General features: G+C 60.9%; 41 protein-coding genes and 2 pseudogenes. 23 read left to right on the top strand and 20 right to left on the bottom strand.

All coding sequences use genetic code 11. The annotated features are described in order from the left end of the window. Positions 1-261 precede the first annotated feature (261 nt). The 6 genes from paaK to paaF all read right to left on the bottom strand — a co-directional run bounded on the left by paaK (position 262) and on the right by paaF (position 6,458). Positions 262-1,587, bottom strand: coding sequence for a phenylacetate--CoA ligase PaaK (gene paaK, locus AC07W4_RS24510; RefSeq protein WP_495034312.1), 1,326 nt, complete (start codon positions 1,585-1,587; stop codon positions 262-264). A 98-nt stretch (positions 1,588-1,685) separates the two neighbouring features. Beyond that, complete coding sequence (pcaF, locus tag AC07W4_RS24505; protein ID WP_495034311.1) at positions 1,686-2,897, bottom strand: 3-oxoadipyl-CoA thiolase; 1,212 nt, start codon at positions 2,895-2,897, stop codon at positions 1,686-1,688. Then, a complete protein-coding gene (gene paaI, locus AC07W4_RS24500) occupies positions 2,890-3,339 on the bottom strand; it encodes a hydroxyphenylacetyl-CoA thioesterase PaaI (protein WP_495034310.1) in 450 nt (149 codons plus the stop codon). Before paaI ends, pcaF begins: the two co-directional genes overlap by 8 nt. Next, entirely contained in the window at positions 3,332-4,849 is a 1,518-nt protein-coding gene (gene paaH / locus AC07W4_RS24495; RefSeq protein WP_495034309.1) for a 3-hydroxyacyl-CoA dehydrogenase PaaH, read from the bottom strand. Before paaH ends, paaI begins: the two co-directional genes overlap by 8 nt. 3 nt (positions 4,850-4,852) lie before the next feature. Further along, positions 4,853-5,644, bottom strand: a complete 792-nt coding sequence (gene paaG / locus AC07W4_RS24490; protein ID WP_495034308.1) for a 2-(1,2-epoxy-1,2-dihydrophenyl)acetyl-CoA isomerase PaaG — start codon at positions 5,642-5,644, stop codon at positions 4,853-4,855. Positions 5,645-5,684: 40 nt separating this feature from the next. Beyond that, a complete protein-coding gene (gene paaF / locus AC07W4_RS24485) occupies positions 5,685-6,458 on the bottom strand; it encodes a 2,3-dehydroadipyl-CoA hydratase PaaF (RefSeq protein ID WP_495034307.1) in 774 nt (257 codons plus the stop codon). 348 nt (positions 6,459-6,806) lie between these two features. Between paaF and paaY the strand changes: the two genes are divergently transcribed. The 5 genes from paaY (at position 6,807) to AC07W4_RS24460 (ending at position 13,009) form a co-directional block, all read left to right on the top strand. Continuing rightward, complete coding sequence (gene paaY, locus AC07W4_RS24480; RefSeq protein ID WP_495034306.1) at positions 6,807-7,403, top strand: phenylacetic acid degradation protein PaaY; 597 nt, start codon at positions 6,807-6,809, stop codon at positions 7,401-7,403. A gap of 165 nt (positions 7,404-7,568) precedes the next feature. Then, complete coding sequence (paaX, locus tag AC07W4_RS24475; protein WP_429392334.1) at positions 7,569-8,492, top strand: phenylacetic acid degradation operon negative regulatory protein PaaX; 924 nt, start codon at positions 7,569-7,571, stop codon at positions 8,490-8,492. Between the two features lie 101 nt (positions 8,493-8,593). Beyond that, a complete protein-coding gene (gene feaR, locus AC07W4_RS24470) occupies positions 8,594-9,508 on the top strand; it encodes a transcriptional regulator FeaR (protein WP_495034305.1) in 915 nt (304 codons plus the stop codon). A gap of 511 nt (positions 9,509-10,019) precedes the next feature. Further along, positions 10,020-11,978 (top strand): phospholipase D-like domain-containing protein, encoded by a 1,959-nt coding sequence (locus AC07W4_RS24465; RefSeq protein WP_495034313.1) that lies wholly within the window; start codon positions 10,020-10,022, stop codon positions 11,976-11,978. 2 nt (positions 11,979-11,980) lie between these two features. Beyond that, on the top strand, positions 11,981-13,009 hold the full coding sequence (locus AC07W4_RS24460) for an SEL1-like repeat protein (RefSeq protein WP_495034304.1): 1,029 nt from the start codon (positions 11,981-11,983) through the stop codon (positions 13,007-13,009). A gap of 153 nt (positions 13,010-13,162) precedes the next feature. On the opposite strand, the gene tynA is transcribed toward AC07W4_RS24460, so the two are convergent. After that, the gene (tynA, locus tag AC07W4_RS24455) at positions 13,163-15,451 is read right to left on the bottom strand and encodes a primary-amine oxidase (RefSeq protein WP_495034303.1); all 2,289 of its coding nucleotides are present in this window, start codon (positions 15,449-15,451) and stop codon (positions 13,163-13,165) included. A 719-nt stretch (positions 15,452-16,170) separates the two neighbouring features. Here tynA and AC07W4_RS24450 point away from each other — a divergent pair. The 4 genes from AC07W4_RS24450 (at position 16,171) to AC07W4_RS24435 (ending at position 21,791) form a co-directional block, all read left to right on the top strand. Then, positions 16,171-17,565, top strand: a complete 1,395-nt coding sequence (locus tag AC07W4_RS24450; protein WP_102702362.1) for an MFS transporter — start codon at positions 16,171-16,173, stop codon at positions 17,563-17,565. A gap of 179 nt (positions 17,566-17,744) precedes the next feature. Further along, complete coding sequence (locus AC07W4_RS24445) at positions 17,745-18,245, top strand: sigma-70 family RNA polymerase sigma factor (RefSeq protein WP_495034302.1); 501 nt, start codon at positions 17,745-17,747, stop codon at positions 18,243-18,245. 40 nt (positions 18,246-18,285) lie between these two features. Beyond that, positions 18,286-19,269 (top strand): FecR family protein, encoded by a 984-nt coding sequence (locus AC07W4_RS24440; RefSeq protein ID WP_495034301.1) that lies wholly within the window; start codon positions 18,286-18,288, stop codon positions 19,267-19,269. Positions 19,270-19,367: 98 nt separating this feature from the next. Beyond that, on the top strand, positions 19,368-21,791 hold the full coding sequence (locus AC07W4_RS24435; protein ID WP_495034300.1) for a TonB-dependent siderophore receptor: 2,424 nt from the start codon (positions 19,368-19,370) through the stop codon (positions 21,789-21,791). Between the two features lie 68 nt (positions 21,792-21,859). Here the strand turns inward: AC07W4_RS24435 and AC07W4_RS24430 are convergent, their stop codons facing one another. Then, entirely contained in the window at positions 21,860-23,383 is a 1,524-nt protein-coding gene (locus tag AC07W4_RS24430) for a trypsin-like serine peptidase (RefSeq protein WP_495034299.1), read from the bottom strand. A gap of 147 nt (positions 23,384-23,530) precedes the next feature. Then, positions 23,531-24,682, bottom strand: coding sequence for an MFS transporter (locus AC07W4_RS24425; protein WP_495034298.1), 1,152 nt, complete (start codon positions 24,680-24,682; stop codon positions 23,531-23,533). 165 nt (positions 24,683-24,847) lie between these two features. Here AC07W4_RS24425 and AC07W4_RS24420 point away from each other — a divergent pair, with 165 nt between their 5' ends. Next, a complete protein-coding gene (locus AC07W4_RS24420) occupies positions 24,848-25,840 on the top strand; it encodes a diaminopimelate epimerase (protein ID WP_495034297.1) in 993 nt (330 codons plus the stop codon). Between the two features lie 113 nt (positions 25,841-25,953). On the opposite strand, the gene codA is transcribed toward AC07W4_RS24420, so the two are convergent. The 4 genes from codA to AC07W4_RS24400 form a co-directional block, all read right to left on the bottom strand. Then, a complete protein-coding gene (gene codA / locus AC07W4_RS24415; protein WP_495034296.1) occupies positions 25,954-27,201 on the bottom strand; it encodes a cytosine deaminase in 1,248 nt (415 codons plus the stop codon). 216 nt (positions 27,202-27,417) lie between these two features. Then, positions 27,418-28,248 carry an alpha/beta fold hydrolase gene (locus AC07W4_RS24410; RefSeq protein ID WP_495034295.1) on the bottom strand — a complete coding sequence of 277 codons (831 nt, stop codon included), beginning with the start codon at positions 28,246-28,248 and terminating at the stop codon, positions 27,418-27,420. 209 nt (positions 28,249-28,457) lie between these two features. Then, the gene (gene queD / locus AC07W4_RS24405; RefSeq protein WP_008049817.1) at positions 28,458-28,814 is read right to left on the bottom strand and encodes a 6-carboxytetrahydropterin synthase QueD; all 357 of its coding nucleotides are present in this window, start codon (positions 28,812-28,814) and stop codon (positions 28,458-28,460) included. A 75-nt stretch (positions 28,815-28,889) separates the two neighbouring features. Further along, positions 28,890-29,969: a patatin-like phospholipase family protein gene (locus tag AC07W4_RS24400; RefSeq protein ID WP_495034294.1), complete on the bottom strand. Its 1,080-nt coding sequence runs from the start codon at positions 29,967-29,969 to the stop codon at positions 28,890-28,892. Between the two features lie 379 nt (positions 29,970-30,348). Here AC07W4_RS24400 and AC07W4_RS24395 point away from each other — a divergent pair, with 379 nt between their 5' ends. The 3 genes from AC07W4_RS24395 to AC07W4_RS24385 are packed head-to-tail and all read left to right on the top strand — an operon-like array spanning position 30,349 to position 32,651. Then, entirely contained in the window at positions 30,349-30,669 is a 321-nt protein-coding gene (locus AC07W4_RS24395) for a PepSY domain-containing protein (RefSeq protein WP_495034293.1), read from the top strand. A 3-nt stretch (positions 30,670-30,672) separates the two neighbouring features. Beyond that, on the top strand, positions 30,673-31,341 hold the full coding sequence (locus AC07W4_RS24390; protein ID WP_056722511.1) for a response regulator transcription factor: 669 nt from the start codon (positions 30,673-30,675) through the stop codon (positions 31,339-31,341). Next, the gene (locus tag AC07W4_RS24385; protein WP_495034292.1) at positions 31,338-32,651 is read left to right on the top strand and encodes a sensor histidine kinase; all 1,314 of its coding nucleotides are present in this window, start codon (positions 31,338-31,340) and stop codon (positions 32,649-32,651) included. The genes AC07W4_RS24390 and AC07W4_RS24385 overlap by 4 nt, the downstream gene beginning before the upstream one ends. A gap of 138 nt (positions 32,652-32,789) precedes the next feature. On the opposite strand, the gene AC07W4_RS24380 is transcribed toward AC07W4_RS24385, so the two are convergent. From AC07W4_RS24380 to AC07W4_RS24370, 3 genes and pseudogenes are all read right to left on the bottom strand, one after another. Continuing rightward, entirely contained in the window at positions 32,790-34,466 is a 1,677-nt protein-coding gene (locus tag AC07W4_RS24380) for an MFS transporter (protein ID WP_495034291.1), read from the bottom strand. A gap of 318 nt (positions 34,467-34,784) precedes the next feature. Continuing rightward, positions 34,785-35,378, bottom strand: a pseudogene (locus tag AC07W4_RS24375) (methyl-accepting chemotaxis protein); the annotation flags it as partial. A gap of 264 nt (positions 35,379-35,642) precedes the next feature. Beyond that, a pseudogene (locus tag AC07W4_RS24370) lies at positions 35,643-36,713 on the bottom strand (methyl-accepting chemotaxis protein); the annotation flags it as partial. Positions 36,714-37,172: 459 nt separating this feature from the next. Here AC07W4_RS24370 and AC07W4_RS24365 point away from each other — a divergent pair. The 3 genes from AC07W4_RS24365 (at position 37,173) to AC07W4_RS24355 (ending at position 40,643) form a co-directional block, all read left to right on the top strand. Continuing rightward, on the top strand, positions 37,173-38,489 hold the full coding sequence (locus AC07W4_RS24365; RefSeq protein WP_008049824.1) for a Na+/H+ antiporter family protein: 1,317 nt from the start codon (positions 37,173-37,175) through the stop codon (positions 38,487-38,489). After that, positions 38,389-40,371: a methyl-accepting chemotaxis protein CtpM gene (gene ctpM, locus AC07W4_RS24360; protein ID WP_495034290.1), complete on the top strand. Its 1,983-nt coding sequence runs from the start codon at positions 38,389-38,391 to the stop codon at positions 40,369-40,371. The genes AC07W4_RS24365 and ctpM overlap by 101 nt, the downstream gene beginning before the upstream one ends. 107 nt (positions 40,372-40,478) lie before the next feature. Beyond that, positions 40,479-40,643, top strand: a complete 165-nt coding sequence (locus AC07W4_RS24355; protein ID WP_008049826.1) for a metallothionein — start codon at positions 40,479-40,481, stop codon at positions 40,641-40,643. A gap of 23 nt (positions 40,644-40,666) precedes the next feature. On the opposite strand, the gene AC07W4_RS24350 is transcribed toward AC07W4_RS24355, so the two are convergent. Both AC07W4_RS24350 and AC07W4_RS24345 read right to left on the bottom strand, forming a co-directional pair. Beyond that, complete coding sequence (locus tag AC07W4_RS24350) at positions 40,667-40,945, bottom strand: hypothetical protein (RefSeq protein WP_495034289.1); 279 nt, start codon at positions 40,943-40,945, stop codon at positions 40,667-40,669. Between the two features lie 33 nt (positions 40,946-40,978). Beyond that, positions 40,979-41,206 (bottom strand): DUF6555 family protein, encoded by a 228-nt coding sequence (locus AC07W4_RS24345; protein ID WP_008049830.1) that lies wholly within the window; start codon positions 41,204-41,206, stop codon positions 40,979-40,981. A 146-nt stretch (positions 41,207-41,352) separates the two neighbouring features. On the opposite strand from AC07W4_RS24345, the gene AC07W4_RS24340 reads away from it, so the two are divergent. The 5 genes from AC07W4_RS24340 to mnmH all read left to right on the top strand — a co-directional run bounded on the left by AC07W4_RS24340 (position 41,353) and on the right by mnmH (position 45,723). Further along, positions 41,353-42,132, top strand: coding sequence for an AraC family transcriptional regulator (locus tag AC07W4_RS24340; RefSeq protein WP_495034288.1), 780 nt, complete (start codon positions 41,353-41,355; stop codon positions 42,130-42,132). Between the two features lie 106 nt (positions 42,133-42,238). Continuing rightward, positions 42,239-42,412, top strand: coding sequence for a DUF1427 family protein (locus tag AC07W4_RS24335; protein WP_008049832.1), 174 nt, complete (start codon positions 42,239-42,241; stop codon positions 42,410-42,412). Positions 42,413-42,439: 27 nt separating this feature from the next. Next, entirely contained in the window at positions 42,440-43,396 is a 957-nt protein-coding gene (locus AC07W4_RS24330) for a quinone oxidoreductase family protein (protein ID WP_008049833.1), read from the top strand. 189 nt (positions 43,397-43,585) lie between these two features. Then, positions 43,586-44,620: a selenide, water dikinase SelD gene (gene selD, locus AC07W4_RS24325; protein ID WP_489385434.1), complete on the top strand. Its 1,035-nt coding sequence runs from the start codon at positions 43,586-43,588 to the stop codon at positions 44,618-44,620. After that, the gene (mnmH, locus tag AC07W4_RS24320) at positions 44,620-45,723 is read left to right on the top strand and encodes a tRNA 2-selenouridine(34) synthase MnmH (protein WP_495034287.1); all 1,104 of its coding nucleotides are present in this window, start codon (positions 44,620-44,622) and stop codon (positions 45,721-45,723) included. The genes selD and mnmH overlap by 1 nt, the downstream gene beginning before the upstream one ends. A gap of 137 nt (positions 45,724-45,860) precedes the next feature. Here mnmH and AC07W4_RS24315 read toward each other — a convergent pair whose 3' ends face one another. Further along, positions 45,861-46,532: a histidine phosphatase family protein gene (locus tag AC07W4_RS24315; RefSeq protein ID WP_495034286.1), complete on the bottom strand. Its 672-nt coding sequence runs from the start codon at positions 46,530-46,532 to the stop codon at positions 45,861-45,863. A gap of 368 nt (positions 46,533-46,900) precedes the next feature. On the opposite strand from AC07W4_RS24315, the gene AC07W4_RS24310 reads away from it, so the two are divergent. Next, positions 46,901-47,611: a glutathione S-transferase family protein gene (locus AC07W4_RS24310; protein WP_493724717.1), complete on the top strand. Its 711-nt coding sequence runs from the start codon at positions 46,901-46,903 to the stop codon at positions 47,609-47,611. A gap of 120 nt (positions 47,612-47,731) precedes the next feature. On the opposite strand, the gene AC07W4_RS24305 is transcribed toward AC07W4_RS24310, so the two are convergent. After that, positions 47,732-49,267, bottom strand: a complete 1,536-nt coding sequence (locus tag AC07W4_RS24305; protein WP_495034285.1) for an FAD-dependent oxidoreductase — start codon at positions 49,265-49,267, stop codon at positions 47,732-47,734. A gap of 136 nt (positions 49,268-49,403) precedes the next feature. Between AC07W4_RS24305 and AC07W4_RS24300 the strand changes: the two genes are divergently transcribed. Further along, positions 49,404-50,495, top strand: a complete 1,092-nt coding sequence (locus AC07W4_RS24300) for a DUF1615 domain-containing protein (RefSeq protein WP_495034284.1) — start codon at positions 49,404-49,406, stop codon at positions 50,493-50,495. Positions 50,496-50,703: the final 208 nt, after the last annotated feature.

Below are 50,703 nucleotides of genomic sequence, written 5' to 3'. Positions count from 1 at the left end.
CGAGGCACCGAATGTCAGGGGCAAGAGCGTTTGGTTACTTTGCGCTTTTCAAAGTGACCCGCCGTAAGGGCGGAACCATAAGCGGCCGTTACCGAAGAAACGGATATGTACGCAATCAACAAAAGACAAGCCGGCTGTCAGGCCGCCTTCGTCGGAACGCCGCCCGGACCAAGCCCGTTCCCACAGGGATTGTGCTCCTGAGTCGGTAAAGCCAGGCCAAAAAAAACCCCGCAATTAGCGGGGCCATAAAGGGTGCAGCAGTCATGCTTTAGGACGTTTATCCAACACGTGGCAAGCCTTGCCCTCCGACCGTTTGATCGAATGAAGCGGCTGCAAAACAATCCGCGAACTGATCCCGATATACGTCTTGATGTGTTTGCTCAATTCCCCACAAACAGCCTTCTGCTGTTCTTCGCTCAGGTGCTGGTGCTCAGCCTTCAACTCGACATGCACATCAACGCTGTCCAGGTTGCCATTGCGATACAGATGGATCTCATAGCACTCGGCGAGTTGTTTGACTTTGAGAACCTGTTCCTCGATCTGCGTCGGAAACACGTTGACCCCGCGGATGATCAGCATGTCATCACTGCGCCCGGTGATCTTGTCGATGCGGCGCATCGGTCGCGCGGTGCCTGGCAGCAGGCGCGTCAGGTCGCGGGTGCGGTAGCGGATCATCGGCAGGGCTTCTTTGCTCAATGAGGTGAACACCAGTTCGCCCATTTGCCCGTCCGGCAGCACTTCGCCGGTGACCGGGTCGATGATTTCCGGGTAGAAGTGGTCTTCCCAGATGGTCGGGCCGTCCTTGGTTTCGGCGCATTCCATGGCGACACCTGGCCCCATGATTTCCGACAGGCCGTAGATGTCCAGGGCAGTGATGCCCAGGCGCGCCTCGATGGCGCTGCGCAGTTCGGCGGTCCACGGCTCGGCGCCGAAGATGCCCAGGCGCAGGGCCAGTTTGTGCGGGTCGATGCCCTGGCGCTCGATTTCATCGGCGATGTTGAGCATGTAGGACGGCGTGACCATGATGATGTCCGGCTGGAAATCCTTGATCAGCTGCACTTGCTTTTCGGTCTGACCACCGGACATCGGGATCACCGTACAGCCCAGGCGTTCGGCGCCGTAGTGGGCGCCGAGGCCGCCGGTGAACAGGCCGTAGCCGTAGGAAATGTGCACCTTGTCGCCACGGCGGCCACCGCCGGCGCGGATCGAGCGCGCCACCACGTTGGCCCAGGTGTCGATGTCGTTCTGGGTGTAGCCGACCACGGTCGGTTTGCCAGTGGTGCCGCTGGAGGCGTGCAGGCGCACGATGTCGTTCATCGGCACGGCAAACATGCCATAGGGGTAGTTGTCCCGCAGGTCGGACTTGGTGGTGAAAGGGAATTTCGCCAGGTCTTCGAGGGACTTGATGTCGTCCGGGTGCATGCCCAGTGCATCGAAACGCTGACGGTACAGCGGCACGTTGTTGTAGGCGTGGTTCAGGCTCCAGCGCAGGCGCTCCAGCTGATGCTGGCGCAGCTCGTCGATGCTGGCGGTTTCCAGCGGGTCCAGCACGGGGTCCAGCACGGCTTTGGCAATTGGCATGTTCATGTGTTCACTCGAATTGTTTTTGTGTTCCAGCCCTTTGCACAAGGGCTTTGAGTGCATGCCCCAAGGATACCTCTCGGCTCCTTGGGAATCGCGATTCTTTAGTGGGATAGACGCTCGATGATCAGCGCGATCCCCTGGCCGACACCTATGCACATGGTGCACAGGGCGTAGCGGCCATTGCGTTCCTCAAGCTCATGCAGGGCGGTGGTCACCAGGCGTGCGCCGCTCATGCCCAGTGGATGGCCCAGGGCGATGGCGCCGCCGTTGGGGTTGACTCGCGGGTCGGTGTCGCTCAGGCCCAGTTCGCGCAGCACCGCCAGGCCCTGTGCGGCGAAGGCTTCGTTGAGCTCGATCACGTCCATGTCGGCCAGGCTCAGGTTGGCCACTTCCAGCACTTTGCGCGTGGCAGGGACAGGGCCGATGCCCATGATCCGTGGTTCGACGCCGGCGGTGGCCATGGCCACGACCCGGCCACGGGCGGTCAGGCCGTGGCGTTTGGCGACTTCCGGGCTGGCCAGCAGCAGTGCGCAGGCCCCGTCGTTGACCCCGGAGGCATTGCCGGCGGTGATGCTGCCGCCTTCGCGGAACGGCGTGCCGAGTTTGGCCAGCTGTTCAAGGGTGGTGTCGCTGCGGGGGTGTTCGTCGTGCTCGACCACTTTGGCCGGGCCTTTGCGCTGGGGGATTTCCACTGCGACGATTTCCCTGGCCAGACGTCCGTTGGCCTGGGCGGCAGCGGCGCGTTGCTGGCTGCGCAGGGCGAACGCATCCTGATCGGCCCGGGAGATGTTGAACTGTTCGGCGACGTTCTCTGCCGTTTCCGGCATGGAGTCGATGCCGTAGGCCTTTTTCATCAGCGGATTGACGAAGCGCCAGCCGATGGTGGTATCGAAGATCTCGGCTGACCGGGAAAACGCTTGCTCGGCCTTGCCCATCACCAGCGGCGCGCGGGACATGGATTCCACGCCGCCGACCAGCATCAGCCCGGTTTCGCCGCTGCGAATCGCACGGGCGGCGGTACCGATAGCATCCAGCCCGGAACCGCACAGACGATTGAGGGTGGTGCCCGGCACGCTGACCGGCAACCCGGCCAGCAACGCCGACATGCGTGCGACGTTGCGGTTGTCTTCGCCGGCCTGGTTGGCGCAGCCGTAGATCACGTCGTCGACCGTGTTCCAGTCCACTTGCGGGTGGCGGCGCAGCAGTTCGCGCAGCGGCACCGCGCCGAGGTCGTCGGCGCGCACGCTGCTCAGGACGCCGGCGTAACGGCCAATCGGGGTGCGGACTGCATCGATGATCAGGGCGTCATTCATTGGGGGTCTCCTGCGTCAGCACCGGGCCGCGCACTTTGTAGGATTTGCCGTGGAACAGGGCGATCAACTGGCCCTGCTGGTTTTCAATGCGCACGTCATAGTTGCCGGTGCGACCCGAACGGCTCTGCTCGATGCAGTCGGCGTTCAGCGTGTCGCCCAGGCGCGCCGGGGCGATGTAGTCGATGCTGCAACCGATGGCCACGGTGGCCTCGTTGTAGCTGTTGCAGGCAAAGGCGAACGCCGAGTCGGCGAGGGCGAACAGGTAGCCGCCGTGGCACGTGCCGTGGCCCTGGACCATGTCGGCGCGCACGGTCATGCCGACCCGGGCGCAACCGGGGCCGGCCGAGAGCAGGCGCATACCCATGGCCTGGCTGGCGTTATCACGCTGGAACAGCGATTGCGCGCATTCACTGGCCAGGCTCATGGCTTCGTGGTTAGTCATGGAATGTTCTCCCTTCGGCGACGCGACGGCGCAGCAGCAGCGACGGCCGGTAGCGTTCTTCGCCATAACTGGCTTGCAGGTTTTCCAGCGTTTGAAGAATGTGCGACAGGCCAATGGCATCGGCCCATGCCAGCGGCCCTTGCGGGTAGTTGACCCCGGCGCGCATGGCCAGATCGATGTCGGCGGCCGAGGCCACGCCTTGCAACAGGGCGTCGGCGGCTTCGTTGGCGAGCATGGCCACGGTGCGCAGGACGGCGAGGGCCGGGCTGTCGCTGAGCAGGCTGACCTTGAGGCCGGCCCGTTGCAGCAGGGCAACGCCCTGTTCGAGGGCTAGCGGATCAATGCCAGCCGCATGGCTGATGGCGATGCGTTTGGCATTACCGAAATCGAACGCCAGATCCAGCAGGATCAGGTTGCGCAGCCCGTCTTCGCGAGCCCGCTGGCAGGCCATGCGTCCGTCACTCAAGGCCAGCACGGCATCACCGACCCGCAGCAAGCCTTGGCCATCACGCTGGACGATCTCGACGCCTTGTTCATGCAAGCGTGCGAGCAAGCCTTGAGCGATACCGAGATCGCCTTCCACAGCACACGCCTCGACCGTCCCATCGCTGCTGATTTCAGCGGCGTGCGGGCGTTCCGCACCCTGGACGTAGCTGTAGAAACCCTGACCGCTCTTGCGTCCCAGGCGCCCGCCGTCCACCAGTTCTTTCTGGATCAGCGACGGCAGGAAGCGCGTGTCCTGGTAATAGGCGTCGAACACCGAGCAGGTCACGGCGTAGTTGACGTCGTGGCCGATCAAATCGGTCAGCTCGAACGCGCCCATGGCAAAACCGCCGGCCTCGCGCATCAGGGCATCCAGTGTCGGGCAGTCGGCCGCGCCTTCCTGCAGCATCCGCAGGCTTTCGGCATAGAACGGCCGGGCCACGCGGTTGACGATGAAGCCCGGTGTCGAACGGGTGTGCACCGGTTTTTTGCCCCAGGCTTTGGCGGTGTCGTGCAGGCATTGCGCCAATGCCGGATCGCTGGCCAGGCCGCAGACGACTTCCACCAGCGCCATGACCGGTGCCGGGTTGAAGAAATGCAGGCCGAGCAGGCGTTGTGGATGCTCAAGCTGTGCGGCGATGCTGGTGATCGACAGCGACGACGTGTTGCTGGCGAGGATGCAATGTTCGCCGCAAATGCCTTCGAGCTGGCGGAACAGGGCGCGCTTGACCTCGAGGTTCTCGACGATGGCTTCGATGATCAGGTCGCAATCGGCCAGGGCTTCGATGGCTTCCACCGCTTGCAGGCGGGCGACGGTTGTGCTGCGTGACTCGGCCGACAGTTTGCCGTTCTCGACTCGCTTGCCCAGTTGGCGGTCGATGCCTTCAATCGCTTGGGCGGCAGCGCCGGGACGATTGTCCAGCAGCAATACCGGATGGCCGGCCTGGGCCGCGACTTGGGCGATGCCGGCACCCATGGCCCCGGCGCCGATCACGGCGATGCGTGCAGATGTGTTCAGTGCGGTCATGACTCAGCGCCCCTTGAAAACCGGGGTGCGTTTTTCCATGAAGGCGCCGACGCCTTCGCGGTAGTCCTCGCTGCGCCCGGCCAGGCGCTGCAGGTCTTTTTCCAGCTCAAGCTGCTCGTCGAAGCTGTTGCTCAGGCTGGCGTTGAGGCTGCGTTTGATCAGCGCCAGGCCGTAGGTCGGCTGGGTCGCCAGGTGGCGGGCCAGTTTTAGGGCCTCATCGCGCAAATCGGCGTCGTCCACACACTGGTAGATCAAGCCCCATTGCTCGGCTTGTTCGGCGCTCAGGCGGTTGCCCAGCAGGGCTAAAGCCTTGGCCCGAGCCATGCCGACAAGGCGGGGCAGGGTCCAGGTGCCGCCTGAATCGGGGATCAAACCAATCTTGCAAAACGCCTGGATGAAACTGGCCGAACGTGCCGCCAGTACCAGGTCGCAGGCCAGCGGAATGTTGGCGCCGGCACCGGCGGCGACGCCGTTGACCGCGCAGATCACCGGCAATGGCAGGTCGCGCAACTGGCGGATCAACGGGTTGTAGAACTTCTCGATGGACTCGCCCAGGTCCGGCACGGCACTGCCCGGCGCGACATTGCGGTCGCTCAGGTCCTGCCCGGCGCAGAAGCCGCGACCTTCACCGGTCAGTAGTAAAACGCGCACGTCCGGGTTCTGCCGCACTTGTTTGAGCGCTTCCTTCACTTCGCCATGCATCTGGGTGTTGAAGCTGTTGAGCTGGTCTGGCCGGTTGAGGCTGAGCAGGGCGACGCCGGCGTCGATGGAAAACAGGATGTGTTCGAAGTTCATGGTCTGGGCGTTCTCTTGGCAGTCGTTCGAAGTCGTTGGATTACTGGCCGGTGAAGGTCGGCGCGCGTTTTTCCTGGAAGGCCGCAATGCCTTCGTCGCGGTCGCGGGTGCCGGCCAGCACGGTGAAGGCGTGGCGCTCGAAGCGCAGGCCGCTGGCCAGGTCGGTGTCCATGGCCTTGAGCAGTGACTCCTTGGCCAGGCGCACCGCCAGCGGTGCCTTGGCCGCAATGCTGCGGGCGATGTGCAGGGCGCGCTCGACGGTGAATTCCGGTTGGGTGACTTCGCTGACCAGGCCGGCGCGCTGGGCCTGGCGGGCGTCGATCGGCTCGCCGGTCAGCACCATTTGCATGGCCATGGATTTGCCGACGGCGCGCAGCAGGCGCTGGGTGCCACCGGCGCCGGGCATGATCCCGAGGTTGATTTCCGGCTGGCCGAAGCGCGCGTCTTCCCCGGCAATGATGATGTCGGCGTGCATCGCCAGTTCGCAGCCACCGCCGAGGGCGAAGCCGTTGACCGCGGCGATCAGCGGTTTGCTGAAACGGGTGATGGTTTGCCACGAGGCCTGGCGCGGATCGTCGAGGATGCCGACCAGGTTGCGCTCGGCCATTTCCTTGATGTCGGCGCCGGCGGCGAAGGCCTTGCGGCTGCCGGTAAGGACCACGGCGCGGGTGTCGGGGTCGGCTTGGGCGATGTTCAGTTCAGCGGCCAGTTCGCCCAGCAACTCGGTGGTCAAGGCGTTCAGGGCTTGCGGACGCTGCAGGGTAATCAGGCGGACGCCAGGCTCGATCAATTCGACGGCAAGGGTCAGAGGCATGGCGGATGCTCTCACGGTGCACGCTCGGCGTGGTGCCGGCTCGTTATTGGATCGGCCTCAGGGGCCGGTTTTGCCCAAGTATAGCTACAACGTGATACGCAAATGCAATACTAAAATTGATTTAATGTGTCCTAATTGTGTGGTTTCCGATTTTATGTCTTTCTGTTGAAGGGGCGCTGATAATGGGTTGTTCCCTGAGTTCATTGGGTTTTGCAGCGTTTTTAGGGGCGCGTTGGTTTTCGTCGGAAAGGTGCGTTTCAAGTGATACGGTTTTTAGTCTTTGTGCTGGTAAAAGTGATGTGATACAAAATAGGCCATTATTTGCATCGCTTTGCGAAGGAACCTGCCATGACCTGCTACAGCCTTGATGGCCTGACTCCGGTGGTTGACCCGAGCGCTTATGTGCACCCGTCCGCCGTATTGATCGGCGACGTGATCATCGGCCCGCATTGTTATGTCGGTCCGCTGGCCAGCCTGCGCGGGGACTTCGGGCGGATCGTGCTGGAGGAGGGCGCCAACCTGCAGGACACCTGCGTGATGCATGGTTTCCCCGACAGCGACACAGTGGTGGAGCGCAACGGCCACATCGGCCACGGCGCGGTGCTGCACGGATGCCGCATCGGCGCCGATGCGCTGGTGGGCATGAATGCGGTGGTGATGGACAACGCCCGGATCGGCCCGCGTTCCTTTGTGTCGGCGGCGGCGTTCGTCAAGGCCGGCTTCGAATGCCCGGAACAGTCGCTGGTCATGGGCGCACCGGCCAGCATCAAGCGCAACCTCAGCGATCAGGAAGTGGCGTGGAAACAGGCCGGCACCCGGGAGTATCAGCAACTGGCCCAGCGTTGCCTTATGCAGATGCAGGTGTGCGAACCGCTGAGCGAACCGGAGCCGGATCGCCCGCGTATCAGTGACAGTGGGTTGCGGCCAAAAGGCAGTGTCTCGTGAACACAGGTCCCCTGTGGGAGCGGGCTTGCTCGCGAAAGCGGAGTGTCAGACGACAAATTTATCGACTGACATACCGCCTTCGCGAGCAAGCCCGCTCCCACAAGGGATTGGGATTAACCCCTTGGCTTTCGGTATATTCCTCTTCTTTTTTTGCACGGAACGCCCATGTCGTCCCTGACTCCCTTGAACCATCTGATTACCCGCTTCCAGGAGCAGACGCCGATCCGCGCCAGTTCCTTGATCATCACGTTGTACGGGGATGCCATCGAACCCCATGGCGGTACCGTGTGGCTGGGCAGCCTGATTCAGTTGCTCGAGCCCATCGGCATCAACGAGCGGCTGATCCGCACCTCGATTTTTCGCCTGACCAAGGAAGGCTGGCTGACCGCCGAGAAGGTCGGTCGTCGCAGTTACTACAGCCTGACGGGCACCGGTCGTCGCCGTTTCGACAAGGCCTTCAAGCGGGTCTACAGCACCACGATGCCGGCCTGGGATGGTTCCTGGTGCCTGGTGATGCTCTCGCAACTGACCCAGGACAAACGCAAACAGGTGCGCGAGGAACTGGAATGGCAAGGCTTCGGCGCGATTTCGCCAGTGGTGCTGGCCTGTCCGCGCAGTGACCGGTCCGACGTCAACGCGACCCTGCTCGACCTCGGCGCCCAGGAGGACACCATCGTCTTCGAAACCACCGCCCAGGACGTCCTGGCCTCCAAGGCCCTGCGCCTGCAGGTGCGCGAGAGCTGGAACATCGATGAGCTGGCGGCGCATTACAGCGAGTTCATCCAGTTGTTCCGGCCGCTGTGGCAAGCCCTGCGCGAGCAGGAAAACCTGCAACCGGCCGACTGCTTCCTGGCGCGTGTGCTGTTGATTCACGAGTACCGCAAGCTGCTGCTGCGCGACCCGCAACTGCCGGACGAGTTGCTGCCCGGCGACTGGGAAGGCCGCGCCGCCCGCCAGTTGTGCCGCAACATTTACCGTTTGATCTACGCCAAAGCCGAAGAATGGTTGAACGCTGCGCTGGAAACGGCCGACGGTCCGTTGCCGGATGTCGGTGAAAGCTTCTATCGGCGTTTTGGCGGACTGAAATAGCACGTCATTGTTCAGGGAGTGGTGCGGTTCAGGAGACTCGAAGCATCCGGTGTCGTGTGGATTGACGTAGACAATAAAAATAAGCCTGCGTGAGGCCTGACATGATTTCTACAACAGCACAGCGCCATGATGGGTTCGACCAGTGGATCCATCAGATCAACCAGATCTGTGGCGCCTTCAACGCACAACCCCTGGGCAGCGAATTTGCCGGGCGCATCCGCGAATACCAGAGCGATGCGCTCAAGCTCAGTTTCGTCGACGCGTGCCAGGCGCGTTTGTACCGCACGCCCCAGGAAGTCGCAGCGGGCGAGGGCGGCAAGTATTTTGCGGTGTTCCAGCTCGACGGCACGGCGGGCATGGCCCAGGGCGACGACAAGGTCTTGCTGTCCCCCGGCGATATCACGCTGATCGATGCCGCGCGACCCAGCGATTTCACCTATGGCGAAAACTCCCGGCAGTTGTCATTGATCCTGCCGTATCAACTGGTCGAGCAAACCCTGCGCTTCAATCAAGTCAAGTGCGGCCACCGGATCGCCGGGACCTCACCCATCGCGATGCTCTCGCACCGGTTGATCCTCGACGCCACCCGCCAGCAACACCTGACCCGACAGGAAAGCGAAGCGACCCTGGAGGCGATCGTCAGCCTGCTGCGCCCGGCGATCAGCCAGACCGACGACAGCACCGATGCCCATGAGCGGAACTTCCGCAAGACGCTCACCTGCATCGACGAAAACATTCGCTCCGAAGACCTGTGCCCGGAATGGCTGGCGCGGGAAGTCGGCATGTCCACCCGTGGCCTGTACCGGATGTTTGCCAGGAAGGGATTGGTGGTGGCGCGCTACATCAAGAACCGTCGCCTGGACCTGTGCGCCGAATCCCTGCGCCAATCGGGCATGGAGCAGAAGTTGTCGGTGCTGGGGTATTCGTGGGGGTTTTCCGATTCGAGCTACTTCTCCACCGCGTTCAAGTCGCGCTTCGGCATTGCGCCGGGGGAGTATCGCAAGCGGCATGCGTGATGAATGTTCATGAACACCGAATAACCCTGTGGGAGCGGGCTTGCTCGCGAAGGCGTCGTGTCAGTCGACATCAATGTCAATGACATACCGCTTTCGCGAGCAAGCCCGCTCCCACAGGTATTGCGTACGACCTGGTTACTTCGGTGTGCTGAGGTTCAACGTCGGCGTTTCATCGACACGGCTTCAACAGCTCATTGCGAATCCTGCCTCGCTGAAACTCTATCCGTGCCAGCAGCTTCGAGTGTCGGTGTTTTTGCCGGCTTGTAACCTCGTTGAGGTTTAGTCTCTCGGACGGGTACTACGCCATGTCAGGACTCGACCTACACCTTTTCAGGAATGCGCTGACTTGTGACCGTTGCCTGCCGTCATTAACGTTCGGTTCCCCGGACTGTTTTGCCTGCCCTGGACCTCGAGTGACAGATTCGTTTCAGCACAATGGCTACCCGGTTCGGGCTTGCGGGCGGCCAATACCCTACTGCCCCCCCCCAAAAAAAAAATCGGAGGCTTGAAGATGGCCACTCCCACGATCATCGTCCCGATCGCCACCAGCAAAACCAACACCTGCCAGCTCAACCTGCCGTGGTTCGTACAGCGAACCGAATATGGCCCGGTTCCCGCCACCCTTGAGCCGCTGGTTAACGGCGAGCGCGCATTCGGCGCGGTCTATGACGCCATCCTGGCGGCCAAAAGCAGCGTGGAAATCATCTGCTGGGGCTTTCAGCCATCGATGTACTTCAAGCGCGGGGACACCAGTTCGCCGTGCATCGGCCAACTGCTGGGCATGGTGGCGGCTAAAGGTGTCAAGGTACGCATATTGTGCTGGTCCGATAGTCTGCACCTGACGGCGGCATTCGCTGAAAACATGACACCGGGCCGCAACCTGGCCTCGTTCATGTCAGGTGGCCGCAACGATGCCCAGCGCGAGTTCGACTGGGAATGGTATCGCCGGGCGACGAAGACCGACGTCAAGCGACGCTCCTGGTTCGAAAGCCATACGCCACTGGGTGCCCTCTCCCGCGCGAGGGGCGATTGGCTGGCCAAGGCCTTCAGCTTTGGCAAGGAAGCGTTCGAGAACATCGAGTTCGTCGCGCGGGACCTGAACCTGACGGACCGCGTGGAAATTGCCTGGCAGGTTGCGTTGAACAGCGCAGACGGCCAGCGTTCTCGGTTCAACAAGGCGGCCACCGCCGGTGCGATGTCCATGATCCCGACACACCATCAGAAGATGGTGCTCGTCGATTACGAAACCCCCGATACCGCCGTCGGCTTTGTCATGGGGCATAACATGCTGGACGCCTACTGGGACAAGAACGATCACAGCGCCGCAAAGATGCACGCGCAAACGGGGCGCAATGGCGAAACCCCGCGCCAGGACATTTCCAGTCGTGTGACCGGACCGGTCCTTGAGTACCTCAACCACAATTTCGCCCAGGCCTGGTTGCATGAAACCGGTATCGATCTGCTGACTCCGAGAAAGGCCATTGCCAACGCGCTCAGGCCACGGGCGGGGTTCGGCCCGCGAATGATGGCGCAGGTCTTGCGAACGCAGTTTCAGGAAGGTCGGCAAGACATCAAGGCGAACTACCTGCAAGCGGTAAGGAATGCGACACAGTTTTTGTATCTGGAGAACCAGTACTTCCGTTGGCCACCCTTGGCCGAGGAAATCAAAAAAGCTGCAGCGGTCCAGGTGGCCTGGGGTCGAAACACGGCCGTGCACGGCCCGATCTATCTGTTTGTCGTGACCAACTCCTCCAATGAAGGCATGGGCGATGGCACGGTCAACACCTACCGGATGCTCAGGCAACTGGGGCGTCCGGATGTCATCCCCGAGGTTTCCCGGCTGGAGCGCCGCGATGAACTTCAGGAACAAGTCGCTCAAGCCAGGCAGAAGGTCCTCGACGCCCAGCGCGAATCCACCTTGTTCAACCGCGGTTATGGCCACATTCATGGCGAATGGGTCAGTCGGGCCTACGAACCCATCGAGGCTCGACTGAAAGCGGCGCAGCAACATTACGAGGAATTGGTGGCCAACCTTCCTCAGGAAAACGCCAAGCCCGTGCTGCCCGAAGAGATTCCGGGCCTGAAGGTCGTGGTATGCACCCTGGTCGCTCCGGACTCACCACCCGGCAACTGGCTGGATGTGTATATCCACAGCAAGTTGATGATCGTCAACGACGTGTTCACCACTTTGGGGTCGGCCAACATCAATACGCGAAGCATGGAAGTCGACAGTGAGTTGAATATCTGTGTTGAAGATCCGGCGGTTGCCAAGCCTTTGAGGAAGCAGTTGTGGGGGATACATACGGATGAGGAGGGAGCGGGGGATGATATTAGAGCTGCTTTTAATACTTGGACTAGGATCGCGGGTTACAACGCTGCAAATCGCAGCAATAGTGAAAATTTAGAGTCTCCGATGAGTTCTCTGACTGAGTTCAGAAGGGAAAGCCCTAGTCGTACTTACAAGGATTGATAATGTTTTTCAGGGTTGTGTTTTTGGCTTTTTTATTGGTGGGTCTTGAAGGGTGTAAAAAGGAGGAAGGTTTGGATATCACAGATGATCATATGGCCTATGCCTTGGGTAAATTGCAGTTTACCTGTGTTAAAGAAACAGAACGCCTGCCGCCTGTTAGTGAAAGTGCTCAGAGCCTTTATAACTATGCACGATTCCTAAACTCCGGAATTGGTAAAAAGGACTATCAGCAGATAGCCAGATTCTACCGGTTGGCCTACGCCGCGGGTAGCTACAAGGCTGGTACCAATCTGCATACATTGATTTCGCAAGGACTGATTAAAAGTGATGAGCCTGGTAAAGAAGTCATCGATATCGTCGAGTCGCTCATCTCGGCAGGTGTTCCAGGTGGCTACTACGATATGGGGCATTACCTGGAACTTGGATATGGGGTCAAACAGGATACCAGTCGAGCACATGCATATTTTCGAAGAGCTGCTGACTTGGGCAACCCCGAGGCGCAGTTTTACGTATCGAAGTTGCTTGAAGGGATTACGCCTGCGAAACAAGTAGTTCTTGATATGCGTCGTTGCGCCATGAATCAGGGGCATGCGCAGAGCGCTTACCATTACGGAATGTTTTTAAAGGTGCGGCACTCCTATCCTGAAGCTATTGAGGGTTTTCAGTCCGGCACCCGAAATGGCAGTAGTAATAGTGCCGGGTTCTTGAGCGGAGGGTTTGCAACACCAGATCCAAAAGACCGGCTGTATTATTTTGCGCTGGCTGAAGATCCAGAGCGCTCCCGTCGCTACGCAATAATCGAGGAGTTCCTCGACCGCTATGAAGACCTTGGTGCCAAGGTCCCCGACATCGACAGCATCGTCCCGCTCCCTCCCGCCAAACTCCCGGACTGGGACGGCACCTTCGAATGGCTGAAAAAAAGGGACTCCACACCACCTCCGGAGAAACCTTCGGAGGAGACGATTCGCGAACTCAGTGAGGAAAAAGGCCTCGATCCGGAAACCGGCCTGCCCCTGTCAAAACATCAATGACAATCACCGGCGCGCTGAGTACCAGCTGGGATTCTGGAGGAGCGAACTTGCTCGCGATGGTCGTCAACGATAACGCGCGAATTCTGGATAAACGCGGTGTCTTTGAGATCTTCGCGAGCAAGCCCGCTCCCACAGGTATTGTGCAGGACCTGGTTACTTCGGTGCGCTGAGGTTCAACGTCGGCGTTTCATCGAAGAAGTTCCACGGCTTGAGCAGCACATGCACCCACTCGGTCGGCATGATCGGCCACTCCTCGGCACGGGCGATGTGGGTGGTGCCGGTGGTCAGCCAGACCACGTCGTCGGTGTTCTCGATGGAGTGGTTGTCCTGGGTGAACTGCCCCAGGCCCGAGTCCTTGTCCGAGCGGTTCGGGTACTTGCCTTCCGGGTATTTTTCCTCGGGGTTGTATTGGGTCACCCACAGTTGCTTGTCCATGAAACTCAGGCGGTGGTAGAGCCATTCGTCCTTGCCGAAGTTGGCGCCCTTGGCCACCGGGTGGGTGCCGCCGGCGTACGGAATCAGTTGATAGGAAACCGGGTTGCCGACCTTGTTCTCCTTGCTGAAGTTGGTCAGCAGGCGCACGGTCGACGGGTCGAATTTCTGCGTCGCCTGTTGCTCGGTGCCGACCACTTTGGTTTCGGTCTGCATGGTGCTGGTGCGCGGGCCGCCACGGTCGTTGGGCAGCACCACCGGGTTCACTTCCACCAGTGAGTTCTGCTCGCCGTCCACGTCCATGTCGAGGCGGAAGTTGTAGATGTGCTGGTGTGTGGTGCCGACGATGTTGTGATCGAGCAGGGTGCCGTAGCGCGTGTCTTCCCTGGCGGTGTCTTCGTGCATGGTTTTGGACTTCACGCCCTTGACCGCTTCGATGCCGGTGGCGCCGGCGTCGATGCCGAGGGTGCCGTTCTGCTGGAAGACCCAGTCGAAGATGTAGTCGTAGTTGCCGACGGTGCTGATCCAGCGCACCACCAGTTCACGACGCTCGGTGCTGAGGTTGGGCTGGCCCATTTCCTGGTGTTTGTATTCGGGGCCGGCGTAGCGCTCGAACACCGCCATGGCGCGGGGGATTGCCGTCGGTGCACCGGTGTAGTCGGCGATGGTCGCGTCCAGCAGCACGGCGTTTTGCGGGGCGTCTTTGCCACGGGCAATCGGCGAAGTCAGGGTGCCCATGCCATAGTCGCCGGAATCGAGGTAGGCCTTGAAGTACCAGCCGATGTCCGGGTCGCCGTAAGGCACGATCATGCCGCCCAGCGAGCCTTCGTACATGATCTTGCGTTTCTTGCCCTTGTCGTCGTAGGTGACGGTGGACAGGATCGGGCCGACCCGCGAGTCAAGGCGAACATGGAAGTCCCAGTTCTGCCAGTGAATGCTGTTGCCGCTGATGGTGTAGTTCTTGCCTTCGGGCTCGATGATTTCCAGCGGCTTGACCGCCACGCCCTGGCGTCCGCGCCCGTCATACGGCGTCGGCTTCATCGGCACCGGAATGAGCGCGTCGTCTTCGATCTTGATCAGTTTCTTCTGTTCCAGGTCGACAATCGCCACCAGGCCCTCGATCGGGTGCGCCCAGTAGTTGCCGTCACCGGTGTTGAGGTAGCTGACGATTTTCAGCAGGCGCTTGTCCTGCGCCAGGCCGTCCTTGCCGTCGAAGTAACCGACGGTCAACGGCGTGGCCACGACCTTCTTCACGTCGTTGATGCCGCGCTTGGCCAGGGCCTGGGCGTATTCCGGGCTGGTCTCGACGGCGGTTTGCACCGTGGCGAAATCGTCCAGCAAGACCATGCCGTGGGCGCCTTCGATCGACTTCCAGGACTTGAGTGTCTTAGTGTCGAGATCCACCAGCGCTTCGATCACGTGTTTGCCGTCGAGCACCACGATCGAGGCCTCGCGCGGCTGGGCGACGTTCTGCCCGGTGAGGGCGAAATTCCACACCTGATCCTTGGGCGGCGCCTTGACCGAGACTTCGGTGAAACGGAAACCGGGTTTGTAGTTGTCCGATTTCCTGACGATGTCCACGGCCGTGGTGATTTCGGCGGCGCTCAGGGGATTGAGCGGGTTGGGGCGGGTCTCGACGACGAAGGTCTTGTCCAGCCCGGACTGGAACACCTGGTTGATGAAGTCGGTGGACATGAACGCCTTATGATCCTTGAACACCACCGGCACCGTCAGCTCGATGCGCTTGCCGTTGAGCATCGCCACTTTGCTGTCGGGCTTGACCTTGAGATAGACCCCGTCCTTGGCAATGGTGAACAGGTTGGCGTAGTCGTCCCATTTCACCGTGGCACCAAAGGCCTCCAGACCCTCTTGCAGCGGCACCATGTCGGCATGACCGCCGTGGGCCTGGGCATTGCCCGCCCAGTAAGGCAGGCCGAGCGTGCCCAGCGTGATAGCCAGGGCGAGGCGGGCCAGCGGTTTTCTGTTTCGCAATGCAAGGGAGGTGAACATTCTGGGTTCCTTCGGAAAAGCCGATAACAGCCATGCCCGCACTTTGCTACAGCCGGTGAATGGCTGCATTGGGAATCCTGCCAAAAACTTTTGGATCTGTGCCTGATTGAGCGTAGGGGGGCGGATTCTGACCACTTTTCTATCGGTTGTCGTACAACAATGAAGGGTCGATGACCCCTTTCAATACTGACAAGGGAGCGAGCGGCGTGTCGCGTTACCTGGATCCAGGAGCCTGTTTAACGGGTTTATTCGATTATATGTCGCATTTTCTGGGTAGTCAGGCCGTTCAGGTCTAAGGAGTTTTTTGTTGACAGTGTCCCATGGGACTGGCTATAAATCGCTTAAGTCATACGACGACATATGACATGCACGTCCAAATTAAAAATAAAAAGAGTGTCGACCTCAACATGAATCCAATCGCCCCCCCTCTTGCCCCTGAAGCTCCCGTGTTCAGCCATCGGCTTCTACGTGCACACACCCTTGCGCCCGTTACCTGTGACAACCCCTCACTGACTCGCGTGAGAAACGCAGGCTGAGCAATCAGTCGCTGTTTCCCAGTGAGTTGTCTGATGAGTTGTCGGAAATCAGTTGGCCCAATCCCTCGGCGGAATATGGCCCGTTTCGTCGTGGACTGATGCATTGAAGTGAAGCCCGGCGGCCCAATCGATCTCGTTTTACACCGAGAGATCATCACCCAAAATCTACAATAAAGTGATGCCATGAACTTGAACGAGCCCATTACTGCGCAACGCGTCAGTCAGTCTGTCGGTAAATACCGATGGACCATTTGTGCATTGTTGTTTTTTGCAACCACCGTCAATTACCTCGACCGCCAGGTGCTCAGCCTGCTGGCGCCGGATCTGTCGAGGCAGTTTGGCTGGAGCAACACCGATTACGCCAACATTGCCGCCGTCTTCCAGTTCACCTACGCGATTTCCATGCTGTTCGCGGGCCGTGTAGTGGACAAGATCGGCACCAAGGCTGCTTTTGTGGTGGCGATTTGTATTTGGTCGACCGGCGCCGTCATGCACGCCTTTGCAGAACCCATGGGCGAGGGTATTGCCGCCATCTGTAGCGCGCTGGGTATTGCGGTCATCCCGGTCTCGATCGCCGGCTTCATGCTGTCGCGCGCCGTGCTGGCGATCGGTGAATCGGCCAACTTCCCGACCGCAATCAAGGTCACCGCTGAGTATTTCCCGAAGAAGGAACGCTCCTTCGCCACCGGCATCTTCAACTCCGGGGCCAACGTCGGCGCGATCCTGGCACCCATTTCGGTGCCGCTGATCGCTGGCCTGTGGGGCTGGCAGACAGCGTTCATCGTGATCGGCATGCTGGGCTTTATCTGGATGGGCGTATGGCTGGTGTTGTACGACAAGCCGGAGGAGCAGAAGCGCCTGTCGGCGCAGGAACTGGCGCACATCCGCAGTGATTCCCCCGCCAGCGCCGCTGTGCAGACGGGCGTCGGCAAAAAGGTTTCGTGGTTCCAATTGCTGAAATACCGTCAGACGTGGGCGTTCGCCTTCGGCAAGTTCATGACCGATGGTGTGTGGTGGTTCTTTCTATTCTGGCTTCCGACCTACCTGTCGGAGCAGTACGGCCTGAAAGGCGCAGCCATCGTGGTACCACTGGCCGTGCTGTACAGCATGACCATGGTCGGCAGTATTGGCGGCGGCTGGTTCCCCAGCTATTTCATGGCACGTGGAGACAAGCCGTATGACGGTCGCATGAAAGCCATGCTGGTGATTGCCGTTTTCCCGTTGGTCGTGCTGTTGGCGCAGCCATTGGGTCACATCAGCGTCTGGGTACCGGTGTTGTTGATTGGTGTGGGCGCGTCGGCGCATCAGGCCTGGTCGGCCAACATCTTCACCACGGTGTCCGACATGTTTCCGCAAAAGACCGTCGCGTCCGTGGTCGGCATTGGCGGTATGGCGGGTGGGTTGGGCGGCGTCTTGCTGACCAAGATCGGTGGCTGGGTGTTCGACTACTACAAATCGGTGGGTGAAATCCGTACCGGCTACATGATCATGTTCGCCGTCTGCGCGCTGGCCTATCTGGTGGCGTGGAGTGTGATGAAGATGCTGGTGCCTCGCCACAAGGAAATTACCGACCTGTGAATGACGGCTTCGAGGGCATCTGCAAGACGGAGTGACCCGTCGGAATGAACAAGGCCGCTGAGCAATCAGCGGCCTTTTTGCGTTCCGGGTTACGGCGGACCGTGTTTGAGGTGGGAAGCGATTGCTTTGGTTTAATAAGAAGCATTACTATTCACGCCCCGTTTCCACAGCACACCGCAATGACCCTCAAGCTGCCCCGCAGACACGGCTTTTTCGAGCATTACGAAGAGTTGGTTGGTACCTGGACCCGTCGCCTGAGGAATCGTCAGCAGGCCGAGGACCTGGCCCACGATACCTTCGTGCGGGTGCTTGAGTCCGATTCGGCGTTGGTGCAGCAGCCCCGGGCGTATTTGCACCAGACTGCGCGCAACATTGCCGTGGATGGTTATCGGCGTGAGGACCGGCGGGGCGCCATGGAGTCAGAGGCGATCGATCTCAGTGAGTCGCCGACTGGCGACCCGGAGCATTTCATGCACGCGATCCAGTTGGCCGATTCCATCGAACGGGCGCTCACCGAGCTACCGGTCAACTGCCGCAAGGTGTTTGTCTGGCAGAAAATCGAGGGCCTGACCCAGGCCGAAATCGCCGAACGCCTGGGACTGTCCAAGAACATGGTGGAAAAGTATATGATCCGCACGCTTCGGCACCTGCGTGATCGCCTGGACGGGTTGCAGTCATGACCGGTCGCGGCTTCTCCTCCCCAGCCAAACAGGAACTTCCATGATGGATACTCGTGATTGTGCGTGCGGGCAATTAGCGGTTCGCGATGACGCGGCGCGGTGGTTTGTGCGTTTACAGGAGCCTGTTGCCGATGTCGAAGTGCGTCGCCGGTTCCAGGCCTGGCTGGACCAGCACCCTCAGCACCGAAGCGAATTCGAAGTACTCCAGGGCTTGTGGAGCGCCGCCGACCTGGTGCCGGCCGCGCGTTTGCGTGCCTTGTGTGAAACCCCGCCAGCCCTGAAAAAACCTCGTCCCGTGCTACGTTACGCGGTCGCCGCCAGCGTGCTCGCGGTGGCGCTTGGCCTGGGTTTGTTCAGCGGCCTGAATCATCCGGCACCTTACACGGCCGAGTTTTCAACGGCCCTGAATGAGCGACGCCAAGTGGCGTTGCCGGACGGTTCGGCGGTGGATCTGGACAGCCGCAGCCGGATTCAGGTGCGTTTTGAAAAGGGTCAACGCTACGTTGAGCTGAGCGAAGGCGAAGCGATGTTCAGCGTCGAGCACGACACCCGCCGACCCTTTGTGGTCACGGCGGGCAGTGGCAAGGTCACGGTCACCGGCACCCGGTTCGACGTACGCCGTGGTGCCAGCGAAACCCGGGTGGTGGTGGAGCAGGGCACGGTCAAGGTCCAGGGGCGCGAGGCTGCCGATAACGATTTCATCCATCTGACAGCAGGCCTGGGCACCCACGTCGATGCCCAAGGCAAGGTCGCGGCCGCCTACGCCGTCAACCCGGCGGAAATGACCGCCTGGCGCAGCGGCAAACTGGTGTTCAACAACGCCAGCCTGGCCGACGTTGCCGAGCAGGTCTCGCGCTATCGGGAGAAACCGCTCAAGGTCGCCAGCGCAGCGGTGGGCGATCTGCGCCTGACCAGCGTGTTCAAGTCCGACAACACCGACGCGCTGCTCAAGGCCTTGCCGAGCATCCTGCCGGTGGCCGTGCGCACCCTTGGCGATGGCAGCCAGGAAATCATTTCAAAATAAAATTCAGGTTTTTTTCGAGTTCATCGTCTTCCTGTTCAACTGCAACTGGTTTGCATTAACAAGCGCACACTCTTGCGATCCACAGGATTACGTTCGACGTGAAAAACTTCACCGCTAAAAACAATAAACTCCCCTGGTTGCCGCTGGCCCTTGCGCTGGCGGTCAATATTGCGTTGCCCCAGGCCTTTGCCGCCGACGGCATCCGCATCCCGGCACAACCCTTGGGAGAAGCCCTGAGTCAATTGGGCCAGCAAACCTCGCTTCAGGTGTTCTTCAGCCCTGAACTGGTTGCCGGCAAGCAGGCCCCGGCGGTGGACGGCAATATTTCCCCGGAAGACGCACTGCGCCAGTTGCTGCAAGGCAGCGGCCTGCAATACCAGATCGATGAAGGTTCGGTGACGTTGATGCCGGCGCCGACCTCGGCGGCCAACGGCCCGCTGGAACTGGGCGTGACCGACATCAAGGTGGTGGGCGACTGGCTCGATGACGCCGATGCCGCCTTGGTGCAGAACCACCCTGGCGCACGAACGGTGGTCCGCCGCGAAGCCATGGTCGAGCAGGGCGCGATGAACGTCGGCGAGGTGTTGAAACGCGTTCCCGGCGTGCAGGTGCAGGACGCCAACGGCACCGGTGGCAGCGACATTTCCCTCAACGTCGGCGTGCGCGGCCTGACTTCGCGCCTGTCGCCTCGCTCCACCGTGCTGATCGACGGCATCCCGGCGGCGTTCGCGCCCTACGGCCAGCCGCAACTGTCCATGGCGCCGATCTCCTCCGGCAACCTCGACAGCATCGACGTGGTACGCGGTGCCGGCTCCGTGCGTTACGGACCACAAAACGTCGGCGGCGTGATCAACTTCGTGACCCGCGCGATCCCGGAAAAAGCTTCGGCGGAAATCGGCACCACCCTGGAAACCTCCCAGCACGGTGGCTGGAAGCACATCGACACCGCGTTCATGGGCGGCACCGCCGACAACGGCATGGGCGTGGCGCTGTTGTACTCCGGGGTGAACGGCAACGGTTACCGTGAAAGCAACAACGGCAACGACATCGACGACGTGATCCTCAAGACCCATTGGGCGCCGACCGATGTCGACGATTTCAGCCTCAACTTCCACTACTACGACGCCAAGGCCGACATGCCAGGCGGCCTGACCCAGGCGCAGTACGACGCCGACCCGTTCCAGTCGGTGCGCGACCACGACAACTTCAGCGGTCGCCGCAAGGATGTGTCGTTCAAGTGGGTGCGGCAGATCGACGATCGCACCCAGGCCGAAGTGCTGACCTACTACACCGACAGTTTCCGTGGCAGCACCATTGCCTCCCGTGACCTGAAGACACTCAATTCCTATCCGCGCAGCTACTACACCTACGGTATCGAACCACGGGTGTCCCATGTGTTTGATGTGGGCCCGACCACCCAGGAAGTCAGTGTCGGTTATCGCTACCTGAAAGAGGCCATGCACGAAGAGGCCAGTCGTGTGGCGCTGGTCAACAACGAGCCGGTCGTGCGTCCGGGGGCGGACGGTCATGTCTATCAGGACCGCACCGGTGGCACCGAGGCCAATTCGGTCTACGTCGACAACAAGATCGACGTCGGCAACTGGACCGTTACCCCGGGTATTCGCTTCGAGCACATCAGCACCGATTGGCACGATCGCCCGGTGCTCGATACTGCCGGTAAACGGGTGCCGGAGAAAAAACGCAGCATCGAGAGCAACGAGCCGCTGCCGGCCCTGAGCGTGATGTATCACATGTCCGATGCCTGGAAACTGTTCGCCAACTACGAAACCTCGTTCGGCGCGCTGCAGTATTTCCAGCTGGGACAGGGCGGTATCGGTAATGAGCCTGCCAATGGCCTGGAGCCGGAAAAGGCCAAGACCTACGAGATCGGTACGCGCTACAACGATGACGTGTGGGGCGGTGAGGTGACGCTGTTCTACATCGACTTCGACGACGAACTGCAATACATCAGCAATGACGTGGGCTGGACCAACCTCGGCGCGACCAAGCACCAGGGCATCGAAACCTCGGTGCATTACGATCTGGCCGCGCTGGACCCACGCCTTGACGGCCTGACCGCCAACGCCGGTTTCACCTACACCCGCGCCACCAACGAAGGTGACATCCCGGGCTTCAAGGGCCGTGACCTGCCGTTCTACTCCCGTCAGGTGGCCACTGCCGGCCTGCGCTACGACATCAACCGCTGGACTTACAACGTCGATGCGTTCGCCCAGTCCAAGCAGCGTTCGCCGGGCACCGGCGTGAACGCCGATGGCAGCTTCAACGGCAACTACATCACCGAAGGCACCGCCGACGGCCAGTTCGGTGATATCCCGGGTTACGTGACCTGGAACGTGCGTGGCGGCTATGACTTCGGCCCGCAGGTGTCGAACCTGAAACTGGGGGCGGGGGTGAAGAACATCTTCGACAAGCAGTACTTCACCCGTTCCAGCGACAACAATTCGGGCATGTACGTCGGTGCGCCGCGCACGTTCTTTGTGCAGGCCAGTGTCGGGTTCTGATAGTACGACAATCCATAGCCCGGTCGTTCCCGCAGAACCTTTTCGACCTGCGGGAACATACGTCTTTTTTATTCCGGGACCTGGAAGTCGGCGATGGGGGAAGGATTGCCGGCCAAATCGGTTGTTTTGAGACAAACCTTCACCGTACCTTCGTTGGTATCAATATCGAAGACTCCGATCGAAGGAGGTACGCGTACGTAATTATTTTCGTCCAGGCAGTCAACCTCTTTACCCGCCTTGTATTGGTACTTATAGGCGTCCAGATCGGGAGTGACCGGAAACGTTCGGACTGAGTACTCATTCGGTAGCTCCTGGTTTTTGGAGATGGAGTAAATAGGGGCGAGCTTGTTCGGTCCTTCTAGCATCCACCGCCAGTAAATTCTGGCATTGCGCGCGTCCCACTGACCAGGTGGGCCAATTTTTTGCTCCTGTCCCATAACGCATAGCAAGTACATTCCTGCGCCATCGACAAGTTCTCGACGCACTTCATTCTGGCCGTTTGAATTGCTGACGAACACCTCGCTATAACCGCCGGGTACACCACATTCAGCCAGCGTTCTTGTGAATTTGTAACGGAAGTAAGGACGATCCACCCCAAAGGACTGAACCCATAGCCATGGGATAACTTGTCCGGAATGGTCACGTTCAAGTTTGTGCCAGTCCAAAGCCGTGGTATTGGAGAAAGTGAACGCCGGGCCCAAGGAGCATTGTCCGTTGTTGCGATCAAACAGGCCGTCTTTAAAGCACGCCTGCAAACCGACTGTTGGCGTGGTGTAATTGGTGTCCAACGACTTGCTTACTTGACCATTCACCACTTCACAGGGCGCGCCACTGTTGCATCGCGATTGCCCGCTTCCTCGTGTTGTCGTACCGACCACAGCAAGTACTTCATTGTTGTAGCGTCCCAGTACCGGTGAGCCTGAAATACCGGACACAACATCAAGACATCGATTACTGACTTGATTCTGCCATGCCCATATGCCTTCAATGACGCCTGCCGAATGTTCCCGGGGGCAGGCCATTCTTTGAACGTGGCCTCCCATTGGTGCTCCAATAATCAAAATGTCAGCCTCTGTTGGCAGAGCGCTTGCCAATTTCAATGGTTGAACACCGTCACTTATCAGTTGACCGATCGTCCGGTCGAGTTGAACGATTGAAATATCCTGCCCGCGAATGGTGCTCCAGTTTATTTTGGTGACGGGATAAGACTTGGGGTCATCGGCAGTATCCCGAAAGTAGTTGAATATGACACTACCGCTTGCGTCTGCGTTTACAAGATCCACATCCGGATTCAGATTGTTGCAATGTCCAGATGTCAGCACATAAGCGGGTCTGTCCGTGTCATTGGCTTTGTCGCGCGTGTCGATCAAAGTGCCCGAGCAGGTCATGCCATTTTGAGTTTCAACTCGCCCGATTGACTGCCAGTGATCGTATTTCCCGTCACTATTATTCAAAGGCTCTGCGGTAGAGAAATTGGGAGTTCCTTCTCCCCAATCCTGCTGTTTGCCGACAGCCACAGCTGTTGAAGGGTTCAAGTTCACTAACGTTATAAAAAAAAGGGGACTCAATTTCGCAAACAATGAACATTCCATGACTCGCATCCTGATCTGAAGTATTCAAACTTAAGAGTCAGTTAAGAGTGTCTTTATTGTCTACTGTCATAAATGACAGTAGACAATACCGTTGGTCGATTAACTGACCAGGCTGGATGGGCATAAGCCAGGCTGAATCTGATTCTTTCAGACCTTCAACACCTTCCCGCCAATCGCCACCGCCACCAGCAACAGCGCCATCAAGGCAAAGGCGAAACTCAAGCTGCTGCCATGGGCGATGAAGCCGATGACGGCAGGGCCTGCCAGGATGCCGGCATAACCCAGGGTGGTAATGGCCGGCACGGCGATGCTTTCGGGCATGACGGTCTGTTTGCCCACCGCGGTGTACAACACCGGCACAATGTTCGAGCAACCGGCACCCAGCAGCGCATACCCCAATAGCGCGGCTTCCCAACCCGGCGCGAACGTTGCCAGAAACAATCCTGAAGCGGCCGTCAGCCCACCGAACACAATCACCCGTGTCGCGCCCAGCCGTCCTACGATTTTATCACCGGTCAAACGCCCGGCCGTCATGGTCAAGGCAAACGCCGCATAACCGAGCCCCGCATATGCCGTGTCGATGCCACGTTCCTGCGCCAGGAACACCGCGCTCCAGTCCAGTGCCGCACCTTCGGCGAGAAACACGATGAAGCACATCCCGCCAATGAACAGGACAATGCCATGGGGCACCGCGAACGCCGGCCCCGAACGCTCACTGCCGTAGGGCAACAGATGCGGCACGGCCCGGGCAAGCGCGATCAGCAGCATCACGATCACCACCAGTGTGGCCCCCAGTGGAGAAATACCCAGGCCAAGCAACCCGCTGACGCCCGCCGCCCCGACAATCCCACCCAGGCTGAACAGGCCATGGAAACCCGACATCATGTTTTTGCCGCTGGCGCGCTCGACGATCACCGCTTGCAGGTTGACCGTCGAATCCACCGTGCCGAGACCCGCGCCGAACATAAACAGCGCCGCGATCAAGGCCGGAATCGACGACACCGTCGCCAGCAGCGGCAGGGCGGCACAGATCAGCAACGTTCCGCCAGTCGTCACCCGCCGGCAGCCGAAGCGCGTGGCCAGGATCCCGGCCAACGGCATCGCCAGGATCGAGCCTGTCCCCAGACACAACAGCAACAGGCCCAGGGTGCCTTCACTCAGTTCGGCCCGGGCCTTGGCATAAGGCACCAGCGGTGCCCACGCGGCGATACCGAACCCGGCGATAAAAAAGGCGATGCGCGTGGACATTTGCTCCAGGCGGCCGGGAACGAAGGTGGTTTGGTTGTTGAGGCTGGTCATATCAATCCCTGGCAAAAAACGTCACGTCCTCAACGGACAGTGATCGACCGGCGAGGGTTCGATCAGTGCCCGGAAAGTTTGCGGAGCGATCAGCGCGACATCGTTACACAGCGCCGGTGTATTTCACGATATGTTGAGCCATTCCAATGACACGCCGAGGGCGCCATGGCGCAGAGGTACGATGCACGGGGCAATATTTATATCGTGGTAGCCCCCGAAGAACTGCGTAGCCAAGGCATTGACCTGCCCAAACAGGCCAGCCAGGCAGCGCAAACACTCCAAGCCTGGGCGCTGGCCGCCATCGAGGCTTGCTGTAGCTGGGCTCCCGGCACGCAACCGTCCGGCAGCAAGGAGCATCGCAGCGACGGTTTGCTGGTCGGCCCCTTTCAATCGTCGCCCCCCTTTGATCTGTTGATCGTCAACACCGACGGCACCCTGGCCGAACGCAGCGGCAATGGTCTGACGATTTTTTCCCAGGCGTTGAGCGATCAAGGGCTTTTACCCCGCGACGAAGCCTGTCTGCTCAGGGTTCACCACGACAAATCCGACACGCCCTCACCGGGACAGACTTCAGTGAGAACCGCACAAGTCGAGGACGCAAAGGGTTTCTGGCTTGATCTGGGCCAGCCTGGGTTCGGGCCTTCGGCGGTCAGTGCCGTGGGGGTTGAAACAGCGCTGTTGAATGGCCGCGAACTCAGCCACGTTGAGCAATTGTCGGCACTCAATGGCGCATGGTCGCGCAGCCAGTTCGCGCGGGTCGGTAATCCCCATTGCGTGACGCTTGTCGAAAACGTCGACGATCTGCCGAGCAACGAGCAGATGCGTGAACCGGCGCTGGGTGGCGGGTTGATGCGAATCGCCTACGCCATGCCGGTCGGTGCAGGCAAGCCTTGTCCGGCGGGGATCAATCTGCAATGGGCGATGCGCTTGTCTGACGGGCATATCGCTGCGCGAGTGTTCGAGCGGGGCGAGGGGCCGACGGCGTCGTCGGGGACCAGCGCCAGTGCGGTGGCATGCGCGGCGTGGCGCGTGGGTTGGGTCAGGGCCGGGGAAGTGAAGGTGACGATGCCGGGTGGCACGGCGCCGATCTTGCTGGAAGAGGAGTTGGGGGAGTTGAGTCGGGTCAGTCTGTTTGGTACGGCTCGGTTGATCGATTGACTTCAAAATAGCCTTCGCGAGCAAGCCCGCTCCCACAGTAGATTTGTGTCGTTCACAAAACCCTGTGGGAGCGGGCTTGCCCGCGAAGAGGCCATCACGTTCAGCAGAAAATCTCAGCTCAAATCACCACTGAACTCAACCACCGGCATCGTGCGCTTCATCAACACCTTGCCATCGCGCACCGAGTACAGCGGCAACCCCTGGCTGCGGATCACCTCGTAATCACTTTCCGCCGACAGAATCAGCAGGTTCGCCGGCCGCCCGCGTTCCAGGCCGTAGCGATCGCCAAGGTTCATGGCTTTGGCGCTATTGTCCGTCACCAGGTCCAGTGCACTTTGCAGGTTGCGATAACCGAGCATGTGGCAGATGTGCAGGCCGGCTTCGAGCACCCGCAGAATGTTGCCGTTGCCCAGCGGATACCACGGATCGACGATGGAGTCCTGACCGAAGCACACGTTCATGCCCGCCTCCAGCAGCTCGTTGACCCGGGTCACGCCCCGGCGTTTCGGGAAACTGTCGAAACGCCCCTGCAGGTGGATGCTTTCGGTGGGGCAGGAGACAAAGCTGATCCCCGAATGCCCGAGCAAGCGAAACAGTTTGGCGCAGTAGGCGTTGTCGTAGGAACCCATGGCCGTGGTGTGGCTGGCCGTGACCCGCGAACCCATGTCGCGGCTGCGGGCCTCTTCGGCGAGCACTTCGAGAAAGCGTGAATGCGGGTCGTCGGTTTCGTCGCAATGCACGTCCACCAGGCAACCGCTGCGTTCGGCCAGGTCCATGAGGAACTTCACCGAGCTGACGCCCTGATCGCGGGTGTATTCGAAATGTGGAATGCCGCCCACCACGTCGGCGCCCATGCGGATGGCTTCTTCCATCAATTCGCGACCATTGCGGTAGGACTCGATGCCTTCCTGGGGAAAGGCGACGATTTGCAGGTCGACCAGGTGCCGGCTTTCCTCGCGCACTTCGAGCATCGCCTTGAGCGCGGTCAGTTGCGGGTCGGTGACGTCGACGTGGGTGCGCACATGCTGGATGCCGTGGGCGGCGAGGGCCTGGATGGTTTTTTTCGCCCGGGCCTTGGTGTCTTCCTGGGTAATGGTCGCCTTGCGTTCGCCCCAGCACTCGATGCCTTCGAACAGCGTGCCACTCATGTTCCAGCGCGGCTCGCCGGCGGTCAGGGCGGCGTCGAGGTGGATGTGCGGCTCGACAAAGGGCGGCACCACCAGGTTGCCGCCAGCATCCAGATCGTCAGGACCCAGGGTCGGGGCTTCGATCTGGCGGCCGATGCTGCTGATCAGGCCGTTTTCCAGGTTCAACTCATGCAGGCCTTCCTGATTGCGCAGACGGGCATTGATGATGTGCATCGGGCAGATCCTTTTGGCGAATCGTATTAGGCAATATCCTTACGTTAGCTCGCCTGCGGCGAATCCCGCCAGTGACATTGATCACCACCGTTCAAATGTGGGAGCGGCGGTGCGGCGATCCGACTTGCTCGCGAAGGCGGTGTGACTGTCAACATTGATGGCGACTGATACGGCCTCTTCGCGAGCAAGCCCGCTCCCACAGGGGGATCGGGTTGTTCAGGTGGATTGTCGTAGAGGTAAAAATCGCATAAGAGCGGCGACTATGGCTTCGGGCGCGTCTTCCTGAACCAGATGGCCGGCGTTGGGTATCGGATAAAACTGCGATCCGGGAATCATCCGATGCAGCGCCCGTCCGCGTTCGATGGGAATCCACTGGTCGTCTTCACCCCAGAGAATCTGCACCGGGCAGCGAATCGTCGGGTACAGGCCTTCGGCCTCGCGGGTATAACGCTCGTCCATTTGCGCGATCTGCCGGTAGAACGCCGCTTGCCCCGGCTCCCCCAGCCATGGCTGAGCATAGGGGGCGAGTTCGGCGTCGGGAATCTTGCGCTGGATGGCCCCGCGAATGTAGGTCGGCACGATGGCGCGCTGGATGTAATCGGGCAGTCCGCTGAACGCAGCTTCATGTTGACGCACATGCTGCACGAACGGCGAACCCCAGGGCGTGAGCGCCACCGGATCGATCAGCGTCAGGCTGCGGTAATCCTTGCCATCGAGCAGGTGCGTGCGCAGGGCGGTGGCACCGCCAAAGTCGTGGGCCACCACGTCGGGGCGGTCCAGGCGCCAATGCTCCAGCAACTGCGCCAACAACCGGTTTTGCACGCCGAGCGAGACGTCGTCGTCGGGTTGTGCCGACTGCCCATAACCCAGCAGATCGAAGTAGTAGACGCGGTGAGTCGCCGTGAAATACGGCGCGATCCGGTGCCACACAAAGGAAGAAAACGGTGTGCCATGCACGAACACCAGCGGCGGGCCGTCGCCGCGCATGGCGTAGCGCACTTTATGTCCGTTGAACTCGAAGACCTGATCCAGCGGCCAGTCAGTCATGGGCTTGTCCTCTTGGCGGGGAAGAGGCAAAAAGCATAGGCATAAAAAAACAGCCGATGAAGGCTGTTTTTCATGTCACTGACCAAACGCATTCCCTTGTGGGAGCGGGCTTGCTCGCGAAGGCGTAGTGTCATTCGACATTGTGGTGACTGACACTACGCCTTCGCGAGCAAGCCCGCTCCCACAGGGAGAGCCGTGTTGTCTGAAGATTATTCGCCGCGATAGATGCAACCGCTGGTGCAGGTCTCGTGGATACGGATTGCGCTCAGCTCCGGCAGCAGAGGCTTCATTTCCTGCCAGATAAACTTGGCCAGCACTTCGCTGGTCGGGTTTTCCAGGCCGGGAATGTCGTTCAGGTAGTTGTGGTCCAGGCGCTCGTACAGCGGCTTGAAGATCGCCTTGATTTCCGAGAAGTCGCGGATCCAGCCGGTATGCGGGTCGAGGTCGCCGCTCAGGTGGATGGCCACTTTGAACGAGTGACCGTGCAGGCGCCCGCACTTGTGGCCGTCCGGTACGTGGGGCAGGCGGTGGGCGGATTCGAAAGTAAATTCCTTGAAAATTTCCACAGTGTTTTCAGCTCTGTTCAGGTGGCGTTCGCCGCAGCGATTCGGGCAGGCGGCGAGTTTACCAGTTTGTCCTGACTAAAGGGTCAGCAAGCGCTCGCCGAGGCGACCGTTGGCGGCCAGTTCGAGGAATTCGTCCCCCAGGCGGCGGCTTTCGTCCATGGTCGTGCGCCAGTATTTCTGTCGGCTCGGGGCGTCGCCCATGAAGCGCTTGAAGTCGTTACGGTCCGGCAGTTTGCCGTAGGGCAGGCGCGCCAGGTATTCCTTCGACGGCGCCAGCAACAGCACGTTGTGCAAGCGAGCCGGGCAGGCGCGGCGCCATGGCAGAGTCTTGTCGAACCAGCCGGGGATCACCCGGTCGGTGAAGTGCGGGTAAAGCACGATGTCGTTGCCGCTGTAGGGCAGGTCCAGGTGGTAATCCAGCAGACCGCCGTCGCGGAAGGTCCCGGCGCCGGCGCCCGGCAGGTCGCGCACGCCTTCCATCACCATCGGGATCGAGCCCGAAGCCAGCAGGGCCTGGCGCAAATTGCCGGCATTGAGGGCGACGAAGCGCGACGGGAAGTCAGTCAAGGCATTGACCGGCGGCGCCAGGCGCGGGTCGTGGATGATCAGGCGTTCGAAGTGCCGTGCCAGCCGTGCCCGGGCACACAGGTTGTCGGCGATGACCGATGACAGGCCCAGCCCCAGGCGGCCGCGATGATCGTCGGCCAGCAGGCCGTGGCTTTTGACTACCATGATGTTCAGGCGGTAGTCGCTGTTACTGAGGATCGAGGCGTCGCGACCATCGAGCAGCTCATTGAGCATGCGCTGTGAGCTCTGGCTGATCTGCGCCATGGTCACGCCCTTGGCGAAGTGTTGCTCGGTGTACAGCTGCCCCAGACGCCGGATGCCCTCGGCGGCGTCCGGCAGGCAGGCGCTGGCGAAGCGCCAGGAACCCACCGATGCGCCAATCAGCGAGCGTTCCCGCGGTGCCGCCGGCAGCCACTCGCCGAACAGCGCCAGGTCCAGACCCTGAATCCCCAGTGCCTTCGGCCCGCCAGCCGCGCCCGGCAAGGTGCCGACGTCGGCGGCACTCAAGCCGTTGTCCCGGATACGCGCAAAGGCACGCGGACCGGCCTTGAGGGTCAGGGAAGGGAACTTGATGTGGATGGCGGTCATTGGGGGCTCGAAGTGTGGCAAGCGAGGATTATAAAACGTGTACTTCATGTATACGAACAACCTGTGGGAGCGGGCTTGCCCGCGATGGCGTCTGCACATCCGGCATTGATGTAGCAGATACACCGCTATCGCGGGCAAGCCCGCTCCCACAGGTTTTGCGTAATGCTCAGCAATGATGGCAATTCAGTTTCAATTAAGTTCAGCGGGTTAAGGTGGCTCGCCTGGACCCCCGACGCAACGCTGGTACCATTGTGGCTTTCGAGAAGCTCACACCACTGGCACTGGCCAGGTATCCCGGTGATCGGCAGCTGGGTATCGACCGGGCTCTGGAATTAGACCCGGTCAGCGGGCAGTGACTCAAGGATCATCAGGATTGGTAATGAAGGTGTTTCTACTCAATCGATGTGCCGCACGCAGGATGGCGCTGCTGCTTCTGGCATTTTGCTCGGTAGCGGCGGCCCGCGACCTGGATCAGGATGAAGCCCTGCGCCTGCGTCAACAGGGCGTGATCCTGCCGCTGGAGCAACTGCTGCAGCAAGCGATGGATCGCTACCCCGGCGCAAAACTGCTGGAAGCCGAACTCGAAGAGAAGCACGACATCTACCTTTATGATGTCGAGTTGCTGACCCCCGAAGGCGTGGTCCGTGAGCTGCACATCGATGCGACTGACGGCCGATTATTGAAAGACAAGGAAGACTGATCCATGCGTTTGCTCCTGGTGGAAGACCATGTGCCCCTGGCCGACGAACTGCTGGCCGGTCTCAATCGCCAGGGTTATGCGGTGGATTGGCTGGCGGACGGTCGCGACGCGGTGCATCAGGGCAGTACCGAACCTTACGACCTGATCATCCTCGACCTGGGACTTCCCGGCGTGCCGGGGCTTGAGGTGCTGGCCCAATGGCGCGCGGCGGGTCTGGCCACGCCGGTGCTGATCCTGACGGCCCGGGATTCCTGGGCCGAACGCATCGAAGGCCTCAAGGCCGGCGCCGACGATTACCTGACCAAGCCATTCCATCCCGAAGAGCTGTTTTTGCGCATTCAGGCGTTGCTGCGCCGTTCCCATGGCCAGGTCAACCAGCCAACGCTCAAGGCCGCCGGGCTGCATCTGGACGAAGGTCGCCAATGCGTTGTGCGCGACGGTGCGGACATTCAACTGACCGCCGCGGAGTTTCGCCTGCTGCGTTATTTCATGCTGCACCCCGAGCAGATCCTCTCCAAAGGCCACCTTGCCGAGCACCTCTACGATGGTGAAACCGAGCGCGATTCCAATGTGCTGGAAGTCCACGTCAACCACTTGCGCCGCAAGCTCGGCAAAAGTGTGATTGAAACCCGTCGGGGCCAGGGTTACCTGTTCGGCGGGCAAGCCCGGTGAGATCGATCCAGCGCCGCTTGAGCCTGGGCCTGATCAGCGTGATGGTGGTCGTCGGCCTGGTGTTGACGCAAACCAGCCTGTGGCTGTTCGAAATGGGGTTGCAGCGCTACCTCGAAGCCGGGTTGCGCAATGACAGCGAGAACCTGCTGGCGGCACTGGTGCGCGGGCCGCAGGGCTTGCAACTGGATGAGCGACGCCTGTCACCGGCCTATCAGCGGCCGTTCTCCGGGCATTATTTCCGTATCGATTTCACCGACGGCCACTGGCGTTCCCGTTCCTTGTGGGATCAGGAATTGCCGGTGCTCGATCACCCCGGCCTGCATGGCAACCTGCAACTGGGGCCGGAAGGGCAGCAGTTGCTGGTGCTGCGCACGGACTATCGACGTTCGGGGGTGCCGATCTCCATCAGCGTCGCCGAGGACTACACGCCGATACGCGAAAGCTTCCGGCGCATGCAACAGCTCGGGTTCGGCCTCGGTTTGACAGCGCTGCTGCTGATTCTGCTGCTGCAACGGATTACCGTGCGCCGGGCCTTGCGTCCGCTGGAACAGGCCCGTGAGCAGATCGCGCAGTTGCAACAGGGCCAACGCTCGCAACTCGACGATCAGGTGCCGGTGGAACTGGAGCCACTGGTGGCGCAGATCAACCATCTGCTGGCCCACACCGAGGACAGCCTCAAGCGCTCACGCAATGCCCTGGGCAATCTCGGCCACGCCTTGAAAACCCCGCTGGCAGTGCTGTTGAGCCTGGCTTCAAGCGAGCAACTCGACGCGCACCCGCAACTGCGCAAAGTCCTCAAGGAGCAACTGGAACAAGTCCAGCAGCGGCTCAATCGGGAACTCAATCGTGCGCGGTTGTCCGGTGATGCGTTGCCGGGCGCTCTGTTTGATTGCGATGCCGAGCTCCCCGGCTTGCTGGCCACCCTGAACATGATCCATGGCGAACACCTGGCGCTGAGCTACCGCGCTCCGGCCGGCCTGCAATTGCCCTGGGATCGTGAAGACCTGCTGGAGCTGTTGGGCAACCTGCTGGATAACGCCTGCAAATGGGCGGATGCCGAGGTTCGCGTGAGTGTCGCCGAGTTGGCGAACGAGTTTGAACTCAATGTGGAAGATGACGGCCCGGGTATTCCCGAAGAGCGTCGCGATCAGGTGTTCAGCCGGGGAACGCGGCTGGATGAACAAACCCATGGGCATGGCCTGGGACTTGGCATCGTGCGCGACATCGTTGATAGCTGGGGCGGGAATCTGTCGTTGCTGGAAAGCGAGTGGGGTGGGCTGAAGGTTGTCATCGAATTACCCAAACACTGAGATCCATTGTGGGAGCGGGCTTGCTCGCGAAGGCGGTGTATCAGTCGATGACAGTATCGGCTGACACTCCGCTTTCGCGAGCAAGTCGGATCGCCGCACCGCCGCTCCCACATTGGTTCACTGATTGGCTGGCAAGTTTCAGGTGTGATGAATCTCCCGATCCTTGGTTTCCGGCATGAAGAAAATGCCCAGCACCGCTGTCATCACCGCGATGACGATCGGATACCACAGCCCGTAGTAGATATCCCCCGTGGCCGCCACCATGGCGAACGCCACGGTCGGCAGGAAGCCACCGAACCAGCCATTGCCGATGTGATAGGGCAGCGACATCGAGGTGTAGCGGATGCGCGCCGGGAACAGTTCCACCAGCCAGGCGGCAATCGGTCCGTAGACCATGGTCACGTAGATCACCAGGATCGTCAGCAGTAGCAACACCATCGGATAGTTGGTCTTGGCCGGGTCGGCCTTCTCGGGGTAGCCGGCGTCCTTGAGGGCGGTGGCGAGGGTGGCGGTGAAGGCATCGTTCCTGGCCTTGAAGTCGGCGGCCGGCATGCCGGTGCCCTCGAAGCTCTCGATCACTTTATCGCCGATGCGCACCTGCGCAACGGCGCCCGGCTCAGCATTGACGTTCTTGTAGGGGATGGCCCGTTTGGCCAGTACGGTCTTGGCCAGGTCGCAGGAACTGGTGAATTTGGCCTTGCCTACCGGGTCGAACTGGAACGAGCACTGGTCGGGATTGGCGACCACCGTGACCGGATTCTTCTCCTGGGCAATGAACACATCGGGGTTACCGTACTGGGTCAACGCATGGAAAATCGGGAAGTAAGTCAGTGCTGCGATGATGCAGCCGGCCATGATGATGCCCTTGCGTCCGATGCGGTCGGACAGGCTGCCGAATATGACGAAGAACGGCGTGCCGATCAGCAGCGAGCCGGCAATCAGCAGGTTGGCGGTCTGCGGTTCGATCTTCAGTGTCTGCAGCAGGAAGAACAGCGCATAGAATTGCCCGGTGTACCAGACCACCGCCTGACCGGCGGTACCGCCGAGCAGGGCCATGATCACGATCTTGAGGTTGTCCCAACGGGCGAAGGATTCGGTCAACGGTGCTTTGGAGGATTTGCCTTCGGCTTTCATTTTCTGGAACACCGGCGACTCGCTGAGCTGCAGGCGGATGTACACCGAGACGATCAGCAGCAGGATCGACAGCAGGAACGGAATCCGCCAGCCCCAGGCCTCGAAGGCTTCGGTGCCCAGGGCGGTACGGCAGGCGAGGATCACCAGCAGTGAAAGAAACAGGCCGAGGGTGGCTGTGGTCTGGATCCACGAGGTGAAGAAGCCGCGTTTGCCCTTGGGAGCATGTTCGGCCACGTAGGTCGCTGCGCCGCCGTACTCACCCCCCAGCGCCAGGCCTTGCAACAGGCGCAGGCTGATCAGGATGATCGGCGCGACGACGCCGATGGTCGCATAGCCGGGCAGCAAACCCACCACGGCGGTGGAAATACCCATGATCACGATGGTGATGAGGAACGTATGCTTGCGCCCGATCATGTCGCCCAACCGGCCGAACACGATAGCGCCGAATGGGCGCACGGCGAAGCCGGCGGCGAAGGCGAGCAGGGCGAAAATGAAGGAGGTCGTTTCGTTGACACCGGCGAAGAAGTGCTTGGCGATGATCGCCGCGAGGGAGCCGTACAGGTAGAAGTCATACCATTCGAACACGGTGCCCAGGGACGAGGCGAAGATGACCTTGCGCTCCTCCCTGGTGAGCCCGCGGTTGGGCGTGCTGCCCGTGGTTGCATTGTCGATTGCTGCCATGAGTATTCTCCGTCTTGCTCTTGTTGTAGGCCGGAGTTCCCACCAACACTTACCGTACCCAGGCCCTGGGGCTGAAGTCATCGGATTACGTGGCTTGCATTCAGGTTGACGCCAGAAAATGCTGCAAGGTTCCATGAAGCATAATCAAGGTCCGGCAGATATCCACTCGCCATCATTTATTGAGCAGCACGCAGAAATAAATGTAGGAACAAATGTGGGAGCGGGCTTGCTCGCGAATGTGGTGGGTCAATCAACAAAGATGTTGTCTGATCCACCACATTCGCGAGCAAGCCCGCTCCCACAAGGGATCAACAGGGTTTAAACGCGGAACTGATCCATCAGGCTCTGCTGCTGGTTCGCCAGGCTGTTGAGCGACTGGCTGACCCGCGCCGATTCATTGGCCTGCCCCGACAGCGACTCGGTCACGTCGCGGATGGTCGCCACGTTGTTGTTGATCTCCTCGGCCACCGCGCTCTGCTCTTCGGCGGCACTGGCGATCTGCATGTTCATGTCGTTGATCACCGTGACCGCGTCGCCGATCTGGCGCAGCGCGGTTACCGCCTGGCCAACCTGCTCGACACTGCCCTGGGCCTGACGATGGCTGTTGTTCATCGAACCCACCACCTCCTGGGTGCCGTTTTGCAGCTGTTCGATCACCAGTCGGGTTTCTTCGACGGATTCCTGGGTACGCCGCGCCAGGTTGCGCACTTCATCGGCCACCACGGCAAACCCGCGTCCGGCCTCACCGGCACGGGCCGCTTCGATCGCGGCGTTGAGGGCCAGCAGGTTGGTCTGCTCGGCAATTGCACGGATCACTTCCAGTACCGTGCCGATCTTCTCGCTGTTGGCGGCCAGGCCCTCGACCTGGATCATGGCCGCGCTCATGTCGGCGGCGAGGTTGTCGATGCTGGCGGTGGTACGGTCGATCACGGTCAGGCCCTGACGGGTAGCCTGATCGGCATCCCGGGCGGCGTGGGCCGCTTGCGCGGCGCTGCGGGCGACGTCCTGGGCGGTGGCGCTCATTTCGTGGGAGGCGGTCGCGACCTGGTCCACCTGGCGGTACTGCTGCTCCATGCCGGCGCTGGTCTGGGCGGCGATGGCGGACGACTGGTCAGCGGTGCTGCGGGCGTCCTGCACCGAACGTTTCACTTCGGCAATGATCGGTTGCAGCTTGTCGAGGAAACGGTTGAACCAGCCGGCCAGTTGGCCAAGTTCATCCTGCTTGTCGTAGGCCAGGCGGCGGGTCAGGTCACCTTCGCCGCTGGCGATGTCTTCGAGCATGTGCGCCACACCGAGGATCGGTCGGGTGACGCTGCGGGCCATCAGCCACACCAGCATCAGGCCGAGCAGCGCGGCGAGCCCCCCCAGGCCGAGTTCGACCAGCGTACCGGCGGTGTTGCTGTCATCGAGTTGCTTTTTCAGGGCTTCGGCGGGGCCGACCAGGACTTTCTCCGGCACGTCGAGCAGCACGCCCCAGGGTTTACCTCCGGGGATCGGCTGGAAGGAGGCCAGCACTTTCAGTTGCTGCTGGCTGTGCAGGCTGGCGGTTTTGCTGCTGGCGGCGAGCATGCGCAGCAGTTCGGCGCCACTGGCCTTGTCCACGGCGTCCAGGCGCTGACTGAGTTTGCTGGCGTCCGGGCTGTAGCCGGCGAGCAGGCCGGCCGGGCTGATGATGCTGACGCTGGTCTGGCCGTCATAGAGCTTCTTGCTCGCACCCAGGCTGACCGCTTGCAGGCTGTTGAGGTTGATGTCCACCGACAGCGAGGCGATGACCTTGCCGTTGACCATCAGGGGGAAAACGATGCTGGTCATCAGCACGTTTTGGCCGTCGATCTCATAGAAGTAGGGTTCGATCACGCACGGCTTGAGGGTGGTGCGCGGGCAGGTGAACCAGGCGTTGGCCGCTTCGCCGCTGGGGCCGGTACTGGTGTCGGCCATGTCCTTTTCCGGCAGCGCCATGGACGTCACTTTGCCCGGCGTCGGCTGCGACCAGTAGAGGGCGAAACGGCCCTTTTCGTTGCTGCCCAGTTCGGCTTGGCCGGTGAACAGTTCGTCCTTGCCGTCCAGCCCATTGGGTTCGAACACCAGGGACAGGCCGAGCAGGTCCGGGTTGGCTTGCAGGGCCGACTTGACCTGGCGGGTCAGGTCTTCGCGCAGGTCGAAGGCATCGAGAAAACGCTTCTCGGCCTGATCACGCAGGAACAGCACCTGCCGCGAGAAGCCGTGGCCGTACTGATAGGCGTCCATGAACTGCTGGCGAATCCCCAGTGCCTGGTTTTCCCCCTGGGACTCGATCCGCGCCTGGGCCGCTTCGGTCAGTATCTCCAAGCTCGAGGCTTTCACCAGCTCGGAGCTGTGCTCCATGCGGTACAGCGAAAGACCCACCAGCAGGGTCACGATGCCCGCCAGGCACAGCCCGGCCAGCAGGGTGATTTTCCATTGAATGGAAAGTTGTCTGAGCGACATGGAGACGTCCTTATTCGATAAATATCTGAGACTTTGCACTGTAGCGGCATAAAAGCAGCTTTCTTGAGCTTCAAGCTGCAAGCTGCAAGCGGGAAACACAAAAGCTTGCGGCTTGAGGCTTGCAGCTTGCCGCTGCTTCATTCAAAGTGCGCGCCCTCTAATAAAACCCATTCCTTTTATCCGCTGGCGGCTCTCGCAGACTGCCGGCCGGACTATTTTCGCTTGCCCAGAGGTATGACAATGAATGCAGTAATTGCCGCGGTCGGCATCATGCTGATCCTCAGCCTGTCCCGCGTGCATGTGGTGATCGCCCTGATCGTCGGTGCGCTGGTCGGTGGCTTGACCGGTGGCCTGGGGATCGAGGCGACGCTCAAGGCTTTCAATAGCGGCCTCGGCGGCGGGGCGACGGTGGCGTTGTCCTACGCCTTGCTCGGCGCTTTCGCCGTGGCCATTGCCAAGTCCGGCATGGCCCATGCGCTGGCCGACAAGGCCCTGGCCATGGTCGATCGCCAGCACGCCAATGGCGGTGGCCAGGTCAAATGGCTGCTGATCGGTCTGCTCTGGGTCGTGGCCATTGCCTCGCAGAACATCTTGCCGATACATATCGCATTTATTCCGTTGCTGGTGCCGCCGCTTCTCTATGTGCTGACCAAGCTGCAACTGGACCGTCGCCTGATCGCCTGCGTCATGACCTTCGGCCTGATCACGCCCTACATGTTCCTGCCGGTGGGCTTCGGCAACATCTTCCTCAATGAGATCCTGCTGGCCAACGTCGCCCGCAGCGGTGTGGACATCAGCGGCATCAACGTGACCCACGCCATGGGCATCCCGGCCCTGGGCATGGTGGCGGGCCTGCTGATCGCGTTTGTCAGCTACCGCAAGAAGCGTGTCTACGACCTGGCGAAGATCGAACAGGTCGAGCAAGTGGCGGTGCAATACAACCCGCTGAGCCTGATGGTGGCCGGTGTGGCCATCGCGGCGGCGTTCATCATTCAGTTGTTGCTCGATTCGATGATCATCGGTGCGCTGGTCGGCTTCCTGATCTTCTCGGTGTCGGGCATCGTCAAATGGCGCGACACCGACGACCTGTTCACCGAAGGCATGAAAATGATGGCGATGATCGGCTTCATCATGATCGCCGCCTCCGGGTTTGCCGAAGTGATGAAGGCCACCGGCGAGGTGCAGACGCTGGTCGAGTCGTCGGCGTCGTACATCGATCACAGCAAGGGCATTGGTGCCTTGCTGATGTTGCTGGTGGGGTTGCTGGTGACCATGGGCATCGGCTCGTCGTTCTCCACCGTGCCGATTCTGGCGGCGATTTTCGTGCCGCTGTGCGTGCAACTGGGCTTCAGCCCGTTGGCGATCGTGTGCATCGTCGGTACGGCCGGTGCCCTGGGCGATGCCGGTTCGCCGGCTTCGGACTCGACCCTGGGCCCGACCTCCGGCCTGAACATCGATGGCCAGCACCATCACATCTGGGACACCGTGGTCCCGACCTTCCTGCACTACAACCTGCCGCTGCTGGCGTTTGGCTGGGTGGCGGCGATGGTGCTGTAACCCCGAAATCCCTGTGGGAGCGGGCTTGCTCGCGAAGGCGGTGTGTCAGACAACATTTATAGTGACTGACACTCCCTCTTCGCGAGCAAGCCCGCTCCCACAGGGGACCTGGAGTGGTCCGACCGACCGCGTTCAACTTTTGACCCGGCGTGCCGTTAAAGTTTTTAACCACGACAACAAAATCAAAAGAGTGAACGTCATGCGCATGAGCCTCAAGGCCAAAGTCCTGTCCCTTGCCGTCCTCCCGGTGTTGCTGTTTGCGCTGGTCATCAGCCTGACCACGCTGTTCATTCTTCAGGATCAGGCGCGCAAGGAAGTCGAGCAGACCCGCGAGCGCCTTCTCAGCGATGCCAAGGCAACCTTGCAAAGCTACGTGGCCGTGGCCATGACCATGATCCAACCGCTCTACGACGCGGCCGCCCCCGGCGATGAGGCGGCGCGGGCCCGGGTGATCAAGCTGCTGTCGAGCATCACCTATGGCAAGGACGGCTACTTCTTCGGTTACGACTCCAACACCGTGCGCCTGTTCAAGGCCAACAGCCCCGACGGCGTGGGCCAGAGCTTCAAGGACAACCGCGACCCGAACGGCGTCTACGTCAACCGCGACCTGGTGAAAGTCGCCAGGGACGGCACGCACTACCTGCAATACAGCTCGCCATTGCCCGGCAACACCCAGGTGCTGGTGCCCAAGCTCGGCTACACCGAATACCTGCCGAAGTGGGACATGGCGGTCGGCACCTCGGTCAATCTCGACGGCATCGAAGCGCAGGTGGCTGTGGTCGAAGCCAAGGTCCAGGAACGCATGCAAGGCATGGTGCTGAGTATCGTCGGCGTGGCGGTCGTGGTGCTGCTGGTGATCGCCGCTGCCGGGATGTTGCTGGCCAACACCATTCTGCGTCCGCTGCATTTGATGAAGACCAACCTCGACGACATCGCTGCTGGGGAGGGTGACCTGACCCGCCGCCTCACCATCACCAGCCAGGACGAACTGGGCGAACTGGCCGGCTCGTTCAACCGCTTTGTCGACAAGATCCACGGCCTGGTGCGGCAGATCACCGAAATGACCTCGCAACTGACCGGGCTGGTGAATCAGGTGTCCGACCAGGCCAACCGTTCGGACCAGGCCATGGAACGTCAGCGCCATGAGACCGATCAGGTGGCCACGGCCATCAACGAAATGTCTGCGGCGGCCCAGGAAGTGGCCAGGAGCGCGCAGAACGCCGCGGTGGCAGCCCAGCAGACCGACGAAGAAGGGCAGGCGGCCAAGCGCGTGGTGGCCGGCAGCATCGAGAAGATCCATGCCCTGGTGGACGACATCCGCAGCAGCGGCGTGTCCCTGGACAGCCTGCAAAAAGACGTGTCGTCGATTGTCAGCGTGCTTGGGGTGATCCGCTCGATTGCCGAGCAGACCAACCTGCTGGCGCTCAACGCGGCCATCGAAGCCGCCCGCGCCGGCGAGGCCGGGCGCGGCTTTGCGGTGGTGGCCGATGAAGTGCGGGCGCTGGCCAGCCGCACGCAAATCAGCACCCAGGAAATCCAGGGCATGATCGACCGCTTGCAGGCCGGTACCCAGTCGGCGGTGGAGGCGATGCGTCGTTCCAGCGAGGCCGGCGACGGCACCTCGGCCCAGGCCAACGAGGCGGGGGCTTCGCTGGACACCATGGCTCAGCTGATCGCGACCATCAACTCGATGAACGCACAAATCGCCAGTGCCGCCGAAGAACAGACCGCCGTGGCCGAAGAGATCAACCGCAGCGTGCATCAGATTGCCGTGGCGGTGGACAGCGTCGCCGACGAAACCCAACTCGGCGCACAAACCTCCCGTAGCCTGGCCGACCTCGGTCAGCGCCTGGGCAGCCTGGTCGGGCAGTTCCGGATCTGACAGAACAGAGGCAAAACCTGTGGGATTTGTGATCGGCAGGAGCGACAGTCACTACACTTATTCTGTGTATCCAGGCACTGGACGACCTTGTTAGAGGAGTCAGCTCCATGATTGACCGCGAAAGTATCTGCGATTGCCCGAAATGTTCCTGCAAACTCGGTGAACATCCGATTGCCCGTCACGGCAAGCATTACTGCTGTGAAGCCTGCGCCAAACACCATGAGCACGGCGAGGAATGCACCCATAAAGATTGCAAGTGCGCTCATGGCTGACTACCGCGAATGAAAAGTGGAGCCTAATCCGGCTCCACCTCCAGCCTGAGGCTGTCATCTTCCAGGTGTTCGCTGTGGCGCACGGTGCCTTGCAAGCGCCTCCCTTCGACCCGTAGCACCAGGGTCCTGGCGTGCTCAAGATCTTCCGGTAGTGGCGCCGGGACGCGTATGGCGAAGCAGAATGGGTCATTTTCGACCTGTTCCAGTCCGATCAGGCACTCGGCGCTTTTGGTAATGCGACCGATCGGCGTGTCCAGACCGTAGTCCAACTGCGCAGGGCTGTTGACGGGTGTTGCGCTCATATCCCTTCCCCCGAACCTGATGGTTACCGGATATTAGTTCGCCGGCCGCCACTTGACGTTTTCCACACCGAATTTTTCAGCCATCGGCTTGCTGGTCTTTTGCACCCTCTCGCGTCCGAACCGGGGGATTCGCCCCACCCCCGCATCACAGCTCGCCCAATGCCAGGCTTCTGCGTTGTCCATTTTGTCCAGGCGGATGATGAATGATTTCGCAGCGCCATGGAGGGTGTACTCGATGACGAATAATTTTGCACTGTTCATAAAGACCCGGTTCCTCCCTGTTGTACATAGAAGGATCGCGCGCCATCAGGAAAATTCCTTCGGATTGTCGGACGGTGGCGGTTGCTGGCGACAAGTTCAGCGTCCCGTTACCATTGAGCCTTCTCGCACCCCAATGAACATTGACCATGGCCCTCGCCGCACCGCCTGACCTGAGTGACACCGATGTGCCTGTGCAACCGCTGGCTCGCACCTATCCGCGGGGGTTGTACATCGATCCCCATGAGCACGCCTGGGGCCAGTTGCTGTATGCGATGAGCGGGGTGATGTGGGTCGAGACGCCGCACGAAGCATTGGTGGTGCCACCGCAGCGGGCCGTGTGGTTGCCGCCCGGTGTGCCCCACGGGATTCGCGTGGTGTCCGACCTGCAAATGCGCAACATCTACCTGCGGCCGTCCCTGGCCGCGACCCTGGATGACAGCGTTCAGGTGATCGAGGTCGGCGGCTTGCTGCGCGAGCTGATCGTCGGGCTGGTGGAGCAGGGTAATGACGGGGCGCCCGAGTATTACGACGCACTGGTGGGCCTGGCGCTGCTGGAACTCAAGCGGGCGAGGCGCTCATTGCTGAAAATCCCGCTGCCGGATGATTCCGACCGGCGATTGATGAATTTGTGTCAGGCGGTCATGGCTGCGCCTTCACTGGATATTCCTTTCGAACAACATGCCGATAACACCGGAGCCAGCGTGCGCACCCTGGCGCGGCTGTTCAAGGACGGTCTGGGCATGGGCTTCGCCGAGTGGCGGCGTCAGGTGCAACTGGCGACGGCAGTGGCCGGGTTGATCCAGGGCGTACCGGTCAGCGCGATTGCCCGGGAGCTGGGCTACTCGCCGAGCAGCTTCAGCGACATGTTTCGGCGTGAACTGGGGGTTGCCCCTTCGCAGTTTCCGGCGGCGCAACCCCAGGACTGAATTCGCCGAGGCCATGCTTTGGCCGACATTCAGAAGCACTTGGCCGATGCACAAAGGCGTCGCCCTCTAGACTCGTCGCATACCTCAATTGCCCCAGGAGTCTGCCATGAACTACCTCGTGTCAGTGGCCATCGGTCTGGGCGTCGGTCTGCTCTACGGCGCCCTGGATTTTCGTTCTCCCGCACCCCCGGCCATCGCGCTGGTGGGCCTGCTCGGCATGCTCGCCGGCGAAAAGCTCTGGCCGATGGGGCGGGGGCTGGTGGCTGGCTGGATCTCCTGAACCCTTTTCGACTCGATGGATATGCCCATGAAAGCTCTGCAATTCGATAAAACCGGTGATCTCTCGGCCCTGCGCTACGTCGAGGTGCCTACGCCCGTGCCCGGCGCCGATGAAGTGCTGGTCGAGATCAAGGCCGCCGGCCTCAACCCCAGCGATGTGAAGAACGTGCTGGGGCGTTTTCCCTACACCACCTTGCCGCGGATTCCCGGTCGCGATTTTGCCGGTGTCGTCGTGGCCGGCCCGCAGGCGTTGATCGGTCAGGAAGTCTGGGGCACGGGCCGGGAACTGGGCTTTTTCGCCGACGGTTCCCATGCGCAGTTCGTCAAGCTACCGGCCAATGGCGTGGCGCTCAAACCCACGCACCTGAGCTTCGCCCAGGCCGCCAGCCTCGGCGTGCCGTACACCACGGCGTGGGATGCACTGGAACGCAGCCTTGTGACGGCCGAAACCCGATTGCTGGTCATCGGTGGCGGGGCGGTCGGCAGTGCCGCGCTGGCCCTGGCCAAGGTGCGCGGCGCCCGGGTGCTGGCGGCCGCGCGGCGTCCGGAGCAGGTCAAGGACTTGCAGGATCAGGGCTACCAGACCCTGCAACTGGATAAACCCGAAGATTTGGGCGCACAGGTCAACGCCGTCTATGCCGGCGGCGCCGATGTGATTTTCGACACCACCGGATTCTGGCTGCCGGCCTCGGTACCCGCCCTGGCCGCGTTCGGCCGCATCGCGATCATCGCGGCGCCCGTGGACGGTCACGTGCAGTTGCCGGCCCTGGCGTTGTATCGCAAGGGTGGCTCTGTCGTGGGGATCAACTCGTTGCTGTACGGGGTACAGGCCTGTGCGGCGATGCTCGAGCAGTTCGGCCGGTTTTTCGATCAGGACCTGTTGCCGTTGCCGCAGGGCTTGTTCGAGTCGCCATTGGCCGAAGGGCTGGAGCGCTACGCCGAGGTGAATCAGGGCAGCGGCGACAAGGTGATACTGCTGCCATAACCCACCCCCCTTGTGGGAGCGGGCTTGCTCGCGAAGGCGTCGTATCAGTCGCCAAACATGTTGGCTGACACACCGCCTTCGCGAGCAAGCCCGCTCCCACAGGGGGGCAGTATCCACCACCGCATCTCCTGCAAAGAAAAAGGCGCGTTTGCTGTACGATTGGTTACCTAGACTCCAAGAGGTACCCCTATGAGCGAGCCGATTCGCCTGACCCAATACAGCCACGGCGCCGGATGCGGCTGCAAGATTTCCCCCCAGGTGCTGGAAGTGATCCTGGCCGGCAGCGGGGCGCAGAATCTCGACCCGAAGCTTTGGGTCGGCAACGCCTCACGCGACGACGCGGCGGTGTATGCCATCGATGAAGAACGCGGTGTGGTCTCGACCACCGACTTTTTCATGCCGATCGTCGACGATCCCTTCGATTTCGGCCGAATTGCCGCCACCAATGCCATCAGCGACATCTACGCCATGGGCGGCGATCCGTTGATGGCGATTGCGATCCTGGGCTGGCCGGTGAACGTGCTGGCGCCGGAAGTTGCCCGGGAAGTGATACGCGGCGGTCGTTCGGTGTGCGACGCGGCGGGTATCCCGCTGGCAGGCGGGCACTCTATCGACGCGCCAGAACCGATCTTTGGCCTGGCTGTCACCGGTCTGGTGGAAAAGCGCCACATGAAGCGCAACGACACCGCCACCGCCGGTTGCCTGCTCTACCTCACCAAGCCCCTGGGGATCGGCATCCTTACGACCGCCGAAAAAAAGGGCAAATTGCGCAACGCCGACATCGGCCTGGCCCGGGACTGGATGTGCACCCTGAACAAACCCGGCAGCCGTTTCGGCAAGCTCGACGGCGTGACCGCGATGACCGACGTCACCGGCTTCGGCCTGCTCGGGCACCTGGTGGAAATGGCCGACGGCAGCCAGCTCACGGCGCGCATTGAATATGACCGCGTACCGCGCCTGCCGGGGGTGGAGTATTACCTGGAACAGGGCTGCGTACCGGGCGGGACTCTGCGCAATTTCGACAGCTACGCCAGCAAGCTCGGACGTCTTCAGGAGCTGCATAAACGCGTGCTCTGCGATCCGCAGACCAGCGGTGGCCTGCTGATTGCCGTGACGCCGCAAGGCAACGAGCAATTCCTTTCGGTGGCCGCCGAACTGGGCCTGAGCCTGGAACCGATCGGTGAACTGGTCGAGCGACAGAGCAATGCGGTCGAGGTGTTTTGATGTTCGTCGACTGCACTGATTACCGCGACATCTTCCTCAACGACCGGCCAATGATGGACGCCCGCGCGCCGGTCGAGTTCAACAAGGGCGCGTTTCCCGGCGTGATCAACCTGCCGTTGATGAACGACCATGAACGCCAGCGGGTCGGCACCTGCTACAAGCAGCACGGCCAGCAAGCGGCCGTCGTGCTGGGGCATCAACTGGTGTCGGGCGCGGTCAAGGCCGAACGCATCCAGGCCTGGGCCGATTTTGCCCGGGCGCATCCCGATGGACTGCTGTATTGCTTTCGCGGCGGCCTGCGCTCACAGATCGTCCAGCAATGGCTCAAGGACGAGGCCGGTATCGACTATCCGCGGGTGGGCGGCGGCTACAAGGCCATGCGCACCTTCCTGCTGGACACCCTCGATCAAGCCGTCACCCAGTGTGATTTTGTCTTGCTGGGCGGGATGACCGGCACCGGCAAGACCGAGGTGCTCACGCAACTGGGTAACGCCGTGGACCTTGAAGGTCATGCCAACCATCGTGGCTCCAGTTTCGGCAAGCGCGCCACGGGCCAACCCTCGAATATCGACTTCGAGAACCGCCTGGCCATCGACGTGCTGAAAAAACGCGCCCGGGGCATCGAGCAGTTCGTACTGGAAGACGAAAGCCGTGCGGTGGGTAGTTGTGCGCTGCCGTTGCCGCTGTACCAGGGCATGCAGCAGTTCCCGATGGTGTGGCTGGAAGACAGCCTGGAAGGGCGGGTCGAGCGGATCCTGCGCGATTACGTGGTGGATCTGTGCGCCGAATTCATCGACGTGCATGGCGAGGAGGGCTTTGCGTTGTTTTCCGAACGCTTGCTGGCGAGCCTGAACAATGTGCAAAAGCGCCTGGGAGGCGAACGTCATCGACGCATGCTGGTTTTGATGGAGGATGCGTTGGTCGAGCAGTCCCGCAGTGGCGCGGTGGATCTGCACCGGGGCTGGATCGAAGGGTTGCTGCGCGAGTATTACGATCCGATGTACGCGTTTCAGCGGGAGAAGAAAGACGCTCGGATCGAGTTTGCCGGGGAGCGGGGGGCGGTGCTCGAGTATCTGCGCGAGCGGGGCAGCCGGAAAGGTTGAGGGTGTTTTTGCCGACCCCTTCGCGGGCAAGCCCGCTCCCACAGTAAATCTTCGGTGATCACAGGTTTTGTGTACGGCGCAGATCCAGTGTGGGAGCGGGCTTGCCCGCGAAGGGGCCAGCTCAGACAACGCATACCTCAGGTCGGACAGGTTTCAGCACCATTATCCAGACCTTGCTTGTACACATGGCTCTGCAACTTGGCCTTGCCGTTGTGCCAGGTCAGGGTGAGCACATACAGCGAGTCGTAGTCGCTGGATTCCCAGTCATCGGTGATGGTCATTTTCTTGCCGGTGGCGTCGCCGGCCACCTTGTTGATCAGCTCCGGCAGGTAGCCGTGCGACCAGGCGGTGTAGATGACCGAGTTGTGATACTTGTCGTGAAGCAGTTCATCGGCCAGGTCGCTGGTGTCATTGGCGGAGAAATTGATGTTCACCGGCAGGCCCAGCTTGATGGCGCTGGGGCTGATGGTCATCAGGGGACGGATATAGCTGTAGGAATTGTCGAACTCGCCTTCCTCGACGTTACGGGTCGGGTTCGCCGCAAACACATAGTCGGCCTTGCCGAACTTTTCCGGCAGCAGCGTGGACAGGTCGATGGCGCGGTTCAGCCCCTGGCAATTGAGCTGGCCGAGGCCACCGTCGGGTTTTTCCCCGTGGCGCAGGAAGACCAGCGTCTGGGTGCCATCCATCGGTTGGGCGCGACTCAGGCCGGATTCCAGCAACAGGAACACCGCGCTGACCGCCAGCAAGACGGGCAACAGCAAGTAGACGCGATGTTTAAAGCGTTTGGTAAAATTGAACAGATTCATGAATAAAAGGTTCTTCAGCGCAATTCGGTTAAGGCTGACAAACCTTTACACCACGACTTTCCAGCGTCGGGTGTGTTCCATGTCGTTGAAGCCGGTCCGTTTTCAAAGGGGTGGTACTCAGAGTCCCCTGAACCCGTTTGGTTCGATTCCGGCCAAGAGTGCAGCAATGTACCGGTAACCTTCAGCGGATTGCAGTGAAGGTTATCGACAGGATGTTGCGGATTTATGGACAGGCTACACCTGATGGTGGTGAAACCGTCGTGATCTCTTTTGATCTCCTCTATCAGCGAGATTGATGGCTCCAAGGGATCGCTGAGCCGATATCTCCATTATGATCGTCACTCTCAATGTCTTCGTGGATCCTGCCCATGACCGATTTGTCCGCCTTCCCCATCACCCGCAAATGGCCTGCCCAATATCCGGAGTGGATTCAGCTGTACTCCTTGCCGACCCCCAACGGCGTCAAGGTCTCGATCATGCTCGAAGAGATCGGCCTGCCGTATGAACCTCACCGGGTAGGCTTCGACACCAACGACCAGATGTCCCCGGAATTTCTTTCCCTCAACCCCAACAACAAGATCCCGGCGATCCTCGATCCCCACGGTCCGGATGACCAGCCGCTGGCACTGTTCGAATCGGGAGCGATTCTGATCTACCTGGCCGACAAGAGCGGGCAACTGCTGGCCCAGGAGTCGGCGGCGCGCTACGAAACGATCCAGTGGCTGATGTTCCAGATGGGTGGCATTGGCCCGATGTTCGGCCAGCTCGGGTTTTTCAACAAGTTCGCCGGCAAGGATTACGAGGACAAGCGTCCCCGTGACCGCTATGTCGAGGAAAGCAAACGCCTGCTCAAGGTGCTGGACGGCCGGCTCGAAGGGCGCGACTGGATCATGGGCGAGCGCTACACCATTGCCGACATCGCCACTTTCCCGTGGGTGCGCAACCTGATCGGCTTCTATGAAGCCGGCGATTTGGTGGGCATCCAGAACTTCCCGAACGTCACACGGGTGCTGGAACGCTTCCTGGCGCGGCCGGCGGTGGTGCGCGGGCTGCAGATTCCAAGCCCAATCGCCAGCTGATACACCGCATAACCTGTGGGAGCGGGCTTGCTCGCGAAAGCGGTATTCCTGTCACATGGATGTTGACAGTGCCGACGCCTTCGCGAGCAAGCCCGCTCCCACATTTTGATCTGTGTTGAATCAGGGCGTGCCAAAAAACGGTCGGATCCCGTGATCACGGAAATACCGTTCGATCACTTTCGGGTCCGCACACGTCTCGGCAATCGCCACGTAGGTATCGGGCCGCAACAGATAAAAGCCGTTGCGCCCCAACCCCGCCGTTTCGAACGCCGGTCGCCAGTCGAATACGTGCAGCGGCAGGTGGTGCTCGTGGCACCAGGCGATCATCTCGTCGCTGGTGTCGCCATAGACATGCACCTGCCAGGTCAGGCACTTGAGAGACTCGAAATTATCCCCCTCACCGTCATGGGCCCAGGGCAGGCGATCACCGCCATGCACGTGCCCGGCAACGCCGGTGCTCAGCGGCATACCACGATAATTCAGGGTGATCTGCGACACCGTGCGAAACAGGAACTGGCGGGAGGTTTCGAACGAGGTCATTTTCGGTAACAAGAACGGGGCCAGGCGTGTACGCAGCAAATCGGCAATCGGCCCGTCGGCGGTGACGAAGGTGAAGACCCGGTCGGTGGTCGCCACCAGTTTACGCGCAAACGCAATGCGCTCGGTTTCATAGGTGTCGAGCAGCCTGGCCTCGGCACCGCCGCTCAACACGGCCGCGAGTTTCCATGCCAGGTTGATGGCATCGCCAATCCCGGTGTTCATGCCCTGGCCGCCCGCCGGGCTGTGCACATGGGCAGCATCACCCAGCAAAAACGCCCGCTCTTTGCGGAAGTGATCCGCCACCCGATGATGCACGCGGTAGGTCGAAAACCAGTTCAGTTGCTCGATATTCACCTTCATGTGCTCGATGGCCCGGCTGCTGACGTCTTCGAAGCGCAGGGTCTCGGCGTGTTCGGCGCGCTCGTCGCGTACCGTGCCGATCAGACGGGCACGACCACTGTCTCCTAGTGGGAATACGGCGAGGAAGTCCGCCTCGTCGAGATCCACATGCAGTTCGCCGTTGAATGTCGGGCCGCTGGCCTGTACGTCGGCGACGTAGAAAATCTGCTGGTAGGTCCCGCCGGGAAACCCGGTATCCAGGGTCTTGCGCACAATCGACCGGGCACCGTCGCACCCGGCCAGGTAACAGGCCTGGCAGGTTTCCTGCTGGCCGTCGGGCAAGTGCAGCGTGGCCGTGATGCCGTCTGCGGTTTGCTCGAAGCTGGTCAGTTCAGTGTTGCGTTCCACCGTGATGCCGAAGGTTTCCAGGCGCTCGATCAGCAGCCGTTCGTGTTCGTCTTGTGGGAAGATTTCAAGAAACGAGTAGGGGGTCAGGCCCTCACCGATCTGAGACAGGGGCAGGCGTGCCACGGGCTCACCCTTGACCCAGAAGTTGCCGGCCTTTACTTGATGGCCGTGTTGCACCACAGCGTCGTCCAGTCCCAGCTGGCGATACAACTCCAGCGTCCGTGCCTGAACGGCCAGCGCCCGGGACGTGGTGCCGGGGGCGGACGTTTTGTCGACGATCCGCACGCGCACGCCCAGTTTGCTCAGCCACAACGCCAGGACCAGCCCGGTCGGGCCGGCGCCGATGATCAACACGTCGCTGCGGTGCATGACCTGTCCTCCTCGCTGTGTGAATCAAGTATGGTCCAGTCGGGGAGGGCGGCAACCGTCGGCCTGCCACGGACGTAGCCGCTGACCTGCCATTGGTCGTATGGTTGGCCCGGACAAACGGATTAGATGGAACGACATGCAAATCAGATTGATCACAAGCGTCGCCGTAATGCTGATATTGGCCGGTTGCGGCAGCCAACGGACCCAGGAACCGGCGGCGCGCAGCCCGGCCGAAGTGAAGGCCGAGATTGTACGTTTGCTGCCGGCCAAGGCTGCCGATCCTCAGGGTTGGGCCACGGACATCCAGGTGGCGTTTACCACGCAAGACCTCTCGCCGACCACGCAAAACCTGTGCTCGGTGCTGGCGGTGACTGAACAGGAGTCGACCTTTCAGGTTGACCCGAGCGTACCGGGCCTGGGCAAGATCGCCCGCGACGAGATCGACCGCCGCGCCGCCAAGGCGCACATTCCCGGCCTGCTGGTGAGCGGTGCGTTGATGCTCGATTCGCCCAACGGTAAAAGCTACAGCAGCCGCCTGAATGCCGCGCGCAGTGAAAAGGAACTGAGTGCTGTTTTCGACGACTTCATTGGCATGGTGCCGATGGGCAAGAAGCTGTTCGGCGGCTTCAACCCGGTGCATACCGGCGGGCCGATGCAGGTCAGCATTGATTTTGCCGAACAGCAGGCCAAGGGCTACCCGTACCCGGTGAAGGGCTCGATTCGTCATGAAGTGTTCACCCGGCGCGGCGGCATGTATTTCGGCATCGCGCATCTGCTCGGGTATCCGGTGAGTTACCCACAGCCGTTGTACCGTTTTGCGGACTTCAACGCGGGTTGGTACGCCAGCCGTAACGCCGCGTTCCAAAACGCGGTGAGCCGGGCTTCCGGTATCCCGTTGGCGCTGGATGGCGACCTGGTGCGCTACGGTTCGATCATGCCCGGCACCACGGAACTTGCCGTGCGTACCCTCGGCAAGCAACTGGACATGCGCAATCCGACGATCCGCGACCAACTGGAAGAGGGGAACACCCTGGCGTTCGAAGACAGTAAACTCTATCGGCGGGTTTTCGAACTGGCCGAACGGGCCGAGGGCCGGCCGCTGCCCCGTGAAGTATTACCGGGGATCGTGCTGCAAAGCCCGAAAATCACTCGCAAACTCACCACCGCGTGGTTCGCCAAGCGGGTCGATGAACGTTACCAGCGCTGCATGGCCCGGGCAGGGAATTAATCGCGGCGAAAAAAAAACGGCGGGTGAGGCTAATACCAGTCAGTCAAGCGGTAATGCGATCCGTAGCAGCTGCCGAGCCCGCGAGGCTGCGTTCGGCTGCGAAGCAGTCGTAAAATCAGTCATCGCGGTATGTCAGGCAGGCCGCGTCAGCTGGACTCACGACTGCTTCGCAGCCGAACGCAGCCTCGCGGGCTCGGCAGCTGCTACA

The sequence above is a fragment of the Pseudomonas sp. GW821-FHT02A08 genome (genome assembly GCF_059422045.1).
The sequence above is the reverse complement of the archived record's forward strand: the minus strand, read 5'-3'. Positions and strand labels throughout refer to the sequence as shown.

Coding starts and splice junctions, on each gene's coding strand:
- paaK (WP_495034312.1), bottom strand. CDS start 1,587: ATGAACATGCCAATTGCCAAAGCCGTGCTGGACCCCGTGCTGGACCCG.
- pcaF (WP_495034311.1), bottom strand. CDS start 2,897: ATGAATGACGCCCTGATCATCGATGCAGTCCGCACCCCGATTGGCCGT.
- paaI (WP_495034310.1), bottom strand. CDS start 3,339: ATGACTAACCACGAAGCCATGAGCCTGGCCAGTGAATGCGCGCAATCG.
- paaH (WP_495034309.1), bottom strand. CDS start 4,849: ATGACCGCACTGAACACATCTGCACGCATCGCCGTGATCGGCGCCGGG.
- paaG (WP_495034308.1), bottom strand. CDS start 5,644: ATGAACTTCGAACACATCCTGTTTTCCATCGACGCCGGCGTCGCCCTG.
- paaF (WP_495034307.1), bottom strand. CDS start 6,458: ATGCCTCTGACCCTTGCCGTCGAATTGATCGAGCCTGGCGTCCGCCTG.
- paaY (WP_495034306.1), top strand. CDS start 6,807: ATGACCTGCTACAGCCTTGATGGCCTGACTCCGGTGGTTGACCCGAGC.
- paaX (WP_429392334.1), top strand. CDS start 7,569: ATGTCGTCCCTGACTCCCTTGAACCATCTGATTACCCGCTTCCAGGAG.
- feaR (WP_495034305.1), top strand. CDS start 8,594: ATGATTTCTACAACAGCACAGCGCCATGATGGGTTCGACCAGTGGATC.
- AC07W4_RS24465 (WP_495034313.1), top strand. CDS start 10,020: ATGGCCACTCCCACGATCATCGTCCCGATCGCCACCAGCAAAACCAAC.
- AC07W4_RS24460 (WP_495034304.1), top strand. CDS start 11,981: ATGTTTTTCAGGGTTGTGTTTTTGGCTTTTTTATTGGTGGGTCTTGAA.
- tynA (WP_495034303.1), bottom strand. CDS start 15,451: ATGTTCACCTCCCTTGCATTGCGAAACAGAAAACCGCTGGCCCGCCTC.
- AC07W4_RS24450 (WP_102702362.1), top strand. CDS start 16,171: ATGAACTTGAACGAGCCCATTACTGCGCAACGCGTCAGTCAGTCTGTC.
- AC07W4_RS24445 (WP_495034302.1), top strand. CDS start 17,745: ATGACCCTCAAGCTGCCCCGCAGACACGGCTTTTTCGAGCATTACGAA.
- AC07W4_RS24440 (WP_495034301.1), top strand. CDS start 18,286: ATGATGGATACTCGTGATTGTGCGTGCGGGCAATTAGCGGTTCGCGAT.
- AC07W4_RS24430 (WP_495034299.1), bottom strand. CDS start 23,383: ATGGAATGTTCATTGTTTGCGAAATTGAGTCCCCTTTTTTTTATAACG.
- AC07W4_RS24425 (WP_495034298.1), bottom strand. CDS start 24,682: ATGACCAGCCTCAACAACCAAACCACCTTCGTTCCCGGCCGCCTGGAG.
- AC07W4_RS24420 (WP_495034297.1), top strand. CDS start 24,848: ATGGCGCAGAGGTACGATGCACGGGGCAATATTTATATCGTGGTAGCC.
- codA (WP_495034296.1), bottom strand. CDS start 27,201: ATGCACATCATCAATGCCCGTCTGCGCAATCAGGAAGGCCTGCATGAG.
- AC07W4_RS24410 (WP_495034295.1), bottom strand. CDS start 28,248: ATGACTGACTGGCCGCTGGATCAGGTCTTCGAGTTCAACGGACATAAA.
- AC07W4_RS24400 (WP_495034294.1), bottom strand. CDS start 29,969: ATGACCGCCATCCACATCAAGTTCCCTTCCCTGACCCTCAAGGCCGGT.
- AC07W4_RS24395 (WP_495034293.1), top strand. CDS start 30,349: ATGAAGGTGTTTCTACTCAATCGATGTGCCGCACGCAGGATGGCGCTG.
- AC07W4_RS24390 (WP_056722511.1), top strand. CDS start 30,673: ATGCGTTTGCTCCTGGTGGAAGACCATGTGCCCCTGGCCGACGAACTG.
- AC07W4_RS24380 (WP_495034291.1), bottom strand. CDS start 34,466: ATGGCAGCAATCGACAATGCAACCACGGGCAGCACGCCCAACCGCGGG.
- AC07W4_RS24365 (WP_008049824.1), top strand. CDS start 37,173: ATGAATGCAGTAATTGCCGCGGTCGGCATCATGCTGATCCTCAGCCTG.
- ctpM (WP_495034290.1), top strand. CDS start 38,389: ATGGCCAGCACCATCACATCTGGGACACCGTGGTCCCGACCTTCCTGC.
- AC07W4_RS24355 (WP_008049826.1), top strand. CDS start 40,479: ATGATTGACCGCGAAAGTATCTGCGATTGCCCGAAATGTTCCTGCAAA.
- AC07W4_RS24350 (WP_495034289.1), bottom strand. CDS start 40,945: ATGAGCGCAACACCCGTCAACAGCCCTGCGCAGTTGGACTACGGTCTG.
- AC07W4_RS24345 (WP_008049830.1), bottom strand. CDS start 41,206: ATGAACAGTGCAAAATTATTCGTCATCGAGTACACCCTCCATGGCGCT.
- AC07W4_RS24340 (WP_495034288.1), top strand. CDS start 41,353: ATGGCCCTCGCCGCACCGCCTGACCTGAGTGACACCGATGTGCCTGTG.
- AC07W4_RS24335 (WP_008049832.1), top strand. CDS start 42,239: ATGAACTACCTCGTGTCAGTGGCCATCGGTCTGGGCGTCGGTCTGCTC.
- AC07W4_RS24330 (WP_008049833.1), top strand. CDS start 42,440: ATGAAAGCTCTGCAATTCGATAAAACCGGTGATCTCTCGGCCCTGCGC.
- selD (WP_489385434.1), top strand. CDS start 43,586: ATGAGCGAGCCGATTCGCCTGACCCAATACAGCCACGGCGCCGGATGC.
- mnmH (WP_495034287.1), top strand. CDS start 44,620: ATGTTCGTCGACTGCACTGATTACCGCGACATCTTCCTCAACGACCGG.
- AC07W4_RS24315 (WP_495034286.1), bottom strand. CDS start 46,532: ATGAATCTGTTCAATTTTACCAAACGCTTTAAACATCGCGTCTACTTG.
- AC07W4_RS24310 (WP_493724717.1), top strand. CDS start 46,901: ATGACCGATTTGTCCGCCTTCCCCATCACCCGCAAATGGCCTGCCCAA.
- AC07W4_RS24305 (WP_495034285.1), bottom strand. CDS start 49,267: ATGCACCGCAGCGACGTGTTGATCATCGGCGCCGGCCCGACCGGGCTG.
- AC07W4_RS24300 (WP_495034284.1), top strand. CDS start 49,404: ATGCAAATCAGATTGATCACAAGCGTCGCCGTAATGCTGATATTGGCC.